Annotated in this window: 58 protein-coding genes (1 of these 58 only partly in view); 33 read left to right on the top strand and 25 right to left on the bottom strand. The window is 68.6% G+C overall.

What is annotated here, in order from left to right; genetic code table 11:
• Window positions 1-623: 623 nt before the first annotated feature.
• The 4 genes from LY40_RS12005 to LY40_RS11990 form a co-directional block, all read right to left on the bottom strand.
• Window positions 624-1,541 carry a hypothetical protein gene (locus LY40_RS12005; protein ID WP_258936864.1) on the bottom strand — a complete coding sequence of 306 codons (918 nt, stop codon included), beginning with the start codon at window positions 1,539-1,541 and terminating at the stop codon, window positions 624-626.
• A gap of 213 nt (window positions 1,542-1,754) precedes the next feature.
• Entirely contained in the window at window positions 1,755-2,960 is a 1,206-nt protein-coding gene (locus tag LY40_RS12000; RefSeq protein WP_258936863.1) for an APC family permease, read from the bottom strand.
• A complete protein-coding gene (locus LY40_RS11995; RefSeq protein ID WP_258936862.1) occupies window positions 2,957-3,250 on the bottom strand; it encodes a hypothetical protein in 294 nt (97 codons plus the stop codon). Before LY40_RS11995 ends, LY40_RS12000 begins: the two co-directional genes overlap by 4 nt.
• Window positions 3,247-4,254: an iron-containing redox enzyme family protein gene (locus LY40_RS11990; protein ID WP_258936861.1), complete on the bottom strand. Its 1,008-nt coding sequence runs from the start codon at window positions 4,252-4,254 to the stop codon at window positions 3,247-3,249. Before LY40_RS11990 ends, LY40_RS11995 begins: the two co-directional genes overlap by 4 nt.
• Window positions 4,255-4,792: 538 nt before the next feature.
• Between LY40_RS11990 and sbnB the strand changes: the two genes are divergently transcribed.
• From sbnB to LY40_RS11955, 7 genes are all read left to right on the top strand, one after another.
• Entirely contained in the window at window positions 4,793-5,764 is a 972-nt protein-coding gene (gene sbnB, locus LY40_RS11985; RefSeq protein WP_258936860.1) for a 2,3-diaminopropionate biosynthesis protein SbnB, read from the top strand.
• Window positions 5,761-7,539: an FAD/NAD(P)-binding protein gene (locus LY40_RS11980; RefSeq protein ID WP_258936859.1), complete on the top strand. Its 1,779-nt coding sequence runs from the start codon at window positions 5,761-5,763 to the stop codon at window positions 7,537-7,539. Before sbnB ends, LY40_RS11980 begins: the two co-directional genes overlap by 4 nt.
• Window positions 7,540-7,620: 81 nt before the next feature.
• Window positions 7,621-8,409 carry a hypothetical protein gene (locus tag LY40_RS11975; protein ID WP_258936858.1) on the top strand — a complete coding sequence of 263 codons (789 nt, stop codon included), beginning with the start codon at window positions 7,621-7,623 and terminating at the stop codon, window positions 8,407-8,409.
• A gap of 45 nt (window positions 8,410-8,454) precedes the next feature.
• Window positions 8,455-9,438 carry a 2,3-diaminopropionate biosynthesis protein SbnA gene (sbnA, locus tag LY40_RS11970; protein WP_308216695.1) on the top strand — a complete coding sequence of 328 codons (984 nt, stop codon included), beginning with the start codon at window positions 8,455-8,457 and terminating at the stop codon, window positions 9,436-9,438.
• A gap of 40 nt (window positions 9,439-9,478) precedes the next feature.
• Window positions 9,479-10,090 carry an adenylyl-sulfate kinase gene (gene cysC, locus LY40_RS11965; RefSeq protein WP_258936856.1) on the top strand — a complete coding sequence of 204 codons (612 nt, stop codon included), beginning with the start codon at window positions 9,479-9,481 and terminating at the stop codon, window positions 10,088-10,090.
• Between the two features lie 257 nt (window positions 10,091-10,347).
• On the top strand, window positions 10,348-11,652 hold the full coding sequence (locus LY40_RS11960) for an ATP-grasp domain-containing protein (RefSeq protein WP_258936855.1): 1,305 nt from the start codon (window positions 10,348-10,350) through the stop codon (window positions 11,650-11,652).
• Window positions 11,649-12,896 carry an MFS transporter gene (locus LY40_RS11955; RefSeq protein WP_258936854.1) on the top strand — a complete coding sequence of 416 codons (1,248 nt, stop codon included), beginning with the start codon at window positions 11,649-11,651 and terminating at the stop codon, window positions 12,894-12,896. The genes LY40_RS11960 and LY40_RS11955 overlap by 4 nt, the downstream gene beginning before the upstream one ends.
• Before the next feature lie 550 nt (window positions 12,897-13,446).
• Here the strand turns inward: LY40_RS11955 and LY40_RS11950 are convergent.
• The 4 genes from LY40_RS11950 to LY40_RS11935 all read right to left on the bottom strand — a co-directional run bounded on the left by LY40_RS11950 (window position 13,447) and on the right by LY40_RS11935 (window position 18,947).
• Window positions 13,447-14,805, bottom strand: coding sequence for a tripartite tricarboxylate transporter permease (locus LY40_RS11950; protein ID WP_258936853.1), 1,359 nt, complete (start codon window positions 14,803-14,805; stop codon window positions 13,447-13,449).
• Window positions 14,802-15,284 carry a hypothetical protein gene (locus LY40_RS11945; RefSeq protein WP_183781783.1) on the bottom strand — a complete coding sequence of 161 codons (483 nt, stop codon included), beginning with the start codon at window positions 15,282-15,284 and terminating at the stop codon, window positions 14,802-14,804. The genes LY40_RS11950 and LY40_RS11945 overlap by 4 nt, the downstream gene beginning before the upstream one ends.
• 155 nt (window positions 15,285-15,439) lie before the next feature.
• Entirely contained in the window at window positions 15,440-16,717 is a 1,278-nt protein-coding gene (locus tag LY40_RS11940) for a hydroxymethylglutaryl-CoA reductase, degradative (protein ID WP_258936852.1), read from the bottom strand.
• Window positions 16,718-16,991: 274 nt separating this feature from the next.
• Window positions 16,992-18,947 carry a helix-turn-helix domain-containing protein gene (locus LY40_RS11935; RefSeq protein ID WP_183781777.1) on the bottom strand — a complete coding sequence of 652 codons (1,956 nt, stop codon included), beginning with the start codon at window positions 18,945-18,947 and terminating at the stop codon, window positions 16,992-16,994.
• A 264-nt stretch (window positions 18,948-19,211) separates the two neighbouring features.
• Here LY40_RS11935 and LY40_RS11930 point away from each other — a divergent pair, with 264 nt between their 5' ends.
• Complete coding sequence (locus LY40_RS11930; RefSeq protein ID WP_258936851.1) at window positions 19,212-19,724, top strand: anthrone oxygenase family protein; 513 nt, start codon at window positions 19,212-19,214, stop codon at window positions 19,722-19,724.
• 127 nt (window positions 19,725-19,851) lie between these two features.
• Here the strand turns inward: LY40_RS11930 and LY40_RS11925 are convergent, their stop codons facing one another.
• The 4 genes from LY40_RS11925 to LY40_RS11910 form a co-directional block, all read right to left on the bottom strand.
• Window positions 19,852-20,367 carry a PepSY domain-containing protein gene (locus tag LY40_RS11925; protein ID WP_183781771.1) on the bottom strand — a complete coding sequence of 172 codons (516 nt, stop codon included), beginning with the start codon at window positions 20,365-20,367 and terminating at the stop codon, window positions 19,852-19,854.
• A 122-nt stretch (window positions 20,368-20,489) separates the two neighbouring features.
• A complete protein-coding gene (locus tag LY40_RS11920) occupies window positions 20,490-21,206 on the bottom strand; it encodes a sensor histidine kinase (RefSeq protein ID WP_258936850.1) in 717 nt (238 codons plus the stop codon).
• Window positions 21,182-21,805 carry a hypothetical protein gene (locus tag LY40_RS11915; protein ID WP_258936849.1) on the bottom strand — a complete coding sequence of 208 codons (624 nt, stop codon included), beginning with the start codon at window positions 21,803-21,805 and terminating at the stop codon, window positions 21,182-21,184. Before LY40_RS11915 ends, LY40_RS11920 begins: the two co-directional genes overlap by 25 nt.
• Window positions 21,805-22,500 carry a response regulator transcription factor gene (locus LY40_RS11910; RefSeq protein ID WP_183781765.1) on the bottom strand — a complete coding sequence of 232 codons (696 nt, stop codon included), beginning with the start codon at window positions 22,498-22,500 and terminating at the stop codon, window positions 21,805-21,807. Before LY40_RS11910 ends, LY40_RS11915 begins: the two co-directional genes overlap by 1 nt.
• A gap of 54 nt (window positions 22,501-22,554) precedes the next feature.
• On the opposite strand from LY40_RS11910, the gene LY40_RS11905 reads away from it, so the two are divergent.
• The 6 genes from LY40_RS11905 (at window position 22,555) to LY40_RS11880 (ending at window position 27,903) form a co-directional block, all read left to right on the top strand.
• Entirely contained in the window at window positions 22,555-23,019 is a 465-nt protein-coding gene (locus tag LY40_RS11905) for a hypothetical protein (RefSeq protein WP_258936848.1), read from the top strand.
• Window positions 23,020-23,098: 79 nt separating this feature from the next.
• Window positions 23,099-24,007: a LysR family transcriptional regulator gene (locus LY40_RS11900; RefSeq protein WP_183781759.1), complete on the top strand. Its 909-nt coding sequence runs from the start codon at window positions 23,099-23,101 to the stop codon at window positions 24,005-24,007.
• Between the two features lie 170 nt (window positions 24,008-24,177).
• Entirely contained in the window at window positions 24,178-24,954 is a 777-nt protein-coding gene (locus LY40_RS11895; RefSeq protein WP_258936847.1) for a DUF3100 domain-containing protein, read from the top strand.
• 2 nt (window positions 24,955-24,956) lie between these two features.
• Window positions 24,957-25,451, top strand: a complete 495-nt coding sequence (locus tag LY40_RS11890; protein ID WP_183781753.1) for a hypothetical protein — start codon at window positions 24,957-24,959, stop codon at window positions 25,449-25,451.
• 20 nt (window positions 25,452-25,471) lie between these two features.
• Window positions 25,472-26,335, top strand: a complete 864-nt coding sequence (locus LY40_RS11885; protein ID WP_258936846.1) for an NAD(P)-dependent oxidoreductase — start codon at window positions 25,472-25,474, stop codon at window positions 26,333-26,335.
• Complete coding sequence (locus LY40_RS11880) at window positions 26,332-27,903, top strand: aldehyde dehydrogenase family protein (protein ID WP_258936845.1); 1,572 nt, start codon at window positions 26,332-26,334, stop codon at window positions 27,901-27,903. Before LY40_RS11885 ends, LY40_RS11880 begins: the two co-directional genes overlap by 4 nt.
• A gap of 37 nt (window positions 27,904-27,940) precedes the next feature.
• Here the strand turns inward: LY40_RS11880 and LY40_RS11875 are convergent, their stop codons facing one another.
• A complete protein-coding gene (locus LY40_RS11875; RefSeq protein ID WP_221213149.1) occupies window positions 27,941-28,807 on the bottom strand; it encodes a LysR family transcriptional regulator in 867 nt (288 codons plus the stop codon).
• Window positions 28,808-28,934: 127 nt separating this feature from the next.
• Here LY40_RS11875 and LY40_RS11870 point away from each other — a divergent pair, with 127 nt between their 5' ends.
• From LY40_RS11870 to LY40_RS11845, 6 genes are all read left to right on the top strand, one after another.
• Window positions 28,935-30,371, top strand: coding sequence for a CaiB/BaiF CoA transferase family protein (locus LY40_RS11870; RefSeq protein WP_258936844.1), 1,437 nt, complete (start codon window positions 28,935-28,937; stop codon window positions 30,369-30,371).
• A gap of 26 nt (window positions 30,372-30,397) precedes the next feature.
• Complete coding sequence (locus LY40_RS11865) at window positions 30,398-31,567, top strand: acyl-CoA dehydrogenase family protein (protein ID WP_258936843.1); 1,170 nt, start codon at window positions 30,398-30,400, stop codon at window positions 31,565-31,567.
• A 22-nt stretch (window positions 31,568-31,589) separates the two neighbouring features.
• Window positions 31,590-32,765, top strand: a complete 1,176-nt coding sequence (locus tag LY40_RS11860) for an acyl-CoA dehydrogenase family protein (RefSeq protein ID WP_258936842.1) — start codon at window positions 31,590-31,592, stop codon at window positions 32,763-32,765.
• Window positions 32,766-33,060: 295 nt separating this feature from the next.
• Complete coding sequence (locus tag LY40_RS11855) at window positions 33,061-33,510, top strand: hypothetical protein (RefSeq protein WP_183781739.1); 450 nt, start codon at window positions 33,061-33,063, stop codon at window positions 33,508-33,510.
• 19 nt (window positions 33,511-33,529) lie between these two features.
• The gene (locus LY40_RS11850; RefSeq protein WP_258936841.1) at window positions 33,530-34,744 is read left to right on the top strand and encodes a sensor histidine kinase; all 1,215 of its coding nucleotides are present in this window, start codon (window positions 33,530-33,532) and stop codon (window positions 34,742-34,744) included.
• Complete coding sequence (locus tag LY40_RS11845) at window positions 34,741-35,406, top strand: response regulator transcription factor (RefSeq protein ID WP_258936840.1); 666 nt, start codon at window positions 34,741-34,743, stop codon at window positions 35,404-35,406. The genes LY40_RS11850 and LY40_RS11845 overlap by 4 nt, the downstream gene beginning before the upstream one ends.
• A 120-nt stretch (window positions 35,407-35,526) precedes the next feature.
• Here LY40_RS11845 and brnA read toward each other — a convergent pair whose 3' ends face one another.
• The 3 genes from brnA to LY40_RS11830 are packed head-to-tail and all read right to left on the bottom strand — an operon-like array spanning window position 35,527 to window position 37,302.
• Window positions 35,527-35,763, bottom strand: coding sequence for a type II toxin-antitoxin system BrnA family antitoxin (brnA, locus tag LY40_RS11840; RefSeq protein WP_183781733.1), 237 nt, complete (start codon window positions 35,761-35,763; stop codon window positions 35,527-35,529).
• Window positions 35,753-36,013, bottom strand: a complete 261-nt coding sequence (locus tag LY40_RS11835; protein WP_258936839.1) for a BrnT family toxin — start codon at window positions 36,011-36,013, stop codon at window positions 35,753-35,755. Before LY40_RS11835 ends, brnA begins: the two co-directional genes overlap by 11 nt.
• A gap of 56 nt (window positions 36,014-36,069) precedes the next feature.
• Entirely contained in the window at window positions 36,070-37,302 is a 1,233-nt protein-coding gene (locus LY40_RS11830; protein ID WP_258936838.1) for a glycosyltransferase, read from the bottom strand.
• A 64-nt stretch (window positions 37,303-37,366) separates the two neighbouring features.
• Between LY40_RS11830 and LY40_RS11825 the strand changes: the two genes are divergently transcribed.
• Window positions 37,367-38,074, top strand: a complete 708-nt coding sequence (locus LY40_RS11825) for a TetR/AcrR family transcriptional regulator (RefSeq protein WP_258936837.1) — start codon at window positions 37,367-37,369, stop codon at window positions 38,072-38,074.
• 295 nt (window positions 38,075-38,369) lie between these two features.
• On the top strand, window positions 38,370-38,990 hold the full coding sequence (locus LY40_RS11820; RefSeq protein WP_183781722.1) for a heme-binding beta-barrel domain-containing protein: 621 nt from the start codon (window positions 38,370-38,372) through the stop codon (window positions 38,988-38,990).
• A 180-nt stretch (window positions 38,991-39,170) separates the two neighbouring features.
• Here the strand turns inward: LY40_RS11820 and LY40_RS11815 are convergent, their stop codons facing one another.
• Window positions 39,171-40,025, bottom strand: coding sequence for an aminodeoxychorismate lyase (locus LY40_RS11815; protein WP_183781719.1), 855 nt, complete (start codon window positions 40,023-40,025; stop codon window positions 39,171-39,173).
• Between the two features lie 72 nt (window positions 40,026-40,097).
• Here LY40_RS11815 and ygfZ point away from each other — a divergent pair, with 72 nt between their 5' ends.
• The 3 genes from ygfZ (at window position 40,098) to LY40_RS11800 (ending at window position 42,841) form a co-directional block, all read left to right on the top strand.
• Complete coding sequence (gene ygfZ, locus LY40_RS11810) at window positions 40,098-41,240, top strand: CAF17-like 4Fe-4S cluster assembly/insertion protein YgfZ (RefSeq protein ID WP_258936836.1); 1,143 nt, start codon at window positions 40,098-40,100, stop codon at window positions 41,238-41,240.
• Between the two features lie 69 nt (window positions 41,241-41,309).
• Window positions 41,310-41,903: an RsiG family protein gene (locus LY40_RS11805; RefSeq protein WP_183781714.1), complete on the top strand. Its 594-nt coding sequence runs from the start codon at window positions 41,310-41,312 to the stop codon at window positions 41,901-41,903.
• Window positions 41,900-42,841, top strand: a complete 942-nt coding sequence (locus LY40_RS11800; RefSeq protein ID WP_258936835.1) for an asparaginase — start codon at window positions 41,900-41,902, stop codon at window positions 42,839-42,841. The genes LY40_RS11805 and LY40_RS11800 overlap by 4 nt, the downstream gene beginning before the upstream one ends.
• Window positions 42,842-42,912: 71 nt before the next feature.
• On the opposite strand, the gene LY40_RS11795 is transcribed toward LY40_RS11800, so the two are convergent.
• The gene (locus tag LY40_RS11795; protein WP_183781709.1) at window positions 42,913-43,800 is read right to left on the bottom strand and encodes a DUF8083 family protein; all 888 of its coding nucleotides are present in this window, start codon (window positions 43,798-43,800) and stop codon (window positions 42,913-42,915) included.
• A 209-nt stretch (window positions 43,801-44,009) separates the two neighbouring features.
• Here LY40_RS11795 and LY40_RS11790 point away from each other — a divergent pair, with 209 nt between their 5' ends.
• The 4 genes from LY40_RS11790 (at window position 44,010) to LY40_RS11775 (ending at window position 47,278) form a co-directional block, all read left to right on the top strand.
• Window positions 44,010-44,198, top strand: coding sequence for a DUF3073 domain-containing protein (locus LY40_RS11790; RefSeq protein ID WP_183648247.1), 189 nt, complete (start codon window positions 44,010-44,012; stop codon window positions 44,196-44,198).
• 85 nt (window positions 44,199-44,283) lie between these two features.
• Window positions 44,284-45,144, top strand: a complete 861-nt coding sequence (locus LY40_RS11785) for a 3-hydroxybutyryl-CoA dehydrogenase (protein WP_183781706.1) — start codon at window positions 44,284-44,286, stop codon at window positions 45,142-45,144.
• A 93-nt stretch (window positions 45,145-45,237) separates the two neighbouring features.
• Window positions 45,238-46,140, top strand: coding sequence for a Gfo/Idh/MocA family protein (locus tag LY40_RS11780; RefSeq protein WP_258936834.1), 903 nt, complete (start codon window positions 45,238-45,240; stop codon window positions 46,138-46,140).
• Between the two features lie 193 nt (window positions 46,141-46,333).
• A complete protein-coding gene (locus tag LY40_RS11775) occupies window positions 46,334-47,278 on the top strand; it encodes a VanZ family protein (protein WP_258936833.1) in 945 nt (314 codons plus the stop codon).
• 157 nt (window positions 47,279-47,435) lie between these two features.
• Here the strand turns inward: LY40_RS11775 and arfB are convergent, their stop codons facing one another.
• From arfB to LY40_RS11745, 6 genes are all read right to left on the bottom strand, one after another.
• On the bottom strand, window positions 47,436-47,861 hold the full coding sequence (arfB, locus tag LY40_RS11770) for an alternative ribosome rescue aminoacyl-tRNA hydrolase ArfB (protein WP_183781697.1): 426 nt from the start codon (window positions 47,859-47,861) through the stop codon (window positions 47,436-47,438).
• Between the two features lie 106 nt (window positions 47,862-47,967).
• A complete protein-coding gene (purM, locus tag LY40_RS11765; protein WP_258936832.1) occupies window positions 47,968-49,083 on the bottom strand; it encodes a phosphoribosylformylglycinamidine cyclo-ligase in 1,116 nt (371 codons plus the stop codon).
• Between the two features lie 51 nt (window positions 49,084-49,134).
• The gene (gene purF, locus LY40_RS11760) at window positions 49,135-50,673 is read right to left on the bottom strand and encodes an amidophosphoribosyltransferase (RefSeq protein WP_183785267.1); all 1,539 of its coding nucleotides are present in this window, start codon (window positions 50,671-50,673) and stop codon (window positions 49,135-49,137) included.
• 282 nt (window positions 50,674-50,955) lie between these two features.
• Window positions 50,956-51,348, bottom strand: coding sequence for a hypothetical protein (locus LY40_RS11755; RefSeq protein ID WP_183781692.1), 393 nt, complete (start codon window positions 51,346-51,348; stop codon window positions 50,956-50,958).
• Window positions 51,332-51,568 carry a DUF397 domain-containing protein gene (locus LY40_RS11750; RefSeq protein WP_221212685.1) on the bottom strand — a complete coding sequence of 79 codons (237 nt, stop codon included), beginning with the start codon at window positions 51,566-51,568 and terminating at the stop codon, window positions 51,332-51,334. The genes LY40_RS11755 and LY40_RS11750 overlap by 17 nt, the downstream gene beginning before the upstream one ends.
• Window positions 51,569-52,100: 532 nt before the next feature.
• A complete protein-coding gene (locus tag LY40_RS11745; protein ID WP_228725997.1) occupies window positions 52,101-52,964 on the bottom strand; it encodes a Sco1979 family transcriptional regulator in 864 nt (287 codons plus the stop codon).
• 349 nt (window positions 52,965-53,313) lie between these two features.
• On the opposite strand from LY40_RS11745, the gene LY40_RS11740 reads away from it, so the two are divergent.
• A complete protein-coding gene (locus tag LY40_RS11740; protein WP_258937200.1) occupies window positions 53,314-54,111 on the top strand; it encodes an SAM-dependent methyltransferase in 798 nt (265 codons plus the stop codon).
• 42 nt (window positions 54,112-54,153) lie between these two features.
• Here LY40_RS11740 and LY40_RS11735 read toward each other — a convergent pair whose 3' ends face one another.
• Window positions 54,154-54,537: a sterol carrier family protein gene (locus tag LY40_RS11735; protein WP_183781689.1), complete on the bottom strand. Its 384-nt coding sequence runs from the start codon at window positions 54,535-54,537 to the stop codon at window positions 54,154-54,156.
• Between the two features lie 129 nt (window positions 54,538-54,666).
• Between LY40_RS11735 and LY40_RS11730 the strand changes: the two genes are divergently transcribed.
• The 3 genes from LY40_RS11730 to LY40_RS11720 form a co-directional block, all read left to right on the top strand.
• Complete coding sequence (locus LY40_RS11730; RefSeq protein WP_183781686.1) at window positions 54,667-55,284, top strand: type VII secretion system-associated protein; 618 nt, start codon at window positions 54,667-54,669, stop codon at window positions 55,282-55,284.
• A gap of 514 nt (window positions 55,285-55,798) precedes the next feature.
• A complete protein-coding gene (locus tag LY40_RS11725) occupies window positions 55,799-56,677 on the top strand; it encodes a lysozyme (RefSeq protein ID WP_183781684.1) in 879 nt (292 codons plus the stop codon).
• Window positions 56,678-57,172: 495 nt separating this feature from the next.
• A protein-coding gene (locus LY40_RS11720; protein ID WP_258936831.1) for a hypothetical protein crosses the window boundary here: on the top strand, window positions 57,173-57,230 show its beginning. It continues 1,046 nt past the right edge of the window; 58 of the gene's 1,104 nt are visible here — the first part of the coding sequence; the start codon lies at window positions 57,173-57,175; its stop codon lies off the right edge, out of view.

Below are 57,230 nucleotides of genomic sequence, written 5' to 3'. Positions count from 1 at the left end.
CGCGGCGAAACTCCGACCGAGTACACTGTGGGCAGCTAGGGCCTCTAGCTCAATTGGCAGAGCAGCGGACTTCGAATAGGAGCGCCTGGTCGGAAACGATCAGGATGACACCACCCAAAGTCGGGGAACCCTTCGCCAGCTCGCTGGCATGGCAATCCCGAGCCAAGCCGGAGCAGCGCTCCGGAAGGTGTAGAGACTGGACGGGTGGCACCTACAGCGCACCAGCGCCACGGTGAAGGGACAGTCCAGACCACAAACGCCCAGGGCGGCGCCGAAAGGCGTAGTGGCAGGTTAATCCGCGGGTTGTGGGTTCGAGTCCCACGGGGCCCACCACTTCCTGACAATCAGCAGCTCGGCGGCGTGTTGATGGACGTGCATGCACGTCTGCAGCAGGCCGTGGTGCGGCACCTCCTCCCATCGACGATGACCTACTCTCGCCGCCCACCAGCGCTGGCTGGTCGACCAGCTCGACCTCGACGGACGTGACGCCCACACACGCGGACCCAGATCCCAGCACAAGTGTTCGATGCCACCATCCGACCGGGCGCGATGATCGTCCACTACCCGGCGGCGTCCGTCCGAGATTCGGACCGGTGGATGCAGGTCCGCGCGTGGATCGAGTGTCAGTCCTCGTTCAGGAAGGTCCTCGTGACCAGTTCGGCGGCGTCCACCAGCGTGCCGGCGGGGACGACGATCTCGCCCCGGGTTGTCAGGTCGCTGCTGTCTTCGGTGAGCACCCAGGTGACGAGCACGGACGTGGCCTGGGGGTCGCGGGCCACCACCACGTAGTCGTCCACGTCGGTGCGCCACTCCACGTTCGGCCGTAACGACTCCGGCGTCAGCGTTACCTCGCCATTCTTTCCGCGCTGGCCCCAGCCCACCGGGTAGCCGACCTCACAATCGTGGAAAGTCAAGATGATCTCCGGCCTGGCGACGAACCGATCTCGGCTGACCACGCACGGTCCCACGCCCCCGAGGGCCACGCCGAGCAGGCGTGCACGGCCTGCCTCGATGTGCTCCGGGCGCGCTTGCTTCCACACATCCAGCCGCGTTGCCCGATCCTCTGTCGTCGGCATTACCGTGTCGCCGAAGAGCCCCGAAGGAATGTAGCCGGGCAGCGGCGGCCTCTTCTCCTTCGATGACGACTCGATATACCGCTGCTCTTCGAGGTCATACAGGCGGTCGAGCGTCTCGGAGACTCGGTCCACCCGGTGGATCGTGCCGAGGAGGTCGATGTCGAGGGTAATCGGATGCCGCGGGACACCGCGGGCCCGCTCCATGAGCCCCATAATCTCGCCGGCGTTCGCGGTCCGAGTGTTGCTGTGGTCGCGAACATAGATCGCACCATCGGCCAGCTGGTCCTCTCCGGGCACGCCGTGCGCCTTGTGGCAAGGATAGATCGGTTGGCCGTCCTCGGGTGGCAGCCCGATGACGAACAGAACCTCCCGGTCGCCCTCCACGCTGACACGGCCGACCTCGGAACCGGGGAACGTCGCGCCCAGGTACGGGCGGAGCCGGTCCGCGAGCTCGTGGAGCTCCACACCGCGGGCGATACCGCCCGCCTCCGGCTGGCGAGACCAGGCCGTCCAGCCGAGAGGAACAGTTGGAGGCAGAGGTCGCCCTGGCTCTTGGTGAGGCCTCGGTCGACTGTGGTGGGGGTGATCCTATTGGCCTCCCGCCGAGCCGCTGGTGGGCGGCAGCCAGCTGCCGCGCATTTGCCCACGCTTCGATCTCCGCGACCGGGATAGCTCCTGTCAGGTTGACCCAGCGCGATTGCGCACGAAGACGACCGTCGCTGCCGCCACGGCCGTGATCGTGACGATGGCCGCAAGGTTGGACAGAATCGCCGATGCGAACAGAGCACACGTGACGAAGAGCACGAGCAGCGCCGGTTTGGACAGTGTGAGAAGCCGCGCGGCGGCGAGTAGGCCGATGATGGTGACAGCGGCGAACATTCCTGACGCGATCTCGACGGTCGTGTCCATCCCGAGCGCCGTCGGCGCGAACACGGCGGTGACAACGGCTCCGAGGATGCCGAGTTGGAGGCTGTGGGTGCGCACAGTGGCGCGGGCGAGCGGCTGCGGGAGGTGCCGTCGGCGGGTTAGGTCGGCGCCAAGCCGTGCGACGGATCCGACGAACGCGTTCACCGCGAGCAGACCGAGCAGCAGGCTGAGTGCTCGTGAGACCCAGACGGCGTGAGGGCCGAAGGTGGTGGACAGGAGTGTGCCGAGCGCGTTGGGTGTCGTCGCCAGGTCGGGTCCGATAGCGCCGATAGAGGTGACCGCGAATCCGGTGTACAGGACCGCGATGATCGCGACGGTGATGGCGGTAACGCGGCGGAGGTTGACTCCGGCGGTGAGCGCTTCGTGGGCGAAGCCGGTGACAGCCTCCCAGCCGGCGAACGCGAAGAACACGATCAACAATGCGCCCAGCGCCGACAATGGGCCGTGTTCGGGACCGGTCGTGAAATTGGCGGGCTCGACATGGGTGATCGCACCCCCGACGGCGACGGCGAGCGCGACGGCGAGCACCACAGCTCCCACGAGCTGAACGCGGAACGCGACGGTCGTACCGGCGGCGTTGGCGATGACCGCTCCGACCAGGATGATCCCGAACGCGGTCCAGTACTGCCACGACTGATATTCGCCGAGCATGAGTGCGGCAATGTGGGCGGTGGCGGGTGCCCCGAAAGGGATGGCGAAGTAGAACAGGTAACCGCACAAGCGGCCGAGAGGGTCGCCGAACGCGGCGCGTGCGTAGTCGGCCACCCCGCCGCCGCTGGCGTGGTGCAGTGCCAACTGCAGGAAGAAATATCCGACAGCCGCACCGAGGACGATCATGACCAGCCACGCCACCAACGACCACACGCCGGCTTGTCGGTAGGCCAGCGCGGGCAAACCGAGCACACCGACGCCGACGATGGAGGTGACGTACAGCGCGAGACAGCGGGCGAACGTCACAACCGCACCCGCACCGTCACGAACGCATCTTCCAATGGCAACGCCTCGACCTGTTCACGCTGGCCGGCAGAGTGGGTGTCGATCCGGCATTCGACGTCGAACGCGTCCGCGATCTCCGACACTGCGGCCAGCATCCTCCCCACGGTGTCGTCAAGGATCTTGGGGCAGGCGGCGTGGATGTGTTCAGACATCATGGTGACTGTGCGACACCACCGCTCAAAGTCAGGGTCGTCGACGGTATCGACGTCGAACGACGCCACTTCGTCGCCGCGTGTGACGGTCAGCCTCACCGGGTAACCTCTGTCAGCAGGCAGTCCAGGTAGCGGTGCGAGGAGTTCATGCGGGCCATCGCTCCCCAGTAGATGTCCGGGCCGCTGGCCGGGTTCTTGGCCAGTTCGGGCTTGATGACGTTGCGGAAGAAGCCGCTGGCGTGTCGGGCGTCGACGCCGATGTGTTCCCGGTGGTACTCGCCGCTGGCGGCCGGTAGATCGTTGCGGTTCCACGCCTCCAGCAGTTGAGCGCAGCGGCGCGGGAACAGGAATTCGGTGACGGCGAAGCTGCCGATGGACCGGTAGTAGAACCGCGGATTCACGGCCAACGCCGCGGACAGGTTCCCGCACACCAGCGTCTCGGTGAGCCTGTTGTTGGCGACGAATTCCTCGGTGGCGCCGACCTCGTGCATCGCTTGACTGAACATGTTCGTGTGGACTCGTGTGTGGTCGCCGTTGCCCATCTCGTCCCAGTAGTTGCCCGCCAGTTCCAGCTTCTGCTGCGGGTCGCACCCTAGCTGCATTAGCGCGATGAAGTCGTCGAACCGCGGGTCCAGTGCCGTCTCCTGAGCCAGGTAGTACCGGATGTGCTCGACGGTAGCGGTGTTGGGCAGGAAGTCGACGTAGAACGGGTGCCGATTCGCCGGGTGCGCTCGAACCTGATCTTTGAGTTCTCGTACGAACTCGTCCGGGTCCGACGTGTCCGGGCATCGCGTGGAGTCGATCCACTGGTCCTCGAATCCGACTGCGAAGTCGTCCAGCACGGCCTGTGCCGGGTCGATGATGGCGCGGCGGTTGATGTCCGCCTCGCCGGGCCTGGGCTTGGTGAAGTACAGGCTGTGCATCAGCTCCAAGGTCCGATGCAGGCGGGCGAACGCGTCACTGTCTCGGTCTGCCTGTTGCGCGAGTTCGTACGCGGATCGACGCAGCTGCCAACCCAGCTCCGTCGCACCGCCACTGCCGCGGATCATCGTCCGCACCACGTCGCCTTCGCCAAGTATGACCCGCTCAACGAGGTCCTCCACGCGGACGACCATGGTCGAATCTGCAACCATTTTTCAACTTCCCCAATGTCTCCGACACTACTGACGGCGTGCCGCCGCGATGCGCTTGCGTACGACGAAACCGTAACGCTACAAGGCAGCACACGGAATATTGTTGAATCCACTTCGACTGTGGCATGAGGCACATCACACCACAAAGTCGGAGCCGACAACTGACCACCGCGTGCAACAAACCCTCCGAGCACCCCGTCGAGGTTCAACCTATTGGAGTATTGCGAATAGCAGCGCGTTCCATGGGAGCATTCACGGTGAAATGAGGGGATTTGGAGAAATTGGAATACACCCGTACACCCAGCGGCGAGAATTGCCACGTCGCACCACCGAAGGTATCAACTTATTTTCCGAGACAACAAGGACTGGCCACCTAAAATTCACCCAGTCGCATCAAGACTGACACAGGACTGACGATAAGTACACGATAGACACTCTTCTTGCGTCGTTTCACAAATTCTAAAACTGGGGGATTTTTCTGTTGAGTTTTTTTGTCGTACCCGGAGAAGTGGCCGACGACATTCTGAGAACCTCTCGTACCACCGTACTGGAATTGGTGCATGAGACATACTTGTTGCACGAGGCTGGCGCGAGCATCAACCCGGATAGTTACTTTCTAAGATTCCCGGATAAACCCAACTCCAGGGTAATAGCATTACCTGGATACCTCGGCGGAACTTTCGACAAGATCGGCATGAAGTGGATCGCCAGCTTCCCGGACAATGTTGCGTCGGGCAGGCCACGTGCGTCCGCCGCACTGCTCCTCAACGACTACGCAACCGGGTCCCCGATCGCGTGCCTGGAGTCCGCTGGCATCAGCGCAGCACGCACCGCCGCCTCAGCGACGCTGGCGGCGGCACGGCTGAAGCCTGCTGAAACGCGGACGGTGTCGTTTATCGGGTCCGGCATCATCGCTCGCACCATTGCCGACTATCTCCTGGTGGCCGTTCAGGGTATTAGCGAGGCCGTCGTCCACGATCTGGTTCCCGCCAGCGGGGCGAATCTCGTCCGATACATCTCGGAAGAATACCCGATCACCGCGAAGTTCGTCGACACTCTCAACGAGGCGTTGGAATCTGACATCGTCGTCTTCGCCACTACCGCACCGACGCCTTATGTCACTCCGGCTACGGAGTTCCATCCCGGACAATTGGTACTTAACATTTCGTTGCGGGACATCGCACCGGAGATCTTACTTCGGTCGAACAATGTTCTCGACGATGTCGACCATTGCCTCAAGGCAGAAACATCAGCGCATCTTGCCGAACGCCTTTCGGACGGGCGGGAATTCATCGACGGAACAATCGGCGATGTACTTCGTGGAGAAATCGAATTGCGTTCTGACCGAGCGACCATCTTCTCCCCGTTCGGTCTCGGCGTTCTCGACATTGCAGTCGGCTCGTTCGTTCTGAAACAGGCAAGGGATGCCGGAAAAGCGGTCGAGATCGAGAACTTCATCGGCGAGGAGAAACGCTGGTGAACAATCGGTACGCCGCCGCTTACGCGCTAATCGGTTGTGGCCCCCGCGGAATGAACGTCCTCGAACGGTTTGTGTTCCACGTGAGTCGTGATCTGCAGCAGCGACCGATCGTGCTCCACATAATCGATCCCGAGGCGGCGGGCGGCGGCATCCACGGCGCTCAGTCGGACCACCTGCTACTAAACACGATCGCCTCGCAGCTGACCACCTTCGTGGATGACGTTATGGTTGAGGATGGTGGCGTCCGCGGGCCGTCGCTCTACGAGTGGTCGTTACGGCGTGGTGTTCGAGTTACGTCAAACACCGGCGAGGTCCGCAGGGTCGAGCCCATCGACCACTTGCCGCGCCGTCTGCTCGGAGAGTACCTGCGGTGGGCGTTCGGACAGCTGCTCGACGTCGCCCCGCCCTGGCTGGACATCCGCCTGCACAATAGCGCGGCGTTCGAGGTGCGTCGGCTGATAGACGGGCGCGAAGAGGTTGCGCTCGACAACGGCACGTCCGTGAAAGTGGACGGCGTGGTTCTGTGCGTCGGCCACACTGGCACGCCGGTTCCACGGCTCCTGGGTCAGGAAGTTCCCGGTACCGCCGTGATCGGCAACCCGTACCCGATGCCTGGTGCACTAGCCCACATCGGCGCGGGCGAGACAATCGGCGTGCTCGGTAGCGGGTTGACGGCTATGGACGTGATCGCCGAACTCACGGTCGGTCGCGGCGGCCGCTACGAGGCTGCTGGACAGCTGAGATACGTAGCGAGCGGCGACGAGCCGAAGATCGTGCTCATCACGCGCAGAGGTCTGCCGGCCCGCGCACGACCACGTCCCTACCGGTCAGAGCCCATGGCCCCGCAGCACCTAACCCTATCCGCGCTACAGGAGGCCAGGGCGCGTACGGCGGACGGCAGGCTGGATTTCCACCGCGACGTACTCCCGCTGGTGAACGCCGAGATGCGGCACCGGATCAGCGTGATGGAACCTGACCCTGTTGTAGCGGCCCGACTCACGGCCCAAGTCACCGCGACCTGGACTGCCGAGGTCCCCGCCTCCGCCCTGTATTCGGCAGATTCTTACGGCGTCTGGTTCGTCGATCAGGTCGAGCAAGACCTGACTGAAGCGCGCCGAGGACTGGACCGCAGCCCAATCAAGGCCGCGTTCGAGACGCTTCGCGATCTACGCGAAGTGCTACGCCACGCAGTGGACGGGGTGGGAATGACCGAGCTGTCGCTGGCGGAGTTCTTCGGCCCATTCGCCAGCGAAATCAACCGTAATGTCATCTGCCCTCAGCTCGAACGCAACGAGGAGCTCGTCGCTTTGGTTCGAGCCGGTGTGCTCTCACCCGGCCTCGGCCCGAAATGCGGGCTCACCTGGTCGGACGGACGATGGCTGCTCGAGTCCACCGCTCTAACGAAACCCCGCACGACGGAGCTAAATCGCGTGGTGTACGGGTTCTCCCCTTCACCGACGATCACTTATTCGACAAATCCGGTGGTGCAGCACCTGTACACCTCGGACAGGTTGCGCCCGGTCATCGCAGGTCGCACGGAGCTCGGCGCACAGGTCGATGAGAACGGGTTCGCAATCGATGCGCAGGGAAATCCGCAACCAACTCTGGCCGTTTTCGGACCGCTGGCTGAGGGGTCCAGCTATTACAATCACTACGTAACCTCACCCGGTTCCAAATCGCGGGCAACCAATGACGCAGATCGCGCGGTCCGGTCGTTCTTGTCTACTTCTAACTCGACTAGTAGTTCGCACTTGAACAAATTGACTCTCATCTGAGATCACCTGCAATAAAGGAGCCGCATAAGCCCTGCGCTTCGATTAATTCCGCAGAGTCAACCTCTTGTGAAAGGATTTTCCGTGGCTGATCCGCGAAACACCTACTTGGTGATCGGACCTCCTCGTAGCGCGTCCACCGCGCTGTCCCGTGTCATCTGGAACAACCCCGCCATACGCTATTACTCGCACGAACCGTATGAGTCCACCTATTTCAAGGGCCTCGACGCCGCAGCGGCTGAAGCCGCTATCGACAGCCCAGTCGACCTTCAGCCGGTGGTCGGTGCCAAGGTCGGCGAGGGCGTGCTGGTCAAAGAGATCAGCTTCCAAATTGGCCCACACCTACCTCAGTTGCTGTCGAAGACCGCGCACCCAGTTGTGTTCCTGCTGCGCGACCCGCGGTTGACTATCAGCTCGCGCCGCCGGGTTAGGCAGCTCCAGGAGCAGCCGCTCGACTTCCCACTGGCGGAAACGGGCTGGAACGCACTGATCGAGCAAATAGACCAATGCCAACAGCACGACGTCCCCCATATAGTCATGGACAGCTACGACTTCCGGTCGAACCCTCCACAAGTGTTCGACCAGATGTTCACGGCGTGGGGACTGTACTTCGACGAGTCTCAACTGAGGTGGCAGCCGCAGCCCGAGTTGCAGTTGAGCAACTACCGAGTCGGCGGCGTCGACCACTTCTTTACCAGGGTGCTGAACAGCAAGGGCCTCGAAATGCCCGTAGAGGTACCCATCCCAGTAGAAGACTTCCCAGAGACCAACGGTCTCCGCGACCACGTGCGCTGGGCAACGGAGCAGTACGAACGCCTGCGGAACGCGCCCCAGTTCGTGCACGCGGCAAGCGAAGAAGTCACATACGGATGACGTGGCCCGTCACCACAGTAAACAGGGGGAATCGTTGTGCCCATCGTGACCGCCGCCGAAGACCTCGTCGTCGACGACGTCTACGTCAATCTGCGCCCGTTCCTCGGTCGCGAGCTCTATCTCAAGTGTGAGAACTTCAACTTCGCCGGATCGGTGAAGCTGAAGGCCGCTCGCTCCATGTTGGATGAGGCGGAACGCTCCGGCCGCATCACTCCAGACTCCGTGATCGTCGAGTCCTCGTCGGGAAACCTCGGCATTGCGCTGGCGATTCTCGCCGCAAGCCGTGGATACCGGTTCGTCTGCGTTATCGATCCTCGGGCGAACCCCGGCGTCCACCGCCTTGTGGAGAGCATGGGCGGCGAGGTCGTTGTGGTCACCCAGCTCGACGAGACGGGCGGGTATCTCGGTAGCCGCATGCGTGCCGTGCAAGAGCTGTGCGAGGTCAGCCCGAACTACGTCTGGTTGAACCAGTACGCGAACGACGAGAACTGGCGGGCCCACTACCGCCACACCGCACCTGCACTGATCCGACAATTTCCGTCGGTGGACTACGTGTTCATAGGCGCGGGCACCACAGGCACGCTCATGGGCTGCGCGCGCTACATGCGGGACCACGAACATAAGGCGAAAGTCATAGCGGTCGACAGCATCGGATCGGTCACCTTCGGTAGCGCACCAGGACCCCGGTTCCTGCCTGGCCTCGGTGCCAGCAGGCGTCCCGAACTCGTCGACGAGTCGATGGTGGACGAAGTGATCATGCAGGACGAACGGGGAGCTGTGCAGATGTGCTACCGGCTCGCGGAGCGCGGGTTCCTGTTCGGCGGGTCGACCGGCACCGTACTGAGCGCGGCCGAACGATACCTGAAAGACATTCCGGACGACGTCACCGCCGTGGCTATCTCGCCCGACCTCGGTGACCGGTACCTCGACACGCTCTACGACCGGTCGTGGGTGGAGGAACGGTTCCCGGGCTGTCTGTCGCCTATGGCACGCACGCGTCGTCAAGAGCTGCAGAAGACGTTCGTCTGATGACTGTTTCAGCTTCGCTCTGCTATTGGGGTAGATAACTATGAACGCTGATATGGGACCACCACACAGAAAGACGGCACTGGTCGAGCACGACGCGTACCGCACCACACCCGGACAGGAACACGGCGCGACGGTATGGCTGACCGGTCTACCGAGCTCGGGCAAGACCACGATCGCCCGCATGGTAGCCAGCGAACTCCGCGCCGTCGGTCATCGCGTCGAAGTGCTGGACGGCGACGAGTTCCGCGCCAAACTCTCGAACGGCCTCGGATTCTCCCGCGAAGACCGGACCATCAACGTCTACCGCGTCGGCTGGGTAGCGCAGCTGTTGGCGCGCAACGGGGTCAAGGTCATGGTTCCTGTCATTGCGCCGTACGCCGATGCACGGGCGGTGATCAAGGAACAGCACCTTGGCGCGGGCACATCCTACCGCGAGGTCCACGTAGCCACACCGCTGGAGGTCTGCGCCGAGCGGGACGTCAAAGGTCTGTATGCCAAGCAGCGCACCGGTGAGATTACCGGCCTGACCGGAGTAGACGATCCCTACGAGACGCCGAGCAACCCCGACCTGCGGCTGCACACGCAGGAGGAAACCGTAGAGGGTTCCGTAGACCGCGTTCTGGCGGCGATGAAGGTCTGGGGTCTGCGGTGATCCGTTTCGCTTGTGACACGCGGCGATCACACCCGTCCCCGCCACCGACCAACTCGGCTTACTGGGGGCGGACCGTATAGCGGTGCTCAACGACTTAGGCGAAGTTGTGCCCGGTGTTGACGTGCAGCAGGCTGGGCGCGGGCAGATGCACGGAGTGCCGGGTGCAACTGTACTTATCCATCGTCCCACGGTCCCTGATTCGATTACTAGATACGTAGCCGCGTGGGCCGAGCGGTCACGTAAAGGAAAGGAAATACATGGCGCACGTTGTCTTCGTTGATAGCCGTCCGTACGGGTTCCGTGCCGTGCTCACAGCGACGCGGCTCGGCCACGACGTGACCTTCGTGGCGTCCGAGAGCTATGCGTCCGCGTACCAGGGCGCCGAGTTCGACACGATGCGGCAGGCGGTCGACCGGGTGGTACCGCTCACAAGCTCAGGGGACGAGCACGCGGTGCACGCGGTGCACGCGGTGCTGGCACAGATCGACCAGAAACACCCGGTCGATGCGGTGATCGGCATGCACGATGAGGTTGTGCAGAGCCTCGCCCCCGCCGCCAGGTCGCTGGACATTCCGTTCACGAGCCCTGCCGGGGTTGAGAACGCACGCAATAAGGCGCTGGCTCGCGACTGCCTAGCCGAAGCCGGACTACGTACCGTTGAGTACGCCGTCGTAGATGCACCGGAGGGCATTCCGGCGGCATTGGACAAGGTCGGACTGCCCGCTGTCGTCAAGCCCGCGGCAGGTAGTGCGAGTATTGGTGCGAGCATCGTTCGAGAGCACGCCGACATCGCAGTCGCGCAGAGCAAGATCAGCAACTCGGTAGCTTGGATGACCCCGGCACAGCGTGCGGCGTTCGGCACCGATCTCATCGTTGAGACCTATCTCGAAGGCGCGCTGATGTCGGTCGAGATCGCAGCTGGCCGCGGAGTCCACGTGCCACTGGCCGTGCTGGAACGCCAGCAGTACCAGCACGATCGCACGATGGAGCTGGGCTCGATCGTGCCCGCCGCTCTGTCCATCGAACGCGATCGGGAGGTGCGAGAGTACACGGCTGCCGCGGCGCGGGCACTCGAACTTGACCTCGGATTGTTCCATATGGAGGTGATCATGACTGACACTGGCCCGTGCCTCATCGACCCGAATCCGCGAATCGTGGGTGGTCCGAACCCGTTGCTCATAAAGGAGTGCTGGGGCGTCGACGTGCACGAGGCGTTGATCGCCGTCCACTTGGGACTGCCAGTTCCGGAACCATCGATTCAACCTATGCGACACGGAGGCGCCCACGTGCTCGCGCCTGTCCGTAACGCGGTGCACCGCGTGGACGCGGACCTGTCGTTCCTACGCGATAACGAGAATATCCGTGACTGGGTGCTGCGCTCCCGTCCCGGCCAGGACGTGCGGAGGGCCGAGAGCAATCTGCACTACCTGGGCCACGTGCTCGGTGTCGGGAACAGCCGGGAAGAGGTCGTCACGACGTGCGTCTCGACGGTGCGGGAGCTGGGCGATCGCACGGATATCGAGATGATCAACTGGCCACACCAGGCGGAGCCGGTGGCGTGACGACTTCGGCTGATGTCGACAACCGTTTTCGCACACTGGCCGAGCGCCGTCCCGTCCCCGGGTGGCTGGTTGCAGTACTACTCGGCGCGGCGTGGTTCATCGTCGCCGCGAACATCGCGCTGGTGCCGCCGCTGGTCGTGTTCATGGCCGACGAGATGTTCATGTCCGAGTGGCAACGTGGGGCGGTCGTCGCCGCACTGCCACTGGCGAGCTTCGCGGGTAACCTGATCTTCGGGCCGTTCGTCGACGTGATCGGACGGCGGCGCTCGGTCGTCATCGGCAGCTCGGTCGTCGCGCTGCTGTTGCTCGGCACTGCAATGGTCGACTCAGGTGTGCTCGCGATCGGGCTGCGGGTCGCCACCGGCTTGTTCATGCCCCTCATCGGCGTGGCGGTGTTTCCATGCATTGCTGATTACGTGCCACAGGAGCGACGCATGGCAGTCACCGGTCAGGTGGTAGCCGGTGGCTCACTGGCGCAGCTGGTTACCGTGCCCGGCGCACTGTTCGTCGCCGGGCATCTATCATGGCGGTGGAGCTTCGCGGCACTTGCGCTCCTCGCCGCGGCAGTCGCGGTGGCGGTGCTGTTCGCGTTCCCTGCGGCACCCCGGCACACGAACGGCCGGGCGAACCGCGGGCTGCGAGTACTGCTGCACGCCGCCAGGCCCGGAATTCGCGAGCCGGTTATGGCGTTCTGGCTGTTCACCTTCGCATTGTTCACCGTCATCTCCTTCTACCCCAGTTGGGTACTGACGGACACCACCGGCGCAACCCGTGACGTCAACACCGTGACCCTCGTCTTCGTCGCGGCCGGCGTCGTCGCAGTCGTGGGTGCATCGCTCACCGGCGTCGTAGCGAAGCTGCCGAACCCGTGGCTCGCCGCATTGCTGGCGGTGCCGGTGCCGCTTGTGCTCGCGCTGCCGCTGCTCGCGGATTCCCTCATCGCCCAGGCCATGCTGTACGCATCGTTGACCTTTGCTCAGGCGCTGGCCTTCCCGCTGCTGCGCGGGCGGGCTAATCTTGCGGCAGGTGACGACCGGCTCAGCGGAGTCAACACTGCACTCAATGCCGGCTACCAAGTGGCGGCAGCATCAGCGGCCGCCGTCGCCGCGCCGCTGTTTGGCTGGTCGCCCTCCTTTGTGCCCAACACCGTCGTCGCTGCCCTTGTGTTTGCGATAGTCCCGGTCGTCTTTCTACTGGGCCAACGCCGGAATCCCGATGTGAAGAAGGGCGAGATTGCGCCATGACAAGGCGCGGTCCACCCACGCGGACAGGAAGCCCGAGGGAGGGCCTGCCGCAGGTCCATCGGACGGACGTCCTTCGCCCCAGCGCCCCCTCGCTCGGCTTACGATGATGCCAGCCCTCGAATCCGTGCGTTAGCGAGACAAAACCCCAGGTCGGATCATCTCGAGGCCCACCTGAGCGCTGCAGGAAGAACGGAGACATAACGGAGGCCAGACTAGTCGTTAGCCATCGCAAATATGATCTTGATACTGCCAAAAGTGCAGGTAGAAGCACTGCAATCGAAGCCTGTTTCAAGATCACCGCGTTCGAACCCGCGGGCTTTTAATCCTCGGGTTCCGGGTTCGAGCCCCGGGCGGCCCACCAAAATCCCAGTTCAGCCGGGTTGTCGGCTCGTCACGACGGCCATGGTGCCGTTGTACCGCCGCGGGTCGACGGCCCGCACGGCCTGCCTCCGGACGCCGACCCGCGGGATCCGTGCGGATGCCGGCGAAGCCAAGTGCTGGTCGTCCCACGGGCGACAACCGGCGGTCCACCAGTGCCGTCGGCGGTCGCTCATGCCGCCAACAGGATCGGGACGAACATCGTCGCGGTGTAGAAACACATGAACTGCACGCCCGCGTTCATACCGAAGGCCCGGTTGCACAGACCGCCCAGCAACCCGACGGTCAGCGACGTGAACAGTCCCAGCGCTCCGCCTTCGTACCAGGACACGACGACGATCAACCCGGCGAACGCGGCGATGAGCGCTTCGTGGCTGACGCGCGTGATCACCCATGCGCTGGCCACACGCGCATACTTCATCGCGACGGGATAGACGACCACGGCCGCGACGAGCACCCCCAGCAACCCGAAGAACAGGAACTGCCACGACGACAGCATCGAGTGCAGATTCTGTCCCGAATCCACCGAGTAGACCGGCGGGGCGTTGAACAACGCGGCGGCGGGGCCGGCGGCGACGGGACTCAACGGCAGGCCGAACGCCACCAGCGGAATGATCGTCTCAGCCAGATAGGTCGACTCCGTCGTGCCGTTCTTGACCGCCATCAGCGAGCTCAGACGTTGGTAGGGATGTTTCAGCCGTGCACCCACCGCTTCACCCACGATGACGGTCGTCGCCACCGGACTGAACACGAATGTGGACGAGGTGACGACGGCCGAACCCGCGGTGTAGCCGATCTGCTGTCGGGTGAGCACGCGAAACGGGTTGGGGAAGGGGCCCCTGCCGTCCGACAGGTCCGGCGCGAGATGAAACTCCCGGACACCGCTGCGCTCCATACCCGCACGCCCGGTGCGGGACGTCGCCCTCACCAGGTCCGCCAACAGTGGGCCGATCGCGATACCGAGGAAGAACGATATGCTCAGCGAGTCCCCGAGGTGTTGCTCGGTGAATCCGTGCAACGCGGCGATGGCCAGGGTGAACGGAATGATTCCCACGATGCTGGCCCAGCGGCCCGGCGAGAAATAGCCCACGAAGATCGCGGCGGCCGCGAACAGCCACGGTGCGACAGCCTCCACGGTTTCGGACAAGGGCGCCAACGCGGTTGCGATTCCCACCGCGACCGGTACGGCGATGACAGCCGACAGCAGCGCGCCCGCGAGCGCCTTGCGCAACGCGACGTGCGGTGCGCCGAGCCGCCGCATTCCGTCCGCATCCTCCATGAGCGGCACCGCCATGGTGTCACCCGGAATTCCGAGCAGCGTGGTCGGAATCGCGTGTGTCATGTGCTTGGACACCGCCGCGGCGATGAAGAACGTGAACACCCCGACGGGCGGAACTCCGGCAAGCACGACGATCAACGTCAACGGCCCGAGCGTCGCGGTCTCGTCGGTACCCGAAACGAGGCCGATGGCGCCGAACACCACAGCGCCCGTCAGGCCCATCCCGAGAGCCCAGAGCAGATCCACGATCATTGTTGAACTCCCTTTCTCGCCGTGTCACCGGCAGGCGAGGTTCCGGGTTCGTACAGTCCGATCTCCCGCATTTCCTCGATGTACTCGTCGGGCAGCCCGGAGACGGCTTCGGGCGTGGAGAATTCGGGAGGAAGGCCGGAGCGGATGCCATCGGACCGGCTTTCGGCGAACACCCGTTTCGGGGTGAACAACTTCGCGCAGAGCGCGCCCGTAGCGACGCACGCGGCGAGCCCGACGAGGAGTGCGTATCCGTCGACGACCTGTTCGTTTCCCGCTCCGGACAGAACCTGCTGTGCCAGCAGAAATGCGGCCAGCGCGACCGGCACGGCCAGCAGCAAGGACCGGCCCAGCTCCTTAGGCGCCACCGCGTCGCCCCACAACACGAGATAGGGCCGAGAATCGTCGTCGTGTTCGGGGAACTGCTCGTTCGCCGGGTCGGGAACGGGTTCCCCGGAAACCGTACGTTCGTTGCCACTCATTGCTCACTCCCGCGTCGTACCTGGTGGGCGGTTCCGGTGTTGCGGCTCGTCGCATGCGGGGCGCGACGCCGATCTCCGACGGGAACCGGCGCCGACGACGCGGGCGTTCCTGCCGGGCACGACCCCGGCGCGGGTGGCGCCCGGCGGCCGGTTCGTCACGGCCGGCCTGCTCTGAGTTCGGCAAGCACCCGCTCGGCGTGGTCGGCACGGACGGCCCGGTCGGCAACGAGGCGCGACACGACCTGCGGAAGCTCGGTGGCGCTGGCTCCCGCGGACACCGCCACATTGCGCGCGTGCAACGACATGTGGCCGCGTTGGATGCCCTCCGTCGCCAGCGCGCGCAACGCCGCGAGGTTCTGCGCGAGTCCGACGGCTGTGATCACCTCGGCCAGCTGCTGGGCCGTGGCGACGCCGAGCAGCCGGACGGCCGACTGCGCCGCGGGATGCACCTTCGTGGCCCCGCCGACCAGCCCGACCGGCATCGGCAGCTCCAGCGTTCCTGTCAGGTTGCCGTCGGCGTCGGTTTCGAAGCGCGAGAGAGCGGTGTAGCGGCCGTCCGCACCGACGGCGTGTGAATGCGCACCGGATTCGACGGCGCGAGTGTCGTTGCCGGTCGCGAGCACCACGGCCGTGATGCCGTTCAGGATTCCCTTGTTGTGCGTCGCCGCGCGGTACGGGTCGGCTTCGGCCAGCGCGCCGGCGTGCACGATGTCCCGCACGACGTCCGCACCGCCGAGGGTCGCGGCGTCGAACACGGCATTCGCACGCGCCAGTCGCGTATCGGCCTTGTTGGTCAGGATCCGCAGCAGCACCCGCCCGCGAGCGATCTCCCCGACCCGCGTCGCGACGGCCTCGGCCATCGAGTTGACGGCGTTCGCCCCCATCGCGTCGCGGACGTCGACCATCAGGTGCAGCACGACGTACCTGCCGGGCCTGGCCTCGACCACTCGCACCGACAGTTCCCTGGCCCCGCCGCCGAGTTCGACCAGTTGCGGATCCTGTTCGTCGGCCATCCGCAACAGCTCGGCACGCGCGTCGAGCAGGCGCAGCCGGGCACCCTCCGGATCTTCGACGTCCACGACCTGGATCTGCGCTTGCATGACGGGCCGGGAACTCGACGTGTGGAAGCCGCCGGCGACCCTGGCGATTCGGGCGGCATTGCTGGCGGCCGCGACCACGGAAGGCTCCTCGGTCGCCATGGGGACGAGGACGTCGTCACCGTTGATCGTGAAGTTGGTGGCGACACCGAGTGGTACGCCGAGCACGCCCACGACGTTCTCGATCATGTGGTCGGCCTGCTCGACGGTGAGCCCTTCGGAGGGATCCAGCGCGCTGAGTTCGTCCGGGGCGCGGCCGGTGTGCTCGGCGAGCTGCGCTCGCCGAGCGGCCGGCGGCACGTCCCGGAACCCGGACAACCTGCTGTACACGGACACGCGGACCTCCCACGCCGTACTGCGTCACCGGGCACCGGCGACGACGACAGTTCACACCCGGCAGGCAGGCGGCACGACGAGGGTCGGCCGCACTGCCGTTCCGGTTGACCAGGAACGTTAGGCCGTCACGGACCGCGTCCATACGGGCGAAGAACCCACATTCGGACCGGTGGCCACGTGTAGTTCACCCACAACCCCGGCCCGGCACAGCGCCACTGGAGAGCGCGACGCCCCACCCGGTGGCCGCGCGCGTCCAGTCCCGCAGCGGACACGATCACCGCGTGTCGGCAGGTCCGTCCATGGCGTGCCGGCGGATCAGCGAGCGCATGCGCGTCGCCAGCGAGATCCGGAACAACGGCTCGGGTTCCCGCCAGCCCTCTCCCAGCAGCGCCGTGATCCGTTCGAGTCGCTGGGTGACGGTGTTGATGTGCACATGCAGTGCCCGCGCCGTGCGGGTCGGACTGGCCTGTGACTCGGCGAACGCCGACAGGGTCGCGAACAGGTCGGTACCGCGCTCCTCGTCCCACCGCAGAACCGGCCCGATGACCGAGTCGATGAACCGGGACAGGTCACGCGGGCGCGAGCCGAACACCGCCAGATACGGCTCGTAGGCCTGCGCATCCACGGCGCCGTCCGGCGCCTGCCAGCTCTGTAACAGCTGCGCACAGCGGCGCGCCGCCTCGAAGGATTCCCCCAGCGCGGCAGCCGCCGGTGCCGGCGGCCCCGCGACCGCCAGCACCGGGGTTTCCGCTGCCCGGCGGGCGGTTGCCCACACCTCGTGCGCGACGTCGTTCGGTTCCGGTCGCGGCGAAAGCACCGTGAGGACCCCGTCGCGCTCGCCCACCAGCGCCCCCGAACCGGCCCGCCGCAGGGCCACCGACACGGTTCGACGGGCCTCGGCCGGCACGGCCACGACGACGACCGACCGCAGCTCGTCGAGCCGCACGTCCCGAGCTCGCGCGCGGCGGACCAGGTCGGGCCGTTGCAGCACATCGCCCCGCAGAATGTCGGAGACGAGTTCTCCCCTGACCCGGTCCTCGGCTTCAGCCACCGCGTCCTGCTGCACGGCGACCAGGGCCGCGATCTGGGCCGTACGCTCGATGGTGCGCTGCTCCACGGCCCCGAGCTCCAGCTCACCGTGTCCGACGAGGACGGCTCCCAGAAAGACGTCGCCGGCCACCACGGCGACCACCACCTCGGGTTCCGGGGCACCGCCGTCGACGAACACGCACCGCCCCGACGGCCGGCTCTCGGCGATCGCCTCCCGCACCCGGCCGGACAGTCCGTCCGCCGCGGCGAGACCGCGAGCCCCGGCCCGCGCATCCGCGATCGGCTCCCAGTCCCGGTCGAGGATCGTCACGGGCCGGTTCAGGGCTCCGCTCAGTGTGTCCGCCACACCCTCGGCGCTCCCGCCTTTCAGCACCACCGCCGTCAGGTCCTCGTGCACCGCGCTCGCCCGTTCCATCGCCGTCACGTTGTCGGCCAGCACGGCTCGGGCACGGTCGGCCTCGTGGGCCGCCAACCGCGCCTGCTCCAGCAACGACGTCGTCTGCAGCACCACAGCGGCATGATTCGCGAACGCGCTCAGCAGCGCCACTTCGTCCGGCGTGAACGTGTGGCCACTGCGGTTCGCGGCGAACAGGACGCCGAGCACGCGGTCGCCCGCGATCAGCGGCACCCCCAGCAACGAGACCAGACCCTCGGCCGCCACGGCCGCGTCGATCCCGGGTTCGTGCGGGATGTCGTCGTTCTGCTGATACGTGGAAGTCCACTGTGGAAGTCGGGTGTGCACGACCTTGCTGGCCAGCCCCATGCCCGGTGGGACCCGCAACCGGCGAAACGACGAGTCGATCGCCCCCGACGTCGACCGGACCCGAAGTTCGTCCCTGCCCTCGTGGAACTCGGACAGGTAGGTCACGTCGGTACCCAGTAGGTCATGGGCCCGCTCGACCAGGCGGTCCAGCAAGGTGTCGGTGTCGCGCAGCTCGGCGAGTTCGTGAGCGCTCGAGAACAGGGCCGACAGCTCTTGTCCGCGGCGACGCCACCGCGCCATCGAGGCACGCACGTTGCGGATGCGTCCCTCCAGCGCAGCAGCGTCGTCGGCGGGCAGGGCCGTACCGACGGTCGTGGCGGGTTCCGACGTGTCGGATTCCGCCACGACCGCATCCAGCAGTTCCAGGACTTCGGACACGGAGAGCATCGAGTCCTGCCGATCGTTCCGCACGGCCATGAGCCGAGCATCCCCCAGGCTGCCCGCCGCGTCGAGACAGCCGCCCGCGGCGGCGCCTCGGACTGCCCGCCGACCGGCGCGGTCGTCGCGGCCGCCGCCGGCTGCGCCGGAGCGTGCACACGCAACCGCCGGACGTAGCTCGCCACCTTCCGGCGTACGCCGGAACGCGTAGCCGGCGAGGGCGCTGCGACGGACGCGCCGTCGGGTCACACCGCCCTAGCGTTCCCGGGGTCAGTTCCCTTCCGTCCGATACGGAGTCACGCCATGTCGGTTCACCGACTCGGATTTCCCGTCTCCGCCGTGTATGTCTGGTTGGCCATGGTGGCCTTCGGCGGCATCGCGGTCGAGACGATCGTCATCTATCCCAACGTCTTCCACGACGTTCCGCGGTCGTTGACCGAGGCCAGCGAGTTCTTCGACGTCACCGGACCCGCCGACTTCTTCCCGCCGATGGGCGCGGCCACACTGATCGTCGCCGTGGTCACGTTGTTGCTCGTCAGGAAGGTTCGGGCCGCACGGTGGTGGATCGCGGCAAGCCTCGCATCGCTCGCACTCGGCGAATTCCTGTTCTCGGTGCTGTACTTCTGGCCCCGCAACGAGATCATGTTCGACGAGGGGGCGGCGATGCACACCGCGGAACTGCTGCGGAGCACCGCCGTCGAGTTCGAGGTCGGCCACTGGTTCCGGCTCGGCATGAGCGCGGTGACCGCAACACTCGCCTTCGTAGGGTTGCAGCGGCTGCACCGCGACCGGATCACCTCGGAACCGCGAGCGTGACAGCCGACGCCCACGGCCACGTCCGCCACGATGCGGCGGCTGCCGCGGCGGTGCGGCCGCCGAACGGAACGGCCCCCGCACCCGGTCCGGGCGGGCCGAATGCGGGGGCCGGGGACGCGATGCTCCGTCAGTCGTCCCGATCCTGCTCGAACGAGACGATCTTCCCGTTGTCCGCGTCGATCTCGATCTCGTACTCCGCAGCGCCCTTGCGGAGGTCGACCTCCCATTCCAAGCCGTAGCAGCGGTCGAGGTCGATCTCGATCACGCTCGCGCCGGGCACCCGCTGCAGCGCGATCCGCTCGGCCTGCTGCGCGCCGACGGCCGGCTGCTCGCTCGAGCAGTGCTCCGGCCACGGGTTGCCCCAGTGGGACGGCGCCTGCTCGCCCTTCGGGCCCGTGTGGATGTCGTCGGAGTCGGGACCGGTGTAGTGGTCGCCAGGACCCGTGTAGTGGTCGCCGGGTCCGGTGTAGATGTCCTCGGGGTCCGGACCGGTGTAGGGCCGCTCGGACTGCTGCTGGGCCGATGCCGGACGCGAGTCCCCGGACTGGCCGCCGTCGGCCGCGAACGCAACGGCCGTGCCACTCATGGCCAGGACGCCACCTGCGACCGCAATCGCTCCGACCAGCTTCTTCTTGCCCAACACGTCGAATCCTCCTGTGCGTTTCCGTGATGCTCGGGCGGCATCGGCGCCGCCGTCGAGCACGACGTTCCCAGCGGAGGAACTAACCGGGCGCTACTCGAACGTTAAGGCGAGGCTAAAGCGCATCACCGCAGTTCGGGGCGGGTTGACGGGTTCGCGTACCCGAGTTCGACGACCACCCGGGCGCCGCCGCCCGGGGCCCGTTCCAAGGTCACGCCACCACCCGAATCGGCGGCCGCGCGGCGCACGATGTCCAACCCGAGACCGCTCGACCCGCTTCCGCTGGCGCCGCGCCGCAGCGGACCGGTGCTCGTCTCGGGAAAGCCCGTTCCCTCGTCGTCGACCACGAGTCGCACCAGGTCGTCACCCCGCTCCAGGGTCACGGAGAAACCGACGCCGTCCACGGTGTGCCCGAAGACGTTGCCGAGCAGCGCGTCGACGCACGCGGCCAGGTCCGCCTCGCTGACGGCGACCGGCAACGGTCCCTCGGCGAGGTCGGTGCGCACCTCACGGTCGGTGTCCTCGGCGAGCACCGACCAGAACGCCACCCGCTCCGACACGACCGTGGCCGCGTCGCAGTGCTCGGCGACGTCGCCGGTGGACGTACCGCTGCGGCGCCCCGCCTCGTCGATGATGCGGGTGACGGCGCGCTGCAACGCGTCCACGTGACCGGTGATCCGCTGTGATTCCACCGGATCGGACAGCGCTTCGGCGTCCAACCGCAGCGACATCAGCGGTGTGCGCAGCCGGTGCGACAGGTCGGCCGCTCGTTCGCGCTCCTCGGCGAGCAGTTCGCGAATGCGGCCTGCCAGGTGGTTCAGGGCGGTGGCGACATCACGCATCTCCCGCGGCGCCGCCACGTGGGCCCGCGCGTCCAGCTCACCCCGGCGGCCAGCCGGTGCGACACCGCGGCGAGTTCCCGTGTCGGGCGCACCAGGCCACGCGCCATACGGTCGGCGACGAGCACGCTCAGCGCAGCCAGCGCCACCCCCAGCGCGCCCAGCAGCAACCATGCGCGGTGCACCCCGCGCATCAGCTCCTCCTCGCTGACGGCGGTGCGGATGACCGCCTGACCGCCGGAGGCGTCGCCCACCGACACCACCACTTCGACGCCGTTCTCGGTGTCCACGGTCAGGCTGCGACCCCGCTCGGCCAGCCGAACCGCGGACGTGCGGTCGGCGTCCGCGCCGATTCTCGTGCCGTCGCCGAGGAAGACCGTGACCGGGAAGCGTCCCTCGGCGTTCGCCTGCTGGACGCTCAGCTCGAGCACTCGCGGATCCGCTGTGGACACGACCGACGTGAGCGCCTGCGCCTGGACGGTCGCGTCGTTGACCGCCCTGTCGAACGCCACCGTGCGCGCGAGCACGGCCAACGGGATCAGGAACGCCACCACGACCAGGACCGTGGTGGCGACGACTAGCAGGGCGATCCGCCGCCGCATCAGGAGTTCCCCGGTTCCTCGGCCCCGCCGAGCCGCACCCCCACACCGCGCACCGTGTGCAGGTACCGCGCGTTCTTGGCGGTCTCGCCGAGTTTGCGGCGCAGCCAGGACACGTGCACGTCCACGGTCTTGTCGGCCCCGCCGTAGGGCAGCTGCCACACCTCGGTGAGCAGTTCCCGCTTGCTCACCACCTGACCGGGACGTCGGGCGAGATAGTGCAGCACGTCGAATTCGCGCGGGGTCAGTTCGAGCGGCTCACCGTCCAATGTGGCCGTTCGGGCGGCCGGGTCGAGCCGCAGTCCGTCCACGACGAGCGTCTCGGGCTCCGAACGCTGCCCGCCGCGCCGCAGTACCGCGCGAATCCGCGCGTCCAGCTGACCGGCCCCGAACGGTTTGACCACGTAGTCGTCGGCCCCCGAGTTCAGCACGTCCACGATTTCCTCTTCCGCACCGCGCGCGGTGGCCACGACGACCGGGACGTGGCTGACCGCGCGGAGCATCCGCAGCATCTCCCGCCCGTCCAGATCGGGCAGGCCGATGTCGAGCACCACCACGTCCGGACGCTGCGCCACGACCTGGTTCAGTCCGTCCATGGCCGTCCCCGCCGAGGTGACGGCGTGCCCGAGGTCGTGCAGGGCCCTGCTCAGCGAGCTACGAATGGTCGCGTCGTCCTCGACCAACAACACTTGCGCCACGCACCGCACCGTAGCCCGCGCGCCCGCCGGAAGCGGCTTGGCATAGTGGGTCGCATGGCTCGCCCGAACCGCGCCGCGCGCACCGCCCTCGCTGTGGCGGGTTGGCTGGCCGCGGCCGGGGTCGCGGTCGCGGTCGGTCTCGTCGCCGTGTCCGCGCTCGGCCGCGGCATCCTCGCCCCCGGCCCGCCGATGGCCGAACCTGCCGAGGTCGAGGCGGAGCTGAGCAGCCCTGCCTCGTCGGCCGCGGCAGACCGGGAAGGCCCCGAAGGCCCCGGCGACCGGCCACGGACACGTCACGTCGAGCACACGCCGGGCGGGACCGTGGTGGCAGCCTGCGACCGGGACGGCCAGGCCTCGCTGCTGTCGTGGAGTCCCGCCCAGGGGTTCCACGCCGACGATATCGAGGACGGACCCGACGACGAGGTGGAGTTGACCTTCGAATCGGAGGATCGCGACGTGGACGTCTCGGTGGAGTGCCGCAACGGAAAGCCGCGCGCCACCGTCGACGCCGACAACTGACCGCAACCGGCACGGCAGGCCTCCCACGACACCGTCGTTCGCACAGGCCTGCTCGCCACGGGCCCGCTAGGGTCGCGCCATGTCCCTCGACGACCGGACGCTGCGCTACTACGGCGCCGTCTGTGAGACCGGGTCGATCCGGTCGGCCGCCGAGCAGCTCGGCCTCGCCCCTTCCGCGGTGAGCCGAGCGATCGGGGCGCTCGAACGACGGCTACGGACGACGCTGCTCGAACGCAGCGCCCGCGGCGTGCGCCCCACCGAAGCGGGCGAACTGCTGCTGCGCTTCGCCAAGGACCGCGCCCACCTCGAAGAGCTGCTCACCGAGAACCTCGACGAACTGCACGACCTGCGCCGAGGCCGAGTGCGCGTGGCGGCGGGCGAAGGGTTCATCGACGACCTGGTGGAACACGGGCTCAACAGCTTCCTCGCGAACTACCCCGGGGTGTCGGTGGAGCTGAGCACCGGCGGCACCGACGAGATCCGCGACCTGCTGCTCGCCGACGAGGTCGACCTCGCCCTCGCGCTGCACACGACGCCGCACCGCGAGCTCACCGTCGTCCGGCAGGCCCCGCAGCCGCTGCACGTCATCTGCGCGCCGGACCACCCGCTCGCCGACCTCGACGAGGTCACGCCGCAGCGGCTGGCCGACGAACCGGCGACCGTACTGCCGGCACGTTTCGGGTTGCGCGCGCTGACCGATCAGATTCAGCGCACCCACGGCGTTCTGCTCGACATCCGGCTCGTCAGCAATTCCATCCACGCGATGACCGGCTTCGTACTGGCGGGTCTCGGCATCACGCTGCTGCCGCGGTTCGCCGTCGGCAGGCACCTGACGAGCGGGCGGCTGCGGGCGATTCCCCTCGGTGACGCGGACAGCGGCCGGGTCCACGCCCAGTTGCTGACGCGGGGTGGGCGCACTCCGTCGTTCGCCGCATCGCGGCTCCTCGAACACTGCTCGGAACAGCTCGACTCGCTGAACCCCCGGTGAGTGTTGCCCGAATGGCAACACCCTGGTCCGAAAATTGTCTTCTTGTGCACCACCTGCCGTGAACGTAGCGTCGCCTGCCATCGAGAGTTCCGTCGCCGAACCCCTCATCAGCAGGAGCCGCCATGCGTGCACCGGGCAGCGTGTTGGACATGTGGCGACTGCACGTCGCCGTGCTCGTCGTCGCCGTCGTCGCGCAGCTGATCGACGTGCGGGAGATTCCGATCGGCCCCGCCGCGATTCTGCTGCTTCCGTTGCTCTACGCGTTCCTTCTCAGCGTGCTGATCAATCCGCACGTCGTCCGGGCCGCGTCGAAGTTCATCCGAAAACGGGAAGTGAAAGCGGCTTCGCCGATGATCGTCATCGCGATCATGCCGTTCATCGCGAAATTCGGCACCACCATCGGACCGTCCTTTGAGGAACTGATCGAGGCGGGGCCCGCACTTCTGCTGCAGGAAATCGGAAACCTCGCCACGGTCGCATTCGCCTTCCCACTCGCGATCTGGGCTTTCAAACTCCACCGGGAGGCGATCGGCGCGACCTTCTCCGTCGCCCGTGAGCCGAACCTGGCCATCATCGTCGACCGCTACGGCCTGAAAAGCCCGGAAGGCACCGGGGTCATGGTCGTCTACGTCGTCGGCACCCTGTTCGGCACGCTGATCTTCTCGGTTCTGGCCTCACTGATGGCTTCGCTGGGGATCTTCACGCCCGAGGCGCTGGCGATGGCCTGCGGGGTCGGCAGCGGGTCCATGCTGGCGGCGTGCAGCGGCGCGCTTTCCGGGATGTGGCCGGGAATGGAGGACACCGTCGTCGCGCTGGCCGGAGCCAGCAATCTGCTCACCTACGCCACCGGGCTGTACGTCAGCTTGTTCGTCGCACTTCCCGTCGTCGAATGGCTGTACAAGAAGGCACGCCCCGGCGAGGCGTCGGCGGCACGGAAGGAGAGCTGACCGTGAGCGCAGAAGACACCGCGAGCGGGAGCACCCGGATCCCGCGCGAGAAGATCGCCGTGGTCCCGACGTTGCGCGATCTGGCTCTGGTCAGCGTGCTCGGCTGGGCGTTGCAGCTGCTGGCGACGGACATCTCCGCGCTGGCCGCCGTCGGCGGCATGGCCGGGCTGTACCTGATCTGCGCCGGCGGCATCGTGCTGACGCGCTTCGCCCCGTTCTACCTGCCGAGCATCGCGTGGATCTCCCTGCTCGGCATCGCCGCCACGCTCCCGTTCACGCCATGGGGAAGCGCCGTCACGGCGCTCGTGGCCGACATCGACTTCCTCGCACTGAGCGTGCCCGCACTGGCCTACGCCGGGTTGGCGCTCACCGAACGCGAGATCGACGTCGTCAAGAAGTCCGGCTGGAAACTGCTGCTGATCGCGGTGTTCGTGCTCGCGTCCACCTACATCGGTTCGGCCGTCGTCGCCGACATCGTCCTTCGCATCACCGGCTGACCGGATAAGGAGAGAACCAGATGCACGACTCCGTGGCCGTGATCGGCCTCGGCAACATGGGTGCCGGCATCGCGCGAACCCTCGCGCAGACAGGCCGTTCCGTCCTCGGTGTGGACCCCGCGCCCGAGGCGGCAGCACGCGTCGACGACCTCCTCCCGGTCGTGGACCTCGACAAGGCCGTGGCGGACGCGGACGTACTCGTCCTGTCGCTGCCGGGATCCGAACAGGTCGAACAGCTCGTGGACCGCCTGCTCGAGGCCGAACCGGGACACCGGCTCGTCGTCGACACCTCCACGAGCAGTCCGGTCTCGACCCGGGCGCTCGAGCAACGGCTCACCCGGCACGGCCACAGCCTGCTGGACGCCCCCGTCAGCGGCGGTCCCGCCGGGGCACAGAGCGGCTCGCTCACGGTGTTCCTCGGCGGACGCGACGACGCAGTGGCGGAGGCCGAGGACGTGTTGGCCGCGATCGCCCAGCGCGTGGTCCATGTCGGCGGCCCCGGCGCCGGCAACGTCGCCAAGCTCGTGAACAACCTGCTCTGCGCCACTCATCTGCAGATCGCGGGCGAGGCCCTCCGGCTGGCGGAAGCGGCCGACATCGACCCGGCACGGGTCGTCGAAGCCGTCAACGGAGCATCCGGACGCAGCGCCGTGACCGAGGTCAACCTGCCCCGCTGGGTGCTGTCGGAGACGTTCGACTCGGGTTTCCCGCTCGGGCTGATGGCGCGCGACGTCGCGTTGGCGACCGAGACCGCGCGTTCGCTCGGCACGCCGTCACCACTCGCCGACGTGGTGTCCGCGGCGTGGCGCGACACCCGCGACCGACTCGGCGCAGCAGAGGACTTCAACCGCATGGCACAGCCGGAGAGGACCCAGAACCGATGAGCGTGACACCGACGAGCGGCACACCGGACCTCACCATGCTCGCCGACCGGGATCCGGGCGAGCGGGCGCGCGTACTCCTCGACCGTCACCTGCCCGACGGCATCGGCGTCCGTGCCGCGGGCGTGACGCATCCGGGCTCGGGCGAGCCGATCGAACTGCGCGACCCCGCGACCGGCGCGCTCGTGACGACCTGGGCGGATCCCGGCGCCGAAGGAGCCGCCGTCGCGGTGGACGCGGCACGGCGGGGCGCCGCGACGTGGGGTGCGGCGAATCCGTTCGAGCGCGCGCGGATCCTGCGGGACGTCGCGGCGGCCGTGTCGGACAACGCCGAGGAACTGGCCGTGCTGGAGAGCGCCACCACCGGAAAGCCGCTGCGGGACACCCGGGTCGAAGCGGCGAAGGCGGCCGAGATGTTCGCCTATTTCGCGGGCTGGGCCGACAAGATCATCGGGGAGACCATCCCGGTGCCGGGCGAGTGGGCGACCTACACCCGCAAGGTGCCGTGGGGGGTCGTCGTCGCCGTGACGCCGTGGAATGCACCGCTGTTCACCGCGGCCTGGAACGCGGCACCCGCACTGGCCACGGGGAACGCGGTCATCGTCAAGCCCAGCGAGTTCACCCCCGTGACCTCGCTGCGGCTCGCCGCGCTGGCCGAGGACGCCGGCCTGCCGCCCGGTGTCCTCACGGTCGCGCCCGGTCTCGGCGGCACGCTCGGTGCCGCGCTCACCGGTGATCCGAGGGTCGGCAAGATCGCGTTCATCGGCTCGGTGCCCACGGGGCGCGCGGTCGCGAGCGCCGCTGCCGCGGTCGGAACGCCCACGCTGCTCGAACTCGGCGGCAAGAGCGCCAACATCGTCTTCGACGACGCCGACCTGGACCGCGCCGCGCACGGAGCGATCGCGGGCATCTTCGCCGCGGCCGGCCAGTCGTGCGTCGCCGGTTCGCGATTGCTCGTCCACCGGGACATCCACGACGCGCTGATCGCACGGATCCGGGAAGGAGTCCGGCACCTCCGGCTCGGCGACCCACTCGATCCACGGACCGAGATCGGCCCGATCGTCACGCGGGCGCAGTACGACACGGTGTGCTCACTCATCGACACCGGTATGTCCGACGGCGCCGACCGGGTCGCCGGGCACGAACTGAGTCCGCACCTGCGCGAATCCCCGTGGCAGTGCGGCAACTGGGTGATGCCGACCGTGCTGGACGGCGTCGGCCCGGAGCACACGCTCGAACGGACCGAGGTGTTCGGACCGGTGCTGTCGGTCGGCACCTTCACCGACGAGGCCGAGGCCGTCGCGAGGGCCAACGGGACCGGCTTCGGCCTCGCGGGCGCCGTGTGGACGGCGGACGTCTCGCGTGCGCACCGCGTCGCGCACGCGGTCGACGCGGGCACGTTCTGGATCAACTCCTACAAGACCATCCACGTCGCCGTGCCGTTCGGCGGCGTCGGCGACTCCGGTTGGGGACGTTCCTCGGGACCCGGTGTGCTGGACGAGTACACCCAGACCAAGGCCGTGTGGGTGCCGACCGTGCCGACCCCACCGCCGTTCCCTTCGCTCACCTGAGGCGCCCGCACCGGCGCCGCTCGCGGGCCGGGACGGTTCACCGCGGGTCGCGAGCGTGCCGGAGCACGTCCACGACCGGGTCGATCCAGATGTCCGCGTTGCGCCACAACAAATAGGTCGTGAGCGTGGCGCCGAGGTCGTCGACCGGCAGGATCGTCGACTCGGGGTCCAGCGCGAGCACCGTCGCCGACTCCAGCGGTGCGAGGCTGAAACCCTTCGTGCTGCGCAGCAGGACCAGCAGCCCGGACGTGTCGGTGAACTGCGCGTCCTTGTCGACCACCACGCCGTGCGCGGCCAGCCGGTCGGCGCGGTGCGAGCCCAGATCCCAGTGCCGCGGGCCCTGGATGTAGGTGAATCCGCGCAGGTCGGCGAGGGTGAGCGAGGTGCGTCCCGGGAAGCGGCCGGAGTCGACCACGGCGCCGAGCGGCTCGCGGTAGAGCACGAGCGCCGCCAGCCGCTCGTCGCTGGTGCCGACGTGGGACACGGCGACGTCGAGCGAGCTGCTCAGCAGAGCCGACTGCATGTCCAGCGACGGCAACTGCCGGATGGTGACGCGGTAGTGCTCCTCCAGCGAGCGGATCGACTCACTCAGGTTGCGCCGGTGCGTAGGGTTCAGCACGTCGGGCACCGCCAGTCGCACGTCGCACCGCCGGTCGCGTGCGCCGACGAGCCCGGGGATCGCGTCGAAGTTCGACACCACGGATTCGGCCAGCGGCAGCAGGGCGTGCCCTGCCGATGACAGCCGCGTGTGGTGGGTCGAGCGGTCGAACAGGGTCTCGCCGAGTTCGCGTTCCAGGTCGCGGATCCGGCGGCTCAGCGGCGGCACAGACATGTTCAGTGACCGCGCCGCGCGGGTGAAGTTGAGTTCACGCGCGACGGCGAGGAAGTAGCGCAGGTGGTGCATCTCCACGCCTGCAGCCTATGTGGTGTTGCCGCTGTGGACATACCAGCGTGAGGCAGTCGGTCATTCCCTCGTCACTCTCGGCTTTCTAACGTCGAAGGTGAGCTGATCACCCGAGGGAAGGACCGCGATGACCTCGCCCAACCGTTCGGGTCCCGACACCGACACCGCCACCGGCGCACCCTCGCCGAGCGACGCGGACACCGGAGCCGGAGCCGCGGACACCGCACTCTCCGCCGAGACCGACACCTCCACCGGCCACCCGGCCTCGACCGGCAGCACAGCCGCAGCCGGCACCGCAGCCTCAGCCGGCACCGCAGCCTCAGCCGACGCCGCAGGCCCAGCCGGCACCGCAGCCTCAGCCGGCACCGCAGTCTCAGCCGACGCCGCAGGCCCAGCCGGCACCACCACCGGCAAGGGACCACTCGACGGCGTGACGGTCGTCGACCTCTCGTCCGCGGTCATGGGCCCCCTCGCGACCCAGCTCCTCGGGGACTTCGGCGCCGACGTCATCCGGGTCGAACCAGTGCGCGACGTCGCGAGGCACTCGCCGGCCAACATCGGCCGCAGTCCCGGCATGGCTCCGCTGCATCTGCAGGTGAACCGCAACAAGCGCAGCGTCACCATCGATTTGAAGGACCCGGCGGGCCGCGAGGATCTCTTCGCCCTGCTCGCCGACGCCCACGTACTGGTCACCAACATGCGCGCGGGAGCACTCGAACGACTCGGACTCGGCTACGCCGAGGTCGCCGAACGGCTGCCACACCTGATCTACGCCCACGCCCAGGGATTCGCCGCCGACTCCTCCCGCGGCGACCGGCCCGCCTACGACGAGGTGATCCAGGCGTCGTCGGGCCTGGTCAGCCTGCAGAACCGAGCGGCGGGCAGCATGCAGTTCGTGCCCACGCTGATCGCGGACAAGACCGCGGCGCTGTACCTGTTGGGCGGCGTGCTGGCCGCGCTGTACCACCAGCAGCGCACCGGCGAGGGGCAGGAGATCACGCTGGCGATGGCCGACGCGATGATCGCCGTCAACCTCGTCGAGCACCTCGCGGGCGAGCTGTTCGTCCCGCCTGCGGGCGAGGTGGGCAACCCGCTCTCGCTCTCGGACACGCACGCGGCCATGCGCACCGCCGACGGCGGCGCGATCGCCGCCGTCCCCTACACCAACGAGGGTGTCCGCATCCTGCTCAAGGGCGCGGGGCTGGACGACGCGGCCGCCGACCCGGCGTGGGACTCCCCGGTGATCGACCGCGAGGTGTTCACGGCGGGTGTCGAGAAGGTGCTGGCCAACTCGACGCATCGGACCACCGCGGAGTGGGAGGAGTACCTCACCGCCCACGACGTTCCCTACGCCCGCGTGGTCGACATAGCGGAACTGCCCGACGACCCCTATGTTCGGGAAGTCGAGTTGATCAAGGAACGGGAACACCCGACGGAGGGCACGATCCGGGTCGTGGAAAGCCCGCTGCACTTCTCGGCAACACCCGTAGGCTTCCGCCGGCACGCCGAGCGGGCCGGACAGAGCACGGCCGAGGTCCTCGCCGCCACACGCGCGGACCGTTGAACCGTCGTCGAAAGGATACCGACGCCATGGATCTGGAACTGTCGAGTGAGGACATCGAGTTCCGGGACGGCTTGCGGGAGGTGTTCCTGCGCGAGATCCCCGAGGAGATCCGCAGGCGCAACGCGCTGAGCCGGATCACGCGCGAGGACATCGTCACCACCCAGCGCATCCTCAACTCCCACGGGCTCGCGGTGCCGCACTGGCCCGTCGAATGGGGCGGCAAGGACTGGACACCGACCCAGTCGCACATCTACGCCTCGGAACTGCAACGAGGCTCCGTTCCGCAGCCGTTGGCGTTCAACGTGAGCATGATCGGCCCGATCATCGCCGAGTTCGGCACCGAGGAGCAGAAGCGCACGTTCCTGCCCGCGACGGCGAACCTGGACATCTGGTGGTCGCAGGGCTTCTCGGAGCCGGAGGCGGGATCCGATCTCGCGTCGCTGCGCACCACCGCACGCCGTGAGGGTGACGTCTACGTGCTCAACGGCCAGAAGACGTGGACCACGCTCGGGCAGTACGGCGACTGGATGTTCGTGCTGGCCCGCACCGATCCCGACGCGCCGCGCAAGCAGCAGGGCCTGTCGTTCCTGCTGCTGGACATGACCACGCCGGGGATCGAGCGCCGCCCGATCACGCTCGTCGACGGCAGTGCCGAGGTGAACGAGTTCTTCTTCGACAACGTGCGCATCCCGGTCGAGAACCTGGTCGGGGAGGAGAACAAGGGCTGGAGCTACGCCAAGTTCCTGCTCGGCAACGAGCGCAACGGCATCGCGCAGATCGGCACGAGCCAGCGGGTCTTCGCCGACCTGGCCGAGGCCGCGGGCGGCATTCCGACCGAGACGGGCGCGCTGGCCGACGACCCGCAGTTCCGCGCGTCGATGCACCGCTCACGGACGACGCTGCTGGCGCTCGAGGCCACGCAGCTGCGGGTGACCGGTGCGTCGGAGAACGGCCAGGCCAGCCCGGTGTCCTCGCTGCTGAAGATGGAGGGAACGAAGGCGCTGCAGGAACTGAGCAAACTGCGCAAGGAGGCAGCGAGCCAGGACAGCATGCTGCTCGACACCGAAGCGGTGGTGGCAGACGAGGCGTCCGCGGTCGCGGCCGCGCAGTATCTGAACCAGCGCAAGCTGTCGATCTTCGGTGGCTCCAACGAGATCCAGCGCGGCGTGATCGCCAAGACCATCCTGGGACTGTGAGAAGGCGAAAGAGGGCACGGCCATGAATCTGGAATTCAACGAGGACCAGGCACTGCTGTTCGAGACCGTCGATTCGGCGGTCGGCCGTGGCTACGCGGCCGGCGGCCGGGCCGAGGCGACCGGCTCGGAGCTCGGCTGGAACGAGGGCGTGTGGCGCACCCTGGCCGAGATGGGCATCACCGGGCTGACCATCACCGGCGAACACGGCGGAGCCGATGCCGGACCGGTCGAGGTGTACGCGACGCTCGAGGCGCTGGGCAAGCACGCCGCAGCCGAGCCACTGCTCGACGGCGTGTTCCTGCCGTCGTGGCTGATCACCGCGGTCGGCACCGACGAGCAGGCCAAACAGCTGCTGCCCGCGCTCGCCGAGGGCACGCAGACTGTCGCGGTCGCCCACGCCGAACCGGGCAGGCCCTGGAACGCCACCCCGTCGGTCACGGCGACCCGCCGCGCCGACGGCTCCGTGACACTCGCCGGGGTCAAGGCGCCGGTACGGCACGCAGACCAGGCCTCGTCCCTGTTGGTGACCGCCTCCGACAGCGACGGCACAACCGGCGTCTACGTCGTCGAAGCAGGCGCGGAGGGCATCACACGCGCCGACGGGCGCAGCGCGGACTGGAGCCGCGCCTCGCAGGTCACCTTCGTCGACACCCCCGCCACTCCGCTCGGCACCGCGGGCGCCGACGTGGCCGCGGCGCTGGCTGCGGCGTTCGCACGGGCACGGGTGGCCGTGCTGGCCGAAGCCGTCGGGCTGATGGAATCCGCACTCACCCTCACCGTCGAGTACCTGAAGAACCGCAAGCAGTTCGGCGTTCCCCTGTCGACGTTCCAGGCACTCGTTCACCGGGCCGCCGACCTCTACGCCCACGTGGAGCTGGCACGGTCCATGGCACTGTGGGCCACCGCGACCGTCGAAGCCGCCGACGGAGGTGCCGACGTCGACCTCGCCGCGATCGCCGACGACGCCTTCGTGTTCGTCGGCGACACCGCCACCGCCGTGGCGGAGGAAGCCGTTCAGCTGCACGGCGGTATCGGCATGACCTACGAGGCCGAGGTCGCGCACCAGGCCGCACGCCTGACCGCGATCACCGAGAGCTTCGGGGGCGTGGCCGCCGCCAGGCGCAGGGCCGTGGCGTCGGAGTCCGCACTGCGGGCGCCGAGCGCGCTGCTCAACAACTCCGGCGCCGTCACGGCGTGAGCCCGCCTGCCCGCCGGCGGCCACACCCATGCCGCCGGCGGGCAGTGCACACCACTCGACCCGCGGGCGGGGGGGGGTCACCCGCGGGCCGGGGTTCGCGGGCCGGGGTTCGCAGCGCGGGCGCGGTACGTCGAAACGCGTAGTACGGAAGCGCGCTGTGACGGACGCGGCGACCGGCACCGGCGGCCTAACGTTCCGTTGGTAACCGCCCGTTCGGATCGATGTGGAGTCACGCCATGAGGATGCGCCCGTTCCCACCGCGGCACCGAGCCCGCAGCACCGCAGGGGCGCGGTCGTGACCGCCCGCCTGCGCGAGCGGCTCGGCCTCGCCCCGCTCACGATCGTCGCCCTGGCGATGCTCGGCGCGCCGCGGGCGATCGTGCACGACCTCGGGCCCGTCGCCCCGGTGCTGAACGGGCTGCTCGTGTTCGTGCCACTCGCCGTGTGGGTCGCGTTCGTCCTCTGGCGGCGCGTCCCGTCCCCACTGCTGACGCTCTCGGCCGTCGGGGCGGTCTACGGCGTCGTGCTGGGCGTGGTGCACCAGGCCCTGTGGCATGTGGCCCACGCCGAAGCCCCTGAACTCGGCGGCAATCTCGCCGGCGCCCTGTCGCCCGCGCTCGAGGCCGTCGTGCTCCGCTCGGCCGCCTTCGGCAGCAGTGTCCTGACCGGACTGCTCACCGGTGTGGCGACGGGCGCCGTGGCCTGGCTGCTGTCCAGAATGGTCCCCGGATTCCGGCCACAGTGACGCCGGCCGAAACCGGGAGATGATCCACATCGGACCACGCAGCAGCATCGCACGGGGCAGGGAAGCGGCGCCGCCGGACGACCGCAGCCAGCTCGTGATCGACACCGCCCTGGGTGTGGTGGTGCTGATCGTCGTGGGGACGGCCGTCACGGCGAACGTCGGCGGTGACGGCACCGTGAGTCCCGCCGCGTACGCGTTCGGGGCGCTCTTCGGTGCGCTGATGCTCGTGCGCCGCCGCCTGCCGGTCACGGTGCTGATCGTGACCGCCGTCGCGCTGCTCGGCTACTACATGCTCTCCTATCCGCCCATCGGGTTGGCCGTTCCCGTGGCCGCGGCGCTCTACTCCGCCGCGGAATGCGGCCGGCTCTACTGGGCGTGCGGCACGGCGCTGGCGCTGCTCGGCGTGTCCACGGCCGTTCGAATCGGCCAGGGCGACGACCTGTCGTACGTGCTCGGCCTCGAAACCCCGACCTCCGCGACCCTGATGCTCGCCGTGATCGCGCTCGGCGACAGCGTGCGATCCCGCCGTGGCTGGCGGGCCGAATTGGACAGACAGGCCGCCGCGGCCGCCCTGGAACAGGAGACCGAGGCGACCCGCCGGGTCGAAGAGGAGCGCGTGCGCATCGCCCGCGATCTGCACGATCTGCTCGCCCACACCGTGTCGGTGATCTCGCTGCACACCGACGTCGCCAGGGAGACATTGCACGACGAGCCCGCCACCGCGGAGCGGTCACTCGTCGCGGCGCGCACGGCCTGCCGGGACGCCGGCAGGGAACTGCGCGCGACGGTCGACGCGCTCCGCGCCCCGGACGCCGAGAACAGCGAGCCGGGAAGCGCAGACGCACGTCCAGGGCTGAACCGTCTCGAGGAACTCGTCGACACCGCCACCGTCGGAGGGCTGCACGTCGACGTGCACACCGCCGGCACCCCGCGCACACTGCCGGTCGTCTCGGACGTGACGGCCTATCGTGTCGTGCAGGAGGCCTTGAGCAACGTGCTGCGGCACGCCGACGCCACCACGGCGACCGTGGCCGTGGATTACGGCGAGGACGTGGTGACGGTGCGGGTGAGCGACGACGGCCGGGGCGCAGCTGCCGCGGACCCTGCCGGCGGCTGGGGCATCACCGGCATGCGCGAACGCCTGACGCTGCTCGGCGGCACCCTGCGGATCCGAACCCGGCTGGGAGAGGGCTTCGACGTGACAGCACGCATTCCTGCGCGGGAGGACTCGTGATTCGGGTCGTGCTCGTCAATGATCAGCACCTGATCCGCGCAGGACTGCGGACCCTGCTCGAACGGGCTGCCGACATCGACGTCGTGGGAGAGGCCGACAGCGCGGACACCGGCGTCGCCGTCGTCGCCACGGAGCGTCCCGACGTGGTGCTGATGGACATCCGCATGCCCGGCGCCGACGGGCTGGACGCCACCCGGCGCATCGTCGCCGACCCGCGGCTGCGCGCCGTGCAGGTCGTCGTGCTCACCACGTTCGACACCGACGAGAACATCCTGCAGGCGATCCGCGTCGGTGCGGCGGGATTCCTGCTCAAGGACGCGACGCCGGACGAGCTGCGCGACGCGGTGCGGATCGCCGCGCGCGGCGACGCCCTGTTGTCCCCGGCCGTGACCCGGCGCGTCATGCGTGCCGCCGCGGAGGGACCGGCCCCCGTAGCGGCCGGCCGGCTGGAGGTGCTCACCGGGCGGGAACGCGAGGTGCTGGCCGAGGTCGGCGCGGGCCGTTCCAACGGGGAGATCGCCGAGCGCCTTTTCATGAGCCCGGCCACCGCGCGCACGCATGTCGGCAGACTGTTGACCAAACTCGACGCCCGCGACCGCTCACAACTCGTCGCGCTGGCCTACGAGACCGGCCTCGTCGCGCCGGGCCGCCACGACGACTGACGTAACACCGCGTTCCGACCTACCGCACCGCCGTCAGCCGTCAGCCGTCAGCCGTCAGCCGTCAGCCGTCAGCCGTCAGCCGTCGACGATCAGCTTGACCACGTCGTCGATCGCCGGGCCTCATGCCGCACGGTGACCCTGATTTTCCAGCCGGTCCGCGATCCAGACCTTGATGACTGACTGCCGAGTCACACCCAGCCGCTTGGCCTCTCTGTCCAGCGATTCGATCATCCACGCCGGGAAGTCGACGTTGACCCGCCGCTGCTCGGCGTTCGGACGCCTGATCCCGGACAGATCGAGGTCCCCGGTCACGTCCTCGCCACGGTCGAAACGCTCGTCGAACTCCTCAGCCTTCATAGAGCGCTACCTCCTCGTTGCGCGCTCGGCGCACTGAAATGATCCTCGTTCGGCCACCTCGATACGTCACGACCGCCGACCAGTGCTTTCCGTCGATCATGCCGATGACGAGCCACCGAGGTTCGTCGGTGGCACGGGCCGGCACCTCCACGAGCATCGGATCCGACCACAACGCCTGCGCTGCATCGAAGTCGATGCCGTGCTTAACCCGGTTAACTCCGCTCTTGCGCGGATCGAATTCGAAGTCCACGGCTCCCTCGACTTGGTATAGAAACTATACCCATATGTGGGTCAGCGCGCCACACTTCAGCCGTCGACGATCAGCTTGACCACGTCGTCGATCGCCGGGCCCGCGGCGACCTCGGCAGCCAGTTCGCCTGCGCGGCGGCGGTACGACGGGCCGCTGAGCACGCGGCGAGCGGCCGACCGCAGGGCGGGCACCGGGATCGAACCCCGCGCGTAGCCGAGGCCCGCACCCGACCACGTCACACGCGCCGCCACCTCCGACTTGTCCTCACTCGCGCCCACGACGACCAGTGGCACGCCGTGGCGCAGCGCGTGGTTGACGCCGCCGTAGCCGCCGTTGGTGATCATCAGGTCGCACCGGGGCAGCAGTTCGTCGTACGGCAGGAAATCGGCCACGCGCACGTTGGCGGGCAGCGGATCGACGTCGGGCTCGGCTCCTCCGGTCGTGACGACCACGAGCACGTCGTCGTCGGCGAGCGCCTCGATGGCGGGGGCGACGAGACGTCCGAGGTCGCCGTTCGCGATCGTCCCCTGCGTCACGTGCACCACCGGCCGCTCCCCGCCGAGCTCGTCCCACCACTCCGGCAGTGCGTACTCGCGCGCCGAGCTGGTCGTGGTCGGGCCGATGAAGTGGACCGGCGCGGGCAGCGGGCGCGGATACTCGAATCCAGGGCTCGTCATCTGCAGTACGCCGTCGCTGCGCATGGGCCAGTCCATGAAGGACAGATCGGTGTCCACACCGACGAGCTCACGGATGTGCCGTCGCGCGGTCGCCCTCGCCGGTGCGGTCATCCAGCCCATGAACCGTCGCAGCGCCGCGCCGTGCAGGCGCTCGCCGAGCCCGCGCGGCGCGGGCCGATACGGCGTCGGCTGCGTCAACGGCACGAACCCGAGCACCAGGACCCGCGGCGCGTCCCGACGGAGGACGAGTGCCATACCGGCGGCGAACAGCGGATCGCAGAGCACGACGTCGACTCCGCGGGCCAGCACCTCGTCGACCGCCCGCAGCTGCCCCGGCATCGCGCCCGCGAACGTGGCGAGGTCGAACCGGCCCAGTTTCGGGCCGCGCAGTCCCGCCCTCCCGGGGATCGAGCCGTTCAGGTCGGTCTCGTCGAAGTCGACCTCGTCGTCGAGCACGGTCACGTCGGCGCCGATGTCGGCGAACGCCTGCTCGTAGCGCGCGCCGGTGACCACCGCGACGTCGTGGCCCGCGGCGAGGAGCGCGGCGACGAGCGGTTTCGTCGGCCCGACATGCCCTCGTGCGGGCTGCACACATACGAGAACCGAAGACATGACAGACCTCCGCGGGCTACCTCGCTGGCGACATTTCGTCGATACGCTGTATCGTCGAATTTCGATGGTAGCCGAATCCGACGCATCGCGCCGCCCTCGTCGGCAGTACGAGTCCCCGGTACGACAGGAACGCGCCGAGCGCACCCGCGCGCACGTGATCGCCACCGCCGGACGACTGTTCGCCGAGCACGGCTACGCGGCCACGAGCATGCGGCGGATCGCCGCCGAGGCAGAGGTCGGACTCGAAACGGTGACGCAGACCGGGCGGAAAGCCAACCTGCTGCTCGCCGCGTTCCGCTCCGGCTTCGCGGGCGATCCGGACGCCGTCGACATCACCGCGCTCATCGGCGGCTTCCCCGGCGGCGCAGAACCGGGCCACACAGAACCGGGCAGCGCTGGAGCGGGCGGCGGCACCGACCTGGTCGAGGCGATCACGACCGCAACGGCCCGGCTGGCCGACGGGCTGCGCGACTCGCTGGGCATCTGGCGTGCGTTCACGGTCGCCGCGGCTGCCGACGAGACGGTTGCCGCCGCGCGGGCGGAACTTGCCGGCCTGCGCCGAAGGGAGATCACCACGTGGCTCGAGGCGCCCGAGAGCGCGGGCATGCTGCCGACCCGGGACGCCACGTCCCGAGCACGCCTCGCCGACATGCTCGGGCTGCTCACCTCGCACGACGCCTACGACCACCTGGTGACCGTCTGCGGCTGGCCCCACGACGACTTCGCCTCCTGGACCTCCGCCGCGATCCTCGACCGGCTCCGCTCGCCGTGACGACCGGCGCAGACTGCGGCGCTGCGGCGCCGCCGCACCCCCGGCGAACTCGGCGAAGCAGCCCCCTCGAACCGGTGACCATGCTCACGAGGCGGCACCTGGACTCGGGCGAACCGGAGCGTGGGCGCTATCCTTCCGCGCGTGGAGATTCTGTTTACGACGCTGCTGATCCTGGCCATCGTCGCCTCGATGTGGTTCGCGGGCTACGTCGTCTACCGGCTGTACACCGACAGCTGAGCCGACACGGTCCGGCAGCAACAGCACCTGTCACCAACGCTGAGTAGGGCTTACTCCGATGTCGAGCGGCGACGAGGCCATCGAGGCCGCAGCGCAACGCGCTGAGAAGACGGCCCACCGCAACCTTCCGCAGCTGGAGGATCTGCCGATCCCCGGCGACACGGCCAACCTGCGCGAGGGCGCCGACCTCAACGACGCGTGCCTGGCACTGCTGCCGCTGATCGGCGTGTGGCGCGGCGAAGGCGAGGTCAACTACCCGACGATGGACGAGCCCGTGCGTGTCGCGCAGCAGCTCACCATCGCCCACGACGGCCGCCCGTTCCTCTACCACGAGGCGCGGTCCTGGCTGCTCGACGCCGACGGGAACATCATCCGTCCCGCCGCGCGCGAAACGGGATTCTGGCGCCCGCAGGCCGACGACACGATCGAGCTCGTGCTGTCGCACTCCTCCGGCATCGTCGAGCTGTACTACGGCAACACCCGTGGACAGTCGGCGTGGCAGCTCGCCACGGACGCCGTCGTGCGGTCGCAGACCGCCAAGGAGGTCACGGCCGCCGAACGGCTGTACGGGATCATGCCCGACGGCAGCGGCAACCTCGGCTACGTCGAGGAGCGCGCCATGGTGGGCCACCCGAAGACCCCGCACGTCTCCCTCGTCCTCGAACGCGTCGTCGGCTGAGGCTCACACCTCCGAGCAACACCCGTTCAGCCCAGCGTGCGCGTGCCCCCAGGGGCACCTTTGCGGCACTCAACGCCACCAAGGTGCCCTTGGAGCATCTGCCTCAGCCGTGCGGGTCACTCCGCGTGGTTGCGCACCTCGCCCACCTGCGCACCAACAGGGCACAGGTGGGCGAGGTGCTCACTCGTACTGCGCGTCGTAGGCCTTCGCCAGTTCGGCGTGGATCTCCACGGCGGGATCGTCGGCCAGCCGGACGTCGTCGAGCGTGTGCACCCGCGTCAGCTTGCGCACCGACGACGCCAGCATCAGCGCGTCCCCTGTGACCAGTTCGTCGGCCTTGAGCTGCGTCACCTCGGTCTTCCAACCGGCCCGCTCCGCCGCGCGGAACACATCGCCCTGGGTCGTACCGGGAAGGATGCCGTTCGTGGGCGGCGGCGTGTACAGCGTCCCACCGCGGGCCAGGACGACGTTCGACGTCGGACCTTCGAGCACGTACCCCTCCGTGCTCGTGAAGATCACGTCCGCGGCGCCGCGCCTGCGCGCCTCCCGCTGCGCCGCCATATTCACCGAGTACGACAGCGTCTTCGCGCCGAGCAGCAGCCACGGCGCGCGCTCCATCAGGTCCGCCTCGAACCCGCGGTTCAGCGTCACCACGCCGATGCCGTCGCGCCGCGCCTGCTTGGTCGACTCCGGGATGTCGGTTCCGTACGCGAACGCCGTCGGCTTCTCGTCTGGGTCACCGTCGATGCCGCGGGTCAGCACGATCTTCAGCGCGAGCTCGACGTCGGCCGGCCAGTTGTCGATGACCAGGCGCACCACCCGCTCCCACGCCTCGCGGTCCGGCGGCGCCATGTCCATCTTCGCGGCGGACCGGGCGAAGCGGTCCAGGTGCGCGTCCAGCTCACGCGGCACTCCGTTGGTCACGAGGATCGTCTCGAAGATGCCGTCGCCACGCACCAGGCCGAGGTCGTCGACACGGATGTGAGCCTGGTCGGGGTCGGCGAAAGTACCGTCTAGGAAAGCGAGGACGCGCATGGGCTTCACCGTACCCAGCGGCGCGGCGAACGCTACCGGCCATCGTCCCGGACTCCGACATACGATCGCGGTATGACGTACTCCTCGCCCCTGTCCGAACTGCCCGGCGCCGTCGCAGCACCCGACGACCACCCCGAGGCAGGCGTGCCGTGGCATTGGGGTGATCCGTTCGCCGAACAGCGCACCGCCGTGCGCGCCTCGGCGGTCGTGGATCGGTCGCACCGGCACGTGATCACCGTCGGCGGTCCGGAACGACTGTCGTGGCTGCACCTCGTGCTGTCGCAGCACGTGTCCGAGCTGCCCGCCGAGACCGGCACCGAGGCGCTCGTCCTCGACGCCCACGGCCACATCGACGCGCACATGGTCGTCGGATACACCGGCGACGTCGTCCACCTCGACACGGACCCCGACTCGCACGCCACGAGCGCCATGCCGAACGGCGGCAAGCAGACCCTGATCGACTACCTGCAGGCCATGAAGTTCTGGTCCGACGTCGACATTCGCGAGGCCACCGGCGAATACGCCGTGCTGACGCTCCTCGGTCCGGACTCCGAGCAGACGTTGGCCGCCCTGGGCGGCGACACTCCCGTCGAGCTGCCGGCCGAGCCGTACGCGATCGCCCCGCTGCCCGGTGGCGGGTTCGCCCGCCGCATGCCGTGGCCCCGGCCGGGCGCCATCGACCTGCTCGTCCCGCGCGCCGACCTCGTCGACGTCTGGAAGCGCATCACCGACGCGGGCGCGCGGCCCGCGGGCTCGTGGGCGTTCGACGCGCTCCGGGTCGAGTCCCAGCGGCCGCGCGTCGGCGTCGACACCGACGACCGCACCATTCCGCACGAGGTCGGCTGGATCGGCTCGGCCGCCCACGTCGCGAAGGGCTGCTACCGCGGGCAGGAGACGGTCGCCAAGGTGTTCAACGTCGGCAGGCCGCCGCGCAACATGCTGCTGCTGCACCTGGACGGGTCGATGGAGGTCTACCCCGAGACCGGCGACCCCGTGCTGCGCGGCGACCGCACGGTCGGCCGCGTCGGCAGCGTCGCCCAGCACCACGAGCTCGGCCCGATCGCGTTGGCACTGATCAAACGGTCCACCCCGGTGGATGCCGAACTGATCACCGGCTCCGGCGACGAACGACCGCAGGCGGCCATCGACCCCGATTCGGTGCCCCAGGAGGGCGCCGCACCGGGCCGCGAGGCCGTGCAGCGGCTGCGAGGGTGACATGATCACCAGAGCCCCGGAGGTGTCCGGCCTCTGGTCCAGATCGACGACGTAGAGCAGGATGAACCCGTGATCGAAGTCCGGCCCGGCGGGCGACGTCGCATCGACCGCGTCCTCGCACCCGGTTACGCGAGCGAACCGGAGGCACTGCCGCTGCCGACCTTGCGGGAGCGGCGCGACGAGGCCGCCCAGGAGGAGACCGACCTCTCCTACCTGCGCAGACTGCTGCACGCCCGGATCGACATCGTCAAGGCCGAGCAGCTGCGACGGAGCTCGGACGACCCGGGCGACGAGGACGTCGTCGCCCGGCTCACGGCGATCCTGGCCGACAACGCGCTCGGGCCCGCGACGGGTTCGGGCAGACACCAGACGCTCGAGCCGACACGTGCGGGCGAGTACCGCCGCGCGGCCGAGGCTCTGGTCGGCGACGCGAACCTGTCGGACGTCGTGTCGCTGTCCGACGACCGGCTGGCCGAGACGCTCGACTCCTACCGGGAGCAGGAGGGGTCGGTGTCGCAGCGCAGGCGGGAAGTACAGGCCGTCGTCGACACGTTCAACGCCGAGATCGCCCGCCGGTACGCCCGCGGCACGGCGTCGGTCGACGAACTGCTCGACTCCCAGCGTTCCGTGTCCGGCCCCGACAACGAACAGGACCCTGCATGACCGCGCTCGTCGAAGTGGTGCGCTCCGGATTCGTCGAAAGCGTGCACCACGGCAGCGTCGTCGTGACCGCACCCGACGGCTCGGTGCGCGCGTCGCTCGGCGACGTCGACGAGCCGATGTACCCGCGGTCGTCGAACAAGCCGCTGCAGGCACTCGGCATGCTGCGGGCGGGGCTGGACGTGGCCGACGACGACCTGGCACTGGTGTGCGCCTCGCACAACGGGGAGCCCGAGCACGTCGAGCGTACGCTCACCCTGCTGGCCAAGGCCGGACTCGACGAGGACACCCTGCACTGCCCGCCCGACACGCCCCGCGACCGGCCAGCGGCCGAGCGGCGCAGGGCCGCGATGAACTGCTCCGGCAAGCACGCCGGGATGCTCTCGACCTGCGTGTCGGCCGAGTGGCCTACGGCGACCTACACCGACCCCGAGCACCCGCTGCAGCGCGCGATCGCGGAGACGGTGTCCGAGGCGACGGGCGAACCGATCGCGTGGACCGGCGTCGACGGATGCGGCGCCCCGCTACTGGCCTACTCGCTGACCGGCCTGGCGCGCGCGTTCGGGCGCCTGGTCACGGCGGACTCCGACGACCTGCGGCGGGTGGCCGACGCCATGCGCGCGCATCCGTGGCTGGTCGCCGGCACCGGCAGGGAGGACACGGTGTTGATGGACGCCGTGCCGGGACTGCTGATGAAGGGCGGCGCCGAGGGCGTACACGCGTTCGCGCTGGCCGACGGCACGGCGGTGGCGCTGAAGGTCGCCGACGGCAACGCCCGCGCCCGCGAGCCGATCCTGGTCGAGGCCCTGCGACTGCTCGGTGCGACGCCGGCAGGCGAGGCCGTCGACCGCATGGCCGTCGGCGCCGGGATCGTCACGGGTGCCGACCGCGACGTCGGTTCACTCCGCGTGACCACCGCGTTGGCGGACGCTCTGCGGTAGCACCCCCAGGGGCACTTTGGTTGCGTTGAATGCAACCAAAGTGCCCCTGGGGGCACGAGCGGGCGTCGCGCTCAGTTGAAGCGTTCGCGGGCGGCCAGCTCGCCCCAGTAGTCGCGCAGCGTCTGGAAGATCTCGCCGACCTCGTCGACGTCGCCGTTGCGGAGCGCCTCGAGCAGCATGTGCACCTCGTCGGCGGAAGTGTCCGACTCGAGCGTCAGGTCGTCGACGAGCTGCACCAGCCCGCCGTAGTCCAGCTCGACCGCAGACGCCGGGTGGAAGTTCCCCAGCCACCGGTGCGTCTCGCTGAGGATCTGCACCGGTCCCGCGTCGTCGCCGAGCGCGTTGCCCACCAGCTCCTCGGCCTCGCCGACCCGGCGCAGGGCGTCGGTCATCGGCGCGCGCCACGACAGTTCCCGCTTCGGATCGCCCTGCCCCGAGCCGAGCTCCAACCGGAACTGCCTCGGGTCGACGAGCGAGAACCACGGCAGCGGCACCGTCCACGTCGTCGACAGCACGTGCATCGACGTTCCGTAGAGGTCGCGCAACGCCGAGTTGGCGCGCGACTTGATGCGGTCCTCCGGCGCCCCCAGCGCGTCGACCACGGCGCCCCGCAGCGCGGGGTGCGCCTCGCCGAGGAAACCGACGAGCGCGGCGGCCGACCGGGGGCGGATCTCCAGCGGGCACACGAGCGGCCCCGGCCCGACCTCGGCGCTCGCCTCGGTCGGCACCTCCTCGGGATCGAGCACCAGCACATCCGGCAGTGAGGACGACTCCTTGGGCAGGATCCGCGGGTTCTCACCAGCCTGTGACTTCAGCCACATGACCATCTCACGCTCGCCCGCGTCGGGCCGCGTCAGTGCGGCTTCCTCGACCGCGCGAGACAGCCGCTCGTCCGGTGGCTCACCGAAGGCGACGAGCGGTTCGTAGACCCGCAGATAGGCGACGAATGGTCGGAGCACCCCGGAATCCTGGCACGCCGCCGGGGTGGCGCGGGCATCGGCTGGCCCGTCCGAACGTGATCTACATCAGTGTCGCGTCCCGCACACCGCGCCACGTCGCGTCCGGCCCGGGGGACACGGTACGGTGTCCTCTAGGAAATAGTTGTCGAGACGACGCGGGGCCGCCGATTTCCCCCGGCCGCCCCGCCCCTGCGCAAGGGGGTCGAGCCATGGGGCGCGGCCGAGCTAAGGCCAAGCAGACGAAAGTGGCCCGGGAGCTCAAGTACAGCGTTCCCACCACGGACCTCGAGGCACTTCAGCGAGAGCTGTCGAGCAACTCCTCGGACCAGAACGGCCATGAGGACGAGGAGCGGTACGAAGACCCGTACGACGACGGGTACGACGACTATCGTCGATGACGCAGGCGAATGCGGGGGTGGCACCGAGCGGATCGGTCGCCACCCCCGCATTCCGCGTGCCCAATGACACCTCAAGGGAGAGAACGTGCCGGAAATCCAGCGGATCGGTGTTGTCGGTGCGGGCCTGATGGGCTCGGGTATCGCCGAGGTACACGCGAGGGCAGGGCTGGACGTCGTGGTGAACGAGGTCAGCCAGTCGGCGCTGGACGCCGGGAAGGCCAAGATCGAGAAGTCGCTGCAGCGCGCGGCGAAGGCGGGCAAGATCGCCGACGCCGACGTCGAGGCGACGCTCGGGCGGCTGACGTTCACCACGGACATCGAGACGTTCGCCGACCGTGATTTCGTCGTCGAGGCCATCCTCGAGCAGGAACAGGCCAAGACGGAACTGTTCGGCAGGCTCGACAAGGTCGTGGCGAGCGACAGCGCGATCCTGGCCTCGAACACCTCCTCCATCCCGATCATGAAGCTGGGCATGGCGACCCGGCGACCGGAGCACGTCGTAGGCGTGCACTTCTTCAACCCGGTCCCGGTGCTGCCGCTCGTGGAGCTGGTCGCCTCGGTGCGCACGGCCGACGACGTGGTCGCGCGCGCCGAAGCGCACGTCACCGGCGCGCTCGGCAAGACGGCGATCCACTGCCAGGACCGCGCGGGCTTCATCGTCAACGCGCTGCTGGTGCCGTACCTGCTGTCGGCGATCCGGATGTACGAGGCCGGGTTCGCCTCGGCCGAGGACATCGACGAGGGCATGGAGAAGGGCACGGCGCACCCGATGGGCCCGCTGCGGCTGTCGGACATGATCGGCCTGGACACGATCAAGGCCATCGCGGACTCGATGTACGACGAGTACAAGGAGCCGACGTACGCGGCGCCGCCGCTGCTCATGCGCATGGTCGACGCCGGGCTGCTCGGCAAGAAGTCCGGCCGCGGGTTCTACGACTACAGCTGAGCATTCGCGCGAGTGCACGGTCGCGACGCCTGGCACTCCCACGAGTGATCACCGGCCGCCCACGCCCGCGCTCCGGGTCCTACGCTGCGAGACATGAACGACACGCAACTGCGCGTCGGCCTGGTCGGCGGTGGGCCGTGGGCGCGGACCGTGCACGCACCGGGCCTGGCGGATCATCCGGCGACGAAGCTCGAAGCCGTGTGGACGCGACGTCCCGAGGTGGCGAGTGAGCTCGCCGAGGCGCACGGCGGGTCGGCGGCAGGCACGTTCGAGGAACTGCTGGACGCGGTCGACGCGGTGGCGTTCGCGGTTCCGCCGTCGGTCCAGGGCGAGTTCGCCGAGCGTGCCGCACGGGCCGGTAAGCACGTCATCCTCGAGAAGCCGTTGGCGGGCGATCCGGAGACGGCCGAGCGCATCGCGGCCGCTGTCGACGAGACCGGCGTGACGTCGCTGATGATGCTGACGATGCGCTACACGCAGCAGACCCGCGAGTGGCTGGCCGGGATTCGCGAGGCCGGCGGCTGGACGGGCGGTGCCGCGCGGTGGCTGTCGGGGGCGCTGCTGGGCGACACCTACGGCACGGCGGGATGGCGCGTCACCGACGGCGTGCTGGTGGACGTCGGGCCGCACGTGATCGATCTGATGGACGCCGCGCTGGGCCGGGTGACGGACGTCGTCGCCGCCCACCGGACCGACGCAGACCTGTGGCACATCGTGCTCGAGCATTCCGGCGGGGCGACCTCGACGGTCAGCATGTCGACCCGCGTACCGGTGCGGCCGACCGCGGCGGAGTTCACGGTGTACGGCGAGCACGGGTTGCGGACACTGGCACGCACCGCGGGCGCCGCGGCCGAGGCGTACACGGCACTGCTCGATGATTTCGCGGCACTCATCGCGACGGGCGTGCGAGACCACGAGTGCAACGCCGCCAGGGGTGTCCACCTGCAGCGGATTCTCGGCAAATGCCTGATGGCCGCCGGAACGAGCCCCGCATAACCGGCCGCGGCCGCTGATCGGTTCCCCGGACACCCGGAGTGGGATAACTCCGCGGGGACCGGCGGACACCGGGCATGCATACCCTTTCTGGACATTCCGGTCGTCGGAGAATACCGGGCGAGTGCCGCGATACCGCGACTTCCGGTAAAGGGGGCTCGCGAATTCGCCCGGCCGGACCACCTACGAACGGATGGTGTCACGGGGCGCGAGGTTCGCCTGCCGGAACTCCCTGTTAACAACGGGAAAGCGCGACGGAAACAGCGGCCGGAAAATCGGGGCAAAACGAGGCTCGGATACCACCGAATCCGATGTCGGGGCAAGCTCTGAAAAGTCACGACGATCGACTGTGTGCACCCTCGCGGAACCTTTGCGATTCTTTCCTTGGCGCGCGAAAAGCAAGGGGGTCCGTCGCGTGGAATTCTTGCTGCACCATTTCGGCCGACTCATTCCCGTCGGTGTGACGATGTTGATTCCGGCCTCGGCGGCGTGGCTGATGCTCGTCTCCCGCAGGCGCCGGCGGCTCCCGGTGCGGCAGGCCGTCACGACGGCGAGCCTCGACACGGTGATCTGCCTGGTGATCGGCTGGATCCTGCTGCTGGTCGCGATGCCGACGGCAGGCGAAAGCCGGCTGCACCTGATCCCCGGTACAGATCTCCTCCCCGTGACCGCCGACGACGAGGCGGCCTGGCAGTTCGCCGCCAATCTCGGCTTGCTGCTGCCGCCGGCGATGTTGCTGCCGCTGCGGTGGGCGTGGTGGCGCAGCATTCGCCGGGCCACGGCGTGGGCGTTCGCCGCGTCCTGCGGCATCGAACTGTTGCAGTACGTCGCCGCCATCGGACGCGTCGCCTCCGTCGACGACGTCCTGGTGAACACCGTCGGGGCGATGGTCGGCGCGACCGTCGCCGCGTGGATCACGCGGCCGGACGTCGGGGTGCTCCCACCAGTCGCCCACCGCCGCCCAGCCCGGGCAGACGGCTCCCACCGAACAGACGGCCGGACACGTGGCGACACCCGTGTTGCGTCCTCCGGGGCCCGTGTTGCCGATCCGGGTGCCCGTGTTGCGGATTCCGGAGCCCGTGTTGCGCCCTCCGGCGGCCGTGTTGCTCCCGCCCGTCGCCCGACAGCCGCCCCTCACTGACGCGCTGGCGCGCAGCAGTGGGCGTTGAGTGCCTGCTGAGGGCCGCTGTTGCGGATCCGGGTGCATTGCGAGTCGAGAAGAGTCCGTAGCCCCGAACCCCGCACCGAGTGCGCGCGAGCTGACGTGTGACGCCAACCTCGCCGGATGCGGCGGAAACTCAGTCGTCGTTGCGGGCGCGGCGGCCCCGCTTGATGTCCGAACGGCGCTTCTTCGCGGCGATCCGGCGTTCCTTCGAACCCCGTGTCGGTTTCGTCGGCTTGCGCTTCCTCGGCGGTGGCGCGGCCGCCTCGCTCAACACGTTCGCCAACCGCTGCCGGGCGGCCTCGCGATTGCGGAGCTGCTCCCGGTGCTCGGCGGCCACGACCGTGAGCACCCCTGCGGCCAGGCGACGGTCCAAGCGGGCCAACAGCCGTGGCCGCAACGACTCCGGCACGGCGACCGACCGCGCCACGTCGAACGACAACTCGACGCGCGAGGACGTCGTGTTCACCCCCTGACCACCGGGGCCGGAGGCGCGCGAGAACCGCTCCGACAGTTCCCCCTCGGGGACGACGAAGCCCGGCGTCACACGCAGTTCGTTCACGTCAGCCACGATGTCCTGCCCGCCCGGGATGTGTCGAGCGCATTCGACGGCGACGCGGGGCCCACAGCCGGCGGCCGTGGCGGCCCACGCCGAACGGCGGCAGCGATCAGAATCGCGGGTGGTCGCCCGACAGCACGGCACGCGGACCGTCGGCGGTGTCGCCGTCGGCCGTCTTGACCTCGCCGAGCACCCACGCGGGCACGTGCCGCGCGGTGAGCACGGCCAGTGCGCGGTCGACGTCCTCGGCCGCGACGACCGCGACCATGCCGACGCCCATGTTGAACGTCTTCTCCATCTCGGCCCGCTCGACCCTGCCGCGCTGCTGGATCACCGCGAACACGGGCGCGGGCGTCCACGAACCGCGGTCGAGGTGGGCGACGAGGCCCTGCGGCAGCACCCGTTCGAGGTTCGCCTCCAGACCGCCGCCGGTGATGTGCGAGAACGTGCGCACCCCCGCCTCGGCGACGAGCGCGAGGCAATCCTTGGCGTAGATGCGGGTCGGTTCGAGCAGCTCCTCGCCGAGGGTGCGGCCGAGCTCCTCGACGTGCCCGTCCAGCGGCAGCCGCGCGATGTCCAGCAGCACGTGCCGCGCCAGCGAGTAGCCGTTGGAGTGCAGGCCGGACGAGCCCATCGCGATGACGACGTCGCCGGGACGGACGCGCTCGGGGCCGAGGACGTCTGCCGCTTCGACGGCACCGACGCCCGTGGCCGAGATGTCGTACTCGTGCTCGGCCATCATGCCGGGATGCTCGGCGGTCTCACCGCCCAGCAGCGCGCAGCCCGCCTGGACGCAGCCTTCGGAGATACCTTCCACGAGCGCGGAGACCCGCTCGGGCACGACCTTGCCGACGGCGATGTAGTCCTGCAGGAACAGCGGCTCGGCACCGGTCACGACGAGGTCGTCGACGACCATCGCGACCAGGTCGATGCCGACGGTGTCGTGCTTGTCCATCGCCTGCGCCACCGCGATCTTCGTGCCGACGCCGTCGGTGGACGACGCCAGCAGCGGTTCCTTCCAGCGGTCGAGCTTCAGCGAAAACAGGCCGGCGAACCCGCCGACACCGCCGACCACCTCCGGGCGGGTCGCACGCGCTGCGTGCGGCTTCAGCAGTTCGACGGCGTCGTCGCCCGCGTCGATGTCGACGCCTGCCGCGGCATACGTGGCACCGGCACCTTCGGTACCGGAGCCGTCAACGACCGGCTCCTGGCCAGACTCGCTCATCGGGACGCGGACTCCTCACTCGGCATTACTGACGGCGTGGTGTTCGGAAACCTACGGACGCCCGACGGCGTCCTCGGCACCGTACCCCGCACCCGCGACGGGCAGTTCCTGCGATGCACCGCCGAGGTTCTCGAGCATGTGCTTGCCGATGAGCGCCTCATCGGGCAGGGCCACGGGGTACTCGCCGTCGAAGCACGCCGCGCACACCCGGTTGCGCGGCTGTTCGGCCGCCGCGACGAGCGAGTCCACGGACGCGTAGCCGAGCGAATCGGCGCCGATGGCACGGCGGATCCCGTCGAGGTCGGCGCCGTTGGCGACGAGCTCGGCGCGCGAGGCGAAGTCGATCCCGTAGAAGCACGGCCAGCGCACCGGCGGCGAGGCGATCCGCACGTGGACCTCGACCGCGCCGGACTCACGCAGCATCCGCACCAACGCTCGCTGCGTGTTGCCGCGCACGATCGAGTCGTCGACCACGACGAGGCGTTTGCCGCGGATCACGTCGCGCAGCGGATTCAGCTTCAGCCGGATGCCCAGCTGGCGGATGGTCTGCGACGGCTGGATGAACGTGCGCCCGACGTAGCTGTTCTTGACCAGGCCCTGGCCGTAGGGGATGCCGGACGCCTGCGCGTAGCCGATCGCGGCGGGCGTGCCGGATTCGGGCACGGGAATGACCAGGTCGGCGTCGGCCGGGTATTCGTCGGCGAGCCTGCGGCCGATGTCGACACGCGTGGCGTGGACGCTGCGGCCGGAGATCGTCGTGTCGGGCCGCGCCAGGTAGACGTACTCGAAGATGCAGCCCTTCGGCTCCGGGTTGGCGAACCGCGTGGAGCGGATGCCGTCGGCGTCGATCGCGATGAGTTCGCCGGGCTCGACTTCGCGGACGAACGAGGCGCCGACGATGTCGAGTGCGGCGGTCTCGCTCGCGGCGACCCAGCCGCGCTCGAGGCGGCCGAGCACGAGCGGGCGGAATCCCTGCGGGTCGCGTGCGGCGTACAGCGTCGACTCGTCGGAGAACGTCAGGCAGAACGCGCCACGCAGGGACGGCAGCAGGGCGGCCGCCGCCGCCTCGATGCCCTGGTCGGCCGCGGTCGCCGCGAGCAGCCCGCAGATCAGGTCGGAGTCGGTGGTGGCGCCGTTCTTGCTGACGACGCCGAGTTCGCGGGCGCGCTCGTGCAGTTCGTGGGTGTTGACGAGGTTGCCGTTGTGGCCGAGCGCGATACCGCTGCCCGCGCCGGTGGTGCGGAACGTCGGCTGGGCGTTCTCCCAGCTGCTGCCACCGGTCGTGGAGTAGCGACAGTGCCCGACCGCCACGTGCCCCTGCAGCGACGACAGCGACTTCTCGTCGAACACCTGGCTGACGAGGCCGAGATCCTTGAACACCACCACGTGACGGCCGTCGCCCGCGGAGATCCCCGCTGCCTCCTGGCCGCGGTGCTGCAACGCGTAGAGCCCGTAGTAGGCCAGCTTGGCGACATCCTCGCCCGGTGCCCACACGCCGAACACGCCGCATTCCTCGCGGGGTTCGGCTTCGGGTTGGCCGTCGGGGTCGGTGACCGACGCCGGCGATGGTTCGTGGTGGTCGCCGAGCAGGTTGTCATGCCTGTCGTTGTGCACCGAGGGGCTCCCCTGAGGACGAGAACGGGCCGCCTCCAGTCTAGTCCGCGGAGGCGGCCCGTTCGGGGTGAGATGGCGCTCAGACCGAGCGTCACAGCGACGAGGGGGGAGGTGCACTGCTCCGCCGCGGTCTGAGCGCCGACCAGGGGACACGGCGGCGAACCGGCCGTGTCGAGAAGCGGGACTCGCGATGATCGCGTTCGGAGCCCCGCATCCGGGTTGGCTTCGTCGTGTCGAGTTGTCGGTTCGGTCCGAGGGTCAGGCCGTGGCCTGCAGCCACTTCGCGCGGCCGGATCCGTTCGGCACCCAGCAGCCCTTGCCGGTCCGGACCGGTGCGATCGGCTCGGCGAACTGGTCGTCCGCCAGCTCCAGCAGCTCGTCGACGACGCGGTCCATGTCGCCATTGCGCTGCCACAGCACCTGCTTGGGCTCGAGGATGTTCGGCTCGTCGTAGGGCATCCGCGTGGCGGTGACGTCGTCCTCGGCGTCGAGCCTGACCACGTCCACCACGGCCTCGTGCATGCGCACACCGACGACCGTCACGAGGTCGCCGTTGGTGTCACGAGGGTGCACGAACCGGTAGCCCTTGCTGATGAGCCTGCCGAGGGCGGCCTCGACCTCGCTGGGGGCGAGTTCAGACGAGCATGTCATCGAACTCGCCGTCCTTCACGCCAGCGACGAAGGCTTCGATCTCCGCGCGGGTGTAGACGAGAGCAGGACCCTGAGGATCACGGGAGTTCCGTACGGCGACGTCACCGCCGACGAGCGGTGCCACCTCGACGCAGTTGCCCATCGCGCCGCTGTACCGGCTCTTGCGCCACTGAACGCCGGTGAGTAGCTCCGACGAGACGCCGTTCTCGATCCGCTGCATGATCCTCACCTTCCCGACTTTCAACCTTTGGAGGATGCATCTGCACGTGCATTGACGTGTGCACCGAAGTTAGCACGCGTTAGTGCTCGTGTGAATGCACGTGCAAAAGCCCGTGATGCACTTCGCCCGGATGCAACACAGCGCAGAAACCGCAGGTCAGGGCAAGCCCCAGGGAGGCGACGACTACTCGGCGTCGACGAGCGGGATCATGACTGCGACGAGCGGTTGATCTTTGTCGGCGAGCGGGTGAACGCAATGCGGACACCTGACTGAGGTTCACCCGTCACGGCGAATGGTGACGGACCGTAGCCGCCCATCGCTCCGCGTCACGCGCGCCGTGCGCACACCACGGGATGCGCGGCCACGAGCATCGGAGTGCGAACTCGGCGGCCGCGCCGCCGCCACCACCGGCCGGCAACCGGTCTGCCGACCGGCGACCGCCAGACCGCTAACCTTCAACCGCGAATCCCGGGTGTCGGCGAATCCGGGTGCCGGCGAGCCGGAGTGCCGGCGAGCTGGGGTGCCGACGAGCTCAGGTATCGGCGCGAGCCTTGAGCATCATCTGGCGCGAACGATCCGGCGTCTCGGCGTCGACGGCGAGCCGGTCGAGGGCACGTCCGATGAGCTCGACATCGTCGGACCGGTCGAGGTAGACGCCACCGGCGATGTGCTCGACATAACCGATGTTCGGCAGCTCCGGCTCGGAGAACCGCAACAAGGTGAACGAGCCCTCCGCGGCGTAGCCGCTGCGCTCGTACGGCACGACCTGCACGGTGATGTGCGGCATCGAGGTCAGCTCGATCACCTGGTCGAGCTGTGCCCGATGAACCTCGCGTCCACCGATCGGCCGATACAGCACCGATTCGTCGACGACGGCCCACAGCTTCGGCGCGTCCGGCCGGAACAGCAGCCGTTGCCTGCGCATCCGCAGCCGCACACGCGCATCGGCCGCCTCCGAGGCATGCTCCGGCAACCCGTGAGTCATGATCGCCCGCGCGTACTCCTTGGTCTGCAGCAGACCGGGGAAGAACTGCAGCTCGTAGGTCTGGATCCGCGCCGCGGCCTCTTCGAGCCCGACGTAGTCGTCGAACCATCGCGGCATGTAGTCGTTGAACTTCTGCCACCAGCCCGGCTGCGAGGACTGCTCCACCAGGTCCAGGAAGGTCGCCCGCTGCGTCTCGTCCTGCACGCCGTACAGCGTGAGCAGGTCTTCGACGTCGCGGCCCTTGAACTTCACCCGGCCCAGCTCGAGACGGCTGATCTTCGATTCGGAAGCGCGGATGTGGTAACCGGCGTCGGCGCGGGACAGCCCCACGGCCTCACGCAGCCTGCGCAGCTGGGAGCCGAGGATCATGCGCCGCGCCGTGGGGCCCTTGTCGTCGGAGGCGTCCGGCATCCCGGCACGGGGCGAAGGAACGCCGGTGGTGGACGGCCCGGTCGGCCACGAAGCCTCTGATCCGGGTGTCATATCGGTCGTTCCGTCCCCTTCATCCACAAATCGGTAACCCACACGTACCCGCTGCCAGCTGGAATGATCATCGTAACGCAGCAGATTCAACCGGACATTCAACGTAGGCGCCCCCGGCCGGGCTATCAAGTCCGACGGCGGCGATGCCGATGTTTACTCTCGCACGTTTGTCCGACTACCCTGTGTACGCTCCTTCCCCGAACGTGGCGTACCCAGTCGAAGGCGAGGTTCCCCTCACGTGTCCACCGGCCCCGTCCCGCAGACAGAACGCGTGCCCGTGGGGGTGGACCCCACCCGGGCGAGCATCGCGCGCGTCTACGACGCCTTCCTCGGCGGCAAGGACAACTACGAGATCGATCGGCAGGTTCGCGACGGTGTCCTCACCGAGGCCCCGTACGCGGCGCACATGGCGGTCGAGAACCGAGACTTCCTGATCCGCTCGGTGCGCTTCCTCGCGCAGCAGACCGGCATCACGCAGTACCTCGACTGTGGTTCCGGCCTGCCCACCGCGGAGAACACGCACCAGGTTGTTCAGCGCGTCAACCCGGACGCCGAGGTCGTCTACATCGACAACGACCCCGTGGTCCTCGCCCACGGCCGCGCGCTGCTGGAGGAGAACGACCACACCACGCTGGTCGACGCCGACATCTTCGCCCCCGAGGACGTGCTCGACAACGACGTCGTGCGTGCCCACATCGACTTCACGGAGCCGATCGCGCTGCTGCACATCGGCACGCTGCACCACTACGAGGGGCCCGCGGACAAACCCGCCGAGATCATGCGCCGCTATTACGAGCGCCTGCCCTCCGGGTCGTTCGTCGCGCTCAGCCACTTCCTCGACCCGGAGAACGAGCACACGCCGATGGCCCGGCGCGCCGAGGAGAAGTTCCGCCACAGTCCCATGGGTTCGGGCTCGTTCCGCACCATGGAGGAGATCCGCTCCCTGTTCGGCGACCTCGAGCTCGTCGAGCCCGGCGTCATCCGGCTCGCCGACTGGTGGCAGGACGGTCCACGGCTGACGCCGCTCAACGAGGCACAGCACTGCATCGCCGGAGGCGTCGCCCGCAAACCGTGACCGCGCGAACCGTGACGGGTGAGACCCCGCCGGGGCGCCGGATCACACGCGAACGACGGGAAGCCAGTGCGAGACGTCGGCGCGGGCCCCGGACGCGGCGACCAGACCGCGCTCGACGGCGTCCGTCCACTGCAGCCTGCCCGTCGCCAGTTCGAGCCAGGTGCGCGGATCGGTCTCGACCACGTTCGGCGGTGTGCCACGGGTGTGTCTCGGACCGTCGACACACTGGACGGCACCGAACGGCGGGACACGCACCTCGACGCTGTGCCCCGGGGCGACCGCCGCGAGGGTACGCAGGCTCAACCGGACTGCCGAGGCCAGTTTCTTGCGGTCCGGTTTTGCCGGAGCGGCGCCGTCCAACCAGGCGGTCACGCTCCGGACAGCCTCTCGTAACTCTTCGGGATCGACCGAGCGCGATGCGGGCATGTGTCCACACTAGAGTGGGCGTCGACCGGATGCGGCCGCCTCCACCCCGGGCGGCGTGAGGAGGGCCGCGAAGAGGTCATGCAGGCGGCGGAAATGCCGGCGGCAAGGGCAGTGAACGTGGAGAGCTACATGGAACAGCGGGACGACGCGAACCGGCTGGTACCGGGAGAGCCCCAGCACCGGCCGGGCCGCAATCCCAAGATCACCAAGGAGATGCGGGCCAACGCGCGAGCGAACCCGAACAGCTGGCTGTACGTGATCGACGAGGCGTTCGACCCGGCGGGACGCGTTCCCTCCTGGGCGGTCGTCGGTGCTTATCCGGTGAACAACGAAGGCGAGATCGTGGAGGACTTCCACCCCAACGACCGGTACCGGCCCTCCCCGAAGGCGCTCGGCTACCCGGAACCGGCGTCCGATCTGGAACGGCTGCTGCAACTGGTGCACACCAAGCACCGGCCCGCCGAGGACCTGCCGCCGGTGATCCTGGACGCGACGCTGTTCGTCTACGCACTCTCGCCCGTGCAGCGCACCGTGATCGGGTTCCACAACGCCGACGGGCGCATCCTGGTGCCCGCGTACACGCAGAAGTCGCTGGTGCCCGCGGAGTGGCCGCATGCGCGCGCGGTGCTCGGCCGCGACATCGTCGACCTGCTGGGCGAGCATCCGCTGGCGATCAACCCACACGATCTCGTCACGGCCGTGGTTCCGGCGCACCACCTACGACACGCACGCGCACAGGAGCAGTGACGCCCCGGCGGCAGCGCCGAACGGCCGCGGCAGCCGGGGCAGGTGGTGGCGGCCGAACCGCCGCCGGTGAGATGGCGGCGGCAGAACCGTGACGCCCCGGCGGCAGTGACCGTTCGGCGGAGCAGTGACGCCCCGGCGGCAATTGTTCGGCGGATCGGTGACGATCCGACGTCGGTGACCGTTCGGCGGCAATGCCGAGAACGATGCGTGACGACGGAAACCGTGCGGCGGTGCTTTATACCCGCTGGCCCGAAAAGAAAACCGGTCGTCACTCGAACGAATCACGACGAGCGTATTTCCCGCCGGAGAACATCACCCGAATAGCGCCAACTCATACTGCGAGTGGACCCCGCTGCCGTTCCAGCGGCAATTCCGGATGTACATCACCCACCCGCAGCGGAGTTTTCACGCCAACTAGTGACAAAGTTCGCGAACTCCTATAACAATCAACGCCCGAACGGCTACCTGCAGTAAGCCGTTCACAGCGAGGGCACATTGTGAAGGGATACGTCGCATGTCCACTGCACGAAGAATCCGGCGGCGGATGCGTACCGCCGTGGTGGCCGGTTCGGTCGGCGCGCTCCTGCTCGGCGCGCTGACGACGCCGGCAGGAGCCGCACGGTCGAACACCGGCGAGACCGATGCGTTCGAAATCGGCAACCACGCGATGGGGTCGCAGATCGCCAGGGTCGAGGGCGACAGTTCGTCTCCGGCCACCGAGGCACGGGCGATGCAGCCGCAAGGCGTCGGCGCGGACGGGAGGAAGGCACAGGCCACCGTCGCCGGCATCGACGTCGCCAGCCATCAGGGCAACGTCGACTGGGACCACTGGTGGGGCCAGGGCAAACGGTTCGCATACGTCAAGGCCACGGAGGCCACCAGTTACAAGAATCCGTACTTCGCCCAGCAGTACAACGGTTCGTACAACGTCGGCATGATCCGCGGTGCATACCACTTCGCGGTGCCGAATTCGTCGTCCGGGCGAGCACAGGCGAACTACTTCGTCGACAACGGCGGCGGCTGGTCCGGCGACGGCAAGACCCTGCCCGGCGCTTTGGACATGGAGTACAACCCCTACGGCGACGACGCGTGCTACGGCCTGAACCAGGCGCAGATGGCGTCGTGGGTCCGCGACTTCCACGACACCTATCACTCGCGCACCGGGCGCTGGCCCGTGATCTACACGTCGACGAGCTGGTGGAACATGTGCGTCGGCTCGGCGCAGTCATTCGGTGACACGGTGCCGCTGTGGGTCGCGCGGTACGCCGACTCGGTGGGTCCGCTGCCCAACGGCTGGGGTTTTCACACGTTCTGGCAGTACACCTCCAGTCCGCTCGACCAGAACTCGTTCAACGGCGCCTACGACAGGTTGCAGGCGCTCGCGAACGGCTGATCGACTCCGTTTCCGGCAGGCCCGGCGGTTGGTGCAGACCACCCGCCGGGCCTGTTCGTGTGACCGAACCGGCTGTCCGAACCTCGCGGTTCACGACAGCAGGGGAGGAATCGACGCGCCGGATACCCCACCGCCGACGCGCTGGTCGCGGCCCTTGTTCGGCCACCAACCGTGGTGGCGGCGCGCTGATCGCGGCATTCGACAACGGCCACAAGGCCAAGGGCCGAGGAGAACACCGGCGAGAATCGCCTATCGGAGTCGACCGGCAGTCACGGGCCGACAACCGGAATCACCGACATTCGCACCTGAGCCCGACCTTCGCCTCGGCCGGCCACTCGCGCAATTGCGGCGACAGCCAGGAGTCTCGACTGCCCGGTGGTTCCGTGAGCACCCGGGGAACCACCGGGGAACCACCGGGGAACCACCGGGGAACCACCGGGGAACCACGGCCGCGTGGCAGAATCCGCGCGGTCGTAACGCGAGCAGGAGGCCCCGGTGACGTATCCACCACAACCAGGACAGGGCTATGGCCAGGGCGGCTGGGAACAGCAGG

Origin of the sequence: Prauserella salsuginis, assembly GCF_024648885.1 — a bacterium.
Taxonomy (GTDB): domain Bacteria; phylum Actinomycetota; class Actinomycetes; order Mycobacteriales; family Pseudonocardiaceae; genus Prauserella; species Prauserella salsuginis.
The sequence above is the reverse complement of the archived record's forward strand: the minus strand, read 5'-3'. Positions and strand labels throughout refer to the sequence as shown.

Bases quoted from the DNA above. Each gene is read 5' to 3' on its own strand.
- cysC (WP_258936856.1), top strand. From the start codon at position 9,479: ATGAACGCTGATATGGGACCACCACACAGAAAGACGGCACTGGTCGAG.
- LY40_RS11960 (WP_258936855.1), top strand. From the start codon at position 10,348: ATGGCGCACGTTGTCTTCGTTGATAGCCGTCCGTACGGGTTCCGTGCC.
- LY40_RS11950 (WP_258936853.1), bottom strand. From the start codon at position 14,805: ATGATCGTGGATCTGCTCTGGGCTCTCGGGATGGGCCTGACGGGCGCT.
- LY40_RS11945 (WP_183781783.1), bottom strand. From the start codon at position 15,284: ATGAGTGGCAACGAACGTACGGTTTCCGGGGAACCCGTTCCCGACCCG.
- LY40_RS11935 (WP_183781777.1), bottom strand. From the start codon at position 18,947: ATGGCCGTGCGGAACGATCGGCAGGACTCGATGCTCTCCGTGTCCGAA.
- LY40_RS11930 (WP_258936851.1), top strand. From the start codon at position 19,212: ATGTCGGTTCACCGACTCGGATTTCCCGTCTCCGCCGTGTATGTCTGG.
- LY40_RS11920 (WP_258936850.1), bottom strand. From the start codon at position 21,206: ATGCGTGATGTCGCCACCGCCCTGAACCACCTGGCAGGCCGCATTCGC.
- LY40_RS11915 (WP_258936849.1), bottom strand. From the start codon at position 21,805: ATGCGGCGGCGGATCGCCCTGCTAGTCGTCGCCACCACGGTCCTGGTC.
- LY40_RS11905 (WP_258936848.1), top strand. From the start codon at position 22,555: ATGGCTCGCCCGAACCGCGCCGCGCGCACCGCCCTCGCTGTGGCGGGT.
- LY40_RS11900 (WP_183781759.1), top strand. From the start codon at position 23,099: ATGTCCCTCGACGACCGGACGCTGCGCTACTACGGCGCCGTCTGTGAG.
- LY40_RS11885 (WP_258936846.1), top strand. From the start codon at position 25,472: ATGCACGACTCCGTGGCCGTGATCGGCCTCGGCAACATGGGTGCCGGC.
- LY40_RS11880 (WP_258936845.1), top strand. From the start codon at position 26,332: ATGAGCGTGACACCGACGAGCGGCACACCGGACCTCACCATGCTCGCC.
- LY40_RS11875 (WP_221213149.1), bottom strand. From the start codon at position 28,807: ATGCACCACCTGCGCTACTTCCTCGCCGTCGCGCGTGAACTCAACTTC.
- LY40_RS11870 (WP_258936844.1), top strand. From the start codon at position 28,935: ATGACCTCGCCCAACCGTTCGGGTCCCGACACCGACACCGCCACCGGC.
- LY40_RS11865 (WP_258936843.1), top strand. From the start codon at position 30,398: ATGGATCTGGAACTGTCGAGTGAGGACATCGAGTTCCGGGACGGCTTG.
- LY40_RS11860 (WP_258936842.1), top strand. From the start codon at position 31,590: ATGAATCTGGAATTCAACGAGGACCAGGCACTGCTGTTCGAGACCGTC.
- LY40_RS11850 (WP_258936841.1), top strand. From the start codon at position 33,530: ATGATCCACATCGGACCACGCAGCAGCATCGCACGGGGCAGGGAAGCG.
- brnA (WP_183781733.1), bottom strand. From the start codon at position 35,763: ATGAAGGCTGAGGAGTTCGACGAGCGTTTCGACCGTGGCGAGGACGTG.
- LY40_RS11830 (WP_258936838.1), bottom strand. From the start codon at position 37,302: ATGTCTTCGGTTCTCGTATGTGTGCAGCCCGCACGAGGGCATGTCGGG.
- LY40_RS11825 (WP_258936837.1), top strand. From the start codon at position 37,367: ATGGTAGCCGAATCCGACGCATCGCGCCGCCCTCGTCGGCAGTACGAG.
- LY40_RS11820 (WP_183781722.1), top strand. From the start codon at position 38,370: ATGTCGAGCGGCGACGAGGCCATCGAGGCCGCAGCGCAACGCGCTGAG.
- LY40_RS11815 (WP_183781719.1), bottom strand. From the start codon at position 40,025: ATGCGCGTCCTCGCTTTCCTAGACGGTACTTTCGCCGACCCCGACCAG.
- ygfZ (WP_258936836.1), top strand. From the start codon at position 40,098: ATGACGTACTCCTCGCCCCTGTCCGAACTGCCCGGCGCCGTCGCAGCA.
- LY40_RS11800 (WP_258936835.1), top strand. From the start codon at position 41,900: ATGACCGCGCTCGTCGAAGTGGTGCGCTCCGGATTCGTCGAAAGCGTG.
- LY40_RS11790 (WP_183648247.1), top strand. From the start codon at position 44,010: ATGGGGCGCGGCCGAGCTAAGGCCAAGCAGACGAAAGTGGCCCGGGAG.
- LY40_RS11780 (WP_258936834.1), top strand. From the start codon at position 45,238: ATGAACGACACGCAACTGCGCGTCGGCCTGGTCGGCGGTGGGCCGTGG.
- purM (WP_258936832.1), bottom strand. From the start codon at position 49,083: ATGAGCGAGTCTGGCCAGGAGCCGGTCGTTGACGGCTCCGGTACCGAA.
- LY40_RS11755 (WP_183781692.1), bottom strand. From the start codon at position 51,348: ATGACATGCTCGTCTGAACTCGCCCCCAGCGAGGTCGAGGCCGCCCTC.
- LY40_RS11750 (WP_221212685.1), bottom strand. From the start codon at position 51,568: ATGCAGCGGATCGAGAACGGCGTCTCGTCGGAGCTACTCACCGGCGTT.
- LY40_RS11745 (WP_228725997.1), bottom strand. From the start codon at position 52,964: ATGCCGGACGCCTCCGACGACAAGGGCCCCACGGCGCGGCGCATGATC.
- LY40_RS11735 (WP_183781689.1), bottom strand. From the start codon at position 54,537: ATGCCCGCATCGCGCTCGGTCGATCCCGAAGAGTTACGAGAGGCTGTC.
- LY40_RS11730 (WP_183781686.1), top strand. From the start codon at position 54,667: ATGGAACAGCGGGACGACGCGAACCGGCTGGTACCGGGAGAGCCCCAG.
- LY40_RS11725 (WP_183781684.1), top strand. From the start codon at position 55,799: ATGTCCACTGCACGAAGAATCCGGCGGCGGATGCGTACCGCCGTGGTG.